This is a genomic window from Parashewanella spongiae, from assembly GCF_004358345.1.
GTDB lineage: Bacteria > Pseudomonadota > Gammaproteobacteria > Enterobacterales > Shewanellaceae > Parashewanella > Parashewanella spongiae.
The window spans coordinates 1-57,671 of record NZ_CP037952.1; the positions used below are offsets into that span (position 1 = coordinate 1).

At 41.1% G+C, this 57,671-nt stretch carries 43 protein-coding genes and 1 pseudogene (1 of these 44 running past the window's edge); 20 read left to right on the forward strand and 24 right to left on the reverse strand.

Annotated elements, in window-relative coordinates; genetic code table 11:
- The 5 genes from dnaA (at nucleotide 1) to E2I05_RS00025 (ending at nucleotide 7,768) form a co-directional block, all read left to right on the forward strand.
- Nucleotides 1–1,383 carry a chromosomal replication initiator protein DnaA gene (gene dnaA, locus E2I05_RS00005; protein ID WP_121853577.1) on the forward strand — a complete coding sequence of 461 codons (1,383 nt, stop codon included), beginning with the start codon at nucleotides 1–3 and terminating at the stop codon, nucleotides 1,381–1,383.
- 20 nt (nucleotides 1,384–1,403) lie between these two features.
- Nucleotides 1,404–2,504 carry a DNA polymerase III subunit beta gene (gene dnaN, locus E2I05_RS00010; protein ID WP_121853576.1) on the forward strand — a complete coding sequence of 367 codons (1,101 nt, stop codon included), beginning with the start codon at nucleotides 1,404–1,406 and terminating at the stop codon, nucleotides 2,502–2,504.
- Between the two features lie 28 nt (nucleotides 2,505–2,532).
- Nucleotides 2,533–3,630 (forward strand): DNA replication/repair protein RecF, encoded by a 1,098-nt coding sequence (gene recF, locus E2I05_RS00015; RefSeq protein ID WP_121853575.1) that lies wholly within the window; start codon nucleotides 2,533–2,535, stop codon nucleotides 3,628–3,630.
- 1 nt (nucleotide 3,631) lies between these two features.
- Entirely contained in the window at nucleotides 3,632–6,049 is a 2,418-nt protein-coding gene (gene gyrB / locus E2I05_RS00020) for a DNA topoisomerase (ATP-hydrolyzing) subunit B (protein WP_121853574.1), read from the forward strand.
- Nucleotides 6,050–6,835: 786 nt separating this feature from the next.
- On the forward strand, nucleotides 6,836–7,768 hold the full coding sequence (locus E2I05_RS00025; RefSeq protein WP_121853573.1) for a hypothetical protein: 933 nt from the start codon (nucleotides 6,836–6,838) through the stop codon (nucleotides 7,766–7,768).
- Between the two features lie 85 nt (nucleotides 7,769–7,853).
- On the opposite strand, the gene glyS is transcribed toward E2I05_RS00025, so the two are convergent.
- On the reverse strand, nucleotides 7,854–9,923 hold the full coding sequence (glyS, locus tag E2I05_RS00030) for a glycine--tRNA ligase subunit beta (protein ID WP_121853572.1): 2,070 nt from the start codon (nucleotides 9,921–9,923) through the stop codon (nucleotides 7,854–7,856).
- A 12-nt stretch (nucleotides 9,924–9,935) separates the two neighbouring features.
- Nucleotides 9,936–10,880, reverse strand: a complete 945-nt coding sequence (gene glyQ / locus E2I05_RS00035) for a glycine--tRNA ligase subunit alpha (protein ID WP_121853571.1) — start codon at nucleotides 10,878–10,880, stop codon at nucleotides 9,936–9,938.
- A gap of 305 nt (nucleotides 10,881–11,185) precedes the next feature.
- Between glyQ and E2I05_RS00040 the strand changes: the two genes are divergently transcribed.
- The gene (locus E2I05_RS00040; protein ID WP_121853570.1) at nucleotides 11,186–11,755 is read left to right on the forward strand and encodes a DNA-3-methyladenine glycosylase I; all 570 of its coding nucleotides are present in this window, start codon (nucleotides 11,186–11,188) and stop codon (nucleotides 11,753–11,755) included.
- Between the two features lie 537 nt (nucleotides 11,756–12,292).
- Here E2I05_RS00040 and E2I05_RS00045 read toward each other — a convergent pair.
- The 7 genes from E2I05_RS00045 to fadB all read right to left on the reverse strand — a co-directional run bounded on the left by E2I05_RS00045 (nucleotide 12,293) and on the right by fadB (nucleotide 25,852).
- Complete coding sequence (locus E2I05_RS00045; protein ID WP_121853569.1) at nucleotides 12,293–15,469, reverse strand: amidohydrolase family protein; 3,177 nt, start codon at nucleotides 15,467–15,469, stop codon at nucleotides 12,293–12,295.
- Nucleotides 15,470–15,824: 355 nt separating this feature from the next.
- On the reverse strand, nucleotides 15,825–19,625 hold the full coding sequence (locus E2I05_RS00050; protein ID WP_121853568.1) for a ubiquitin carboxyl-terminal hydrolase: 3,801 nt from the start codon (nucleotides 19,623–19,625) through the stop codon (nucleotides 15,825–15,827).
- A gap of 554 nt (nucleotides 19,626–20,179) precedes the next feature.
- A complete protein-coding gene (locus E2I05_RS00055; RefSeq protein ID WP_133309406.1) occupies nucleotides 20,180–20,365 on the reverse strand; it encodes a hypothetical protein in 186 nt (61 codons plus the stop codon).
- A 55-nt stretch (nucleotides 20,366–20,420) separates the two neighbouring features.
- Nucleotides 20,421–21,548 carry an IS4 family transposase gene (locus E2I05_RS00060; RefSeq protein WP_133309407.1) on the reverse strand — a complete coding sequence of 376 codons (1,128 nt, stop codon included), beginning with the start codon at nucleotides 21,546–21,548 and terminating at the stop codon, nucleotides 20,421–20,423.
- Nucleotides 21,549–21,682: 134 nt separating this feature from the next.
- Nucleotides 21,683–21,928 carry a sulfurtransferase TusA gene (tusA, locus tag E2I05_RS00065; RefSeq protein ID WP_121853132.1) on the reverse strand — a complete coding sequence of 82 codons (246 nt, stop codon included), beginning with the start codon at nucleotides 21,926–21,928 and terminating at the stop codon, nucleotides 21,683–21,685.
- A gap of 597 nt (nucleotides 21,929–22,525) precedes the next feature.
- Nucleotides 22,526–23,689, reverse strand: coding sequence for an acetyl-CoA C-acyltransferase FadA (gene fadA, locus E2I05_RS00070; RefSeq protein WP_121853130.1), 1,164 nt, complete (start codon nucleotides 23,687–23,689; stop codon nucleotides 22,526–22,528).
- Nucleotides 23,690–23,704: 15 nt separating this feature from the next.
- Complete coding sequence (fadB, locus tag E2I05_RS00075) at nucleotides 23,705–25,852, reverse strand: fatty acid oxidation complex subunit alpha FadB (RefSeq protein WP_121853129.1); 2,148 nt, start codon at nucleotides 25,850–25,852, stop codon at nucleotides 23,705–23,707.
- 275 nt (nucleotides 25,853–26,127) lie between these two features.
- Here fadB and E2I05_RS00080 point away from each other — a divergent pair, with 275 nt between their 5' ends.
- The 5 genes from E2I05_RS00080 to hemG all read left to right on the forward strand — a co-directional run bounded on the left by E2I05_RS00080 (nucleotide 26,128) and on the right by hemG (nucleotide 31,885).
- Complete coding sequence (locus E2I05_RS00080) at nucleotides 26,128–27,357, forward strand: hypothetical protein (protein ID WP_121853128.1); 1,230 nt, start codon at nucleotides 26,128–26,130, stop codon at nucleotides 27,355–27,357.
- A 169-nt stretch (nucleotides 27,358–27,526) separates the two neighbouring features.
- On the forward strand, nucleotides 27,527–28,846 hold the full coding sequence (gene pepQ, locus E2I05_RS00085) for a Xaa-Pro dipeptidase (RefSeq protein ID WP_121853127.1): 1,320 nt from the start codon (nucleotides 27,527–27,529) through the stop codon (nucleotides 28,844–28,846).
- Between the two features lie 6 nt (nucleotides 28,847–28,852).
- A complete protein-coding gene (locus E2I05_RS00090; protein WP_121853126.1) occupies nucleotides 28,853–29,476 on the forward strand; it encodes a YigZ family protein in 624 nt (207 codons plus the stop codon).
- Nucleotides 29,477–29,876: 400 nt separating this feature from the next.
- On the forward strand, nucleotides 29,877–31,334 hold the full coding sequence (locus tag E2I05_RS00095; protein WP_121853125.1) for a TrkH family potassium uptake protein: 1,458 nt from the start codon (nucleotides 29,877–29,879) through the stop codon (nucleotides 31,332–31,334).
- A gap of 23 nt (nucleotides 31,335–31,357) precedes the next feature.
- Nucleotides 31,358–31,885 (forward strand): menaquinone-dependent protoporphyrinogen IX dehydrogenase, encoded by a 528-nt coding sequence (gene hemG / locus E2I05_RS00100; RefSeq protein ID WP_121853124.1) that lies wholly within the window; start codon nucleotides 31,358–31,360, stop codon nucleotides 31,883–31,885.
- Here the strand turns inward: hemG and E2I05_RS00105 are convergent.
- A complete protein-coding gene (locus E2I05_RS00105) occupies nucleotides 31,875–33,287 on the reverse strand; it encodes a M14-type cytosolic carboxypeptidase (RefSeq protein WP_121853123.1) in 1,413 nt (470 codons plus the stop codon). The two genes, hemG and E2I05_RS00105, sit on opposite strands and share 11 nt — an antisense overlap.
- Nucleotides 33,288–33,549: 262 nt before the next feature.
- Between E2I05_RS00105 and sctR the strand changes: the two genes are divergently transcribed.
- The 5 genes from sctR (at nucleotide 33,550) to E2I05_RS00130 (ending at nucleotide 38,045) form a co-directional block, all read left to right on the forward strand.
- Nucleotides 33,550–34,200 carry a type III secretion system export apparatus subunit SctR gene (sctR, locus tag E2I05_RS00110; protein ID WP_121853122.1) on the forward strand — a complete coding sequence of 217 codons (651 nt, stop codon included), beginning with the start codon at nucleotides 33,550–33,552 and terminating at the stop codon, nucleotides 34,198–34,200.
- Nucleotides 34,197–34,466, forward strand: a complete 270-nt coding sequence (gene sctS, locus E2I05_RS00115) for a type III secretion system export apparatus subunit SctS (protein WP_121853121.1) — start codon at nucleotides 34,197–34,199, stop codon at nucleotides 34,464–34,466. The genes sctR and sctS overlap by 4 nt, the downstream gene beginning before the upstream one ends.
- 11 nt (nucleotides 34,467–34,477) lie before the next feature.
- Complete coding sequence (gene sctT / locus E2I05_RS00120; protein WP_243641064.1) at nucleotides 34,478–35,278, forward strand: type III secretion system export apparatus subunit SctT; 801 nt, start codon at nucleotides 34,478–34,480, stop codon at nucleotides 35,276–35,278.
- A gap of 10 nt (nucleotides 35,279–35,288) precedes the next feature.
- On the forward strand, nucleotides 35,289–36,482 hold the full coding sequence (locus E2I05_RS00125; protein ID WP_121853120.1) for an EscU/YscU/HrcU family type III secretion system export apparatus switch protein: 1,194 nt from the start codon (nucleotides 35,289–35,291) through the stop codon (nucleotides 36,480–36,482).
- Nucleotides 36,483–36,584: 102 nt separating this feature from the next.
- The gene (locus E2I05_RS00130) at nucleotides 36,585–38,045 is read left to right on the forward strand and encodes a hypothetical protein (protein ID WP_121853119.1); all 1,461 of its coding nucleotides are present in this window, start codon (nucleotides 36,585–36,587) and stop codon (nucleotides 38,043–38,045) included.
- Nucleotides 38,046–38,867: 822 nt separating this feature from the next.
- Here E2I05_RS00130 and glpE read toward each other — a convergent pair.
- The 3 genes from glpE to E2I05_RS00145 all read right to left on the reverse strand — a co-directional run bounded on the left by glpE (nucleotide 38,868) and on the right by E2I05_RS00145 (nucleotide 41,633).
- Complete coding sequence (gene glpE / locus E2I05_RS00135; RefSeq protein WP_121853118.1) at nucleotides 38,868–39,179, reverse strand: thiosulfate sulfurtransferase GlpE; 312 nt, start codon at nucleotides 39,177–39,179, stop codon at nucleotides 38,868–38,870.
- Nucleotides 39,180–39,362: 183 nt separating this feature from the next.
- The gene (gene tdh, locus E2I05_RS00140) at nucleotides 39,363–40,388 is read right to left on the reverse strand and encodes an L-threonine 3-dehydrogenase (RefSeq protein WP_121853117.1); all 1,026 of its coding nucleotides are present in this window, start codon (nucleotides 40,386–40,388) and stop codon (nucleotides 39,363–39,365) included.
- Between the two features lie 51 nt (nucleotides 40,389–40,439).
- Nucleotides 40,440–41,633, reverse strand: a complete 1,194-nt coding sequence (locus E2I05_RS00145) for a glycine C-acetyltransferase (RefSeq protein WP_121853116.1) — start codon at nucleotides 41,631–41,633, stop codon at nucleotides 40,440–40,442.
- Between the two features lie 869 nt (nucleotides 41,634–42,502).
- Between E2I05_RS00145 and gorA the strand changes: the two genes are divergently transcribed.
- Together gorA and E2I05_RS00155 are read left to right on the forward strand one after the other, a co-directional pair.
- Nucleotides 42,503–43,858, forward strand: coding sequence for a glutathione-disulfide reductase (gene gorA / locus E2I05_RS00150; protein ID WP_121853115.1), 1,356 nt, complete (start codon nucleotides 42,503–42,505; stop codon nucleotides 43,856–43,858).
- Between the two features lie 156 nt (nucleotides 43,859–44,014).
- The gene (locus tag E2I05_RS00155; RefSeq protein WP_121853114.1) at nucleotides 44,015–45,238 is read left to right on the forward strand and encodes a S8 family peptidase; all 1,224 of its coding nucleotides are present in this window, start codon (nucleotides 44,015–44,017) and stop codon (nucleotides 45,236–45,238) included.
- 39 nt (nucleotides 45,239–45,277) lie between these two features.
- Here E2I05_RS00155 and E2I05_RS00160 read toward each other — a convergent pair whose 3' ends face one another.
- The 5 genes from E2I05_RS00160 to E2I05_RS00180 all read right to left on the reverse strand — a co-directional run bounded on the left by E2I05_RS00160 (nucleotide 45,278) and on the right by E2I05_RS00180 (nucleotide 49,259).
- Nucleotides 45,278–45,910, reverse strand: coding sequence for an SCO family protein (locus tag E2I05_RS00160; RefSeq protein WP_121853113.1), 633 nt, complete (start codon nucleotides 45,908–45,910; stop codon nucleotides 45,278–45,280).
- Between the two features lie 67 nt (nucleotides 45,911–45,977).
- A complete protein-coding gene (gene cyoE, locus E2I05_RS00165; RefSeq protein WP_121853133.1) occupies nucleotides 45,978–46,880 on the reverse strand; it encodes a heme o synthase in 903 nt (300 codons plus the stop codon).
- A gap of 14 nt (nucleotides 46,881–46,894) precedes the next feature.
- On the reverse strand, nucleotides 46,895–47,875 hold the full coding sequence (locus E2I05_RS00170) for a COX15/CtaA family protein (RefSeq protein ID WP_121853112.1): 981 nt from the start codon (nucleotides 47,873–47,875) through the stop codon (nucleotides 46,895–46,897).
- Nucleotides 47,875–48,420 carry a hypothetical protein gene (locus tag E2I05_RS00175; protein WP_121853111.1) on the reverse strand — a complete coding sequence of 182 codons (546 nt, stop codon included), beginning with the start codon at nucleotides 48,418–48,420 and terminating at the stop codon, nucleotides 47,875–47,877. Before E2I05_RS00175 ends, E2I05_RS00170 begins: the two co-directional genes overlap by 1 nt.
- Nucleotides 48,417–49,259: an SURF1 family protein gene (locus E2I05_RS00180; RefSeq protein ID WP_244935408.1), complete on the reverse strand. Its 843-nt coding sequence runs from the start codon at nucleotides 49,257–49,259 to the stop codon at nucleotides 48,417–48,419. Before E2I05_RS00180 ends, E2I05_RS00175 begins: the two co-directional genes overlap by 4 nt.
- On the opposite strand from E2I05_RS00180, the gene E2I05_RS00185 reads away from it, so the two are divergent.
- Nucleotides 49,177–49,395: a DUF2909 domain-containing protein gene (locus E2I05_RS00185; protein WP_121853109.1), complete on the forward strand. Its 219-nt coding sequence runs from the start codon at nucleotides 49,177–49,179 to the stop codon at nucleotides 49,393–49,395. The two genes, E2I05_RS00180 and E2I05_RS00185, sit on opposite strands and share 83 nt — an antisense overlap.
- A gap of 15 nt (nucleotides 49,396–49,410) precedes the next feature.
- Here E2I05_RS00185 and E2I05_RS00190 read toward each other — a convergent pair whose 3' ends face one another.
- From E2I05_RS00190 to lexA, 6 genes and pseudogenes are all read right to left on the reverse strand, one after another.
- Entirely contained in the window at nucleotides 49,411–50,283 is an 873-nt protein-coding gene (locus E2I05_RS00190; RefSeq protein WP_121853108.1) for a cytochrome c oxidase subunit 3, read from the reverse strand.
- Complete coding sequence (locus E2I05_RS00195; RefSeq protein ID WP_121853107.1) at nucleotides 50,284–50,853, reverse strand: cytochrome c oxidase assembly protein; 570 nt, start codon at nucleotides 50,851–50,853, stop codon at nucleotides 50,284–50,286.
- A 1-nt stretch (nucleotide 50,854) separates the two neighbouring features.
- Nucleotides 50,855–52,459 carry a cytochrome c oxidase subunit I gene (gene ctaD, locus E2I05_RS00200; protein ID WP_121853106.1) on the reverse strand — a complete coding sequence of 535 codons (1,605 nt, stop codon included), beginning with the start codon at nucleotides 52,457–52,459 and terminating at the stop codon, nucleotides 50,855–50,857.
- A 24-nt stretch (nucleotides 52,460–52,483) separates the two neighbouring features.
- A pseudogene (gene coxB, locus E2I05_RS00205) lies at nucleotides 52,484–53,590 on the reverse strand (cytochrome c oxidase subunit II); the annotation flags it as partial.
- Between the two features lie 578 nt (nucleotides 53,591–54,168).
- Entirely contained in the window at nucleotides 54,169–54,654 is a 486-nt protein-coding gene (locus tag E2I05_RS00210; RefSeq protein WP_121853104.1) for a cell division inhibitor SulA, read from the reverse strand.
- Nucleotides 54,651–55,268 (reverse strand): transcriptional repressor LexA, encoded by a 618-nt coding sequence (lexA, locus tag E2I05_RS00215; protein ID WP_121853103.1) that lies wholly within the window; start codon nucleotides 55,266–55,268, stop codon nucleotides 54,651–54,653. Before lexA ends, E2I05_RS00210 begins: the two co-directional genes overlap by 4 nt.
- Nucleotides 55,269–55,493: 225 nt before the next feature.
- Here lexA and plsB point away from each other — a divergent pair, with 225 nt between their 5' ends.
- A protein-coding gene (gene plsB, locus E2I05_RS00220) for a glycerol-3-phosphate 1-O-acyltransferase PlsB (RefSeq protein WP_121853102.1) crosses the window boundary here: on the forward strand, nucleotides 55,494–57,671 show its 5' portion. The gene runs 276 nt beyond the window's last position; the window shows 2,178 of its 2,454 coding nt (coding positions 1–2,178); the start codon lies at nucleotides 55,494–55,496; its stop codon lies beyond the right edge, outside the window.

Here is a 57,671-nt window from a genome sequence, read left to right on the forward strand (position 1 = left end):
GTGGCAGTTTCGCTTTGGCAACAATGTATCGGACGGCTGCAAGATGAGCTTTCTGCTCAGCAATTCAGCATGTGGATAAGACCGTTACAAGCTGAAATGGATGGAGAGACATTAGTTCTGTATGCACCTAACCGTTTTGTACTTGACTGGGTGCGTGATAAATACATCAACATTATCAATCAATTTTTAATTGAGCAGCTTGGCAGTAACGCCCCTAAATTACGTTTTGATATTGGCAGTAGACCCACTGCAAAAGTGGCTTCACCTGTGCCGACGACAGTGGGCTTCGAACCAACCCGGTCTAAGCCTAAAAAAAATGCGCCTGCACCACAAGCGGCTGCAAATATTCCAAACCCAAATCATCGTCGTAATATTAATCCAACTTATCAATTTGATAATTTTGTTGAAGGTAAATCGAACCAATTGGGTAAAGCGGCTGCAATGCAGGTGTCTGAAAACCCTGGTGGTGCTTACAATCCATTATTTTTATATGGTGGAACGGGGTTAGGTAAAACCCACTTATTGCATGCGGTCGGTAATGGGATCATTAAAAATAATCCAGACGCGAAAGTCATCTATATGCACTCTGAGCGTTTTGTTCAGGACATGGTTAAGGCCTTACAAAATAACGCCATTGAAGAATTTAAGCGCTATTATCGAAGTGTTGATGCATTATTTATCGATGACATTCAATTTTTTGCCAATAAAGATCGCTCGCAAGAAGAGTTTTTCCATACCTTTAATGCATTATTGGAAGGTAACCATCAGATCATTTTAACTTCAGATCGTTATCCAAAAGAGATAGATGGCGTAGAAGAAAGACTTAAATCACGTTTTGGTTGGGGACTTACAGTTGCGATTGAACCACCAGAATTAGAAACCCGTGTTGCGATTTTAATGCGAAAAGCGGAAGAGAGTAACATCAGTCTGCCTCATGAAGTGGCGTTTTTTATCGCCAAACGTTTGCGTTCAAACGTTCGTGAATTAGAAGGGGCGTTGAACCGAGTGATGGCTAATGCTAATTTCACTGGTCGCCCAATTACTATTGACTTTGTGCGTGAAGCATTACGTGATTTATTGGCTCTGCAAGAAAAATTAGTAACTGTAGATAATATTCAAAAAACAGTCGCTGAATACTACAAAATTAAAATGGCAGATATGTTATCTAAGCGTCGCTCTCGCAGCGTAGCAAGGCCTAGACAGGTCGCCATGGCGCTCGCTAAAGAACTTACTAACCAGAGTTTACCCGAAATAGGGGATGCCTTTGGCGGGCGAGATCATACTACTGTTTTGCATGCTTGTAGAAAAATCGCGCAGTTGCGCGAAGAAAATCATGACATTAAAGAAGATTATGCTAATTTAATTAGAACGTTGTCTTCTTAATAATCAGGGAATTGGACATTATGAAATTTTCTATTGATAGGGATGCCCTATTAAAACCTTTGCAATTAGTGTGTGGAGCAGTAGAAAAAAGAAATAATTCACCTATATTAGCCAATCTTCTGGTCGAAGTAAGTGGTAACTCACTGAAGTTAACAGGTACAGATTTAGAAGTTGAATTGGTTGGTGAAGCAAGTGTAAATGGTGAAGTACAAGAAGACAAAACTACTGTGCCAGCCAAAAAGTTGTTGGATATTGTGAAGTCTTTGCCTGATCAAAGTGAACTGTATGTTGAACAACAAGATAATAAATGGCTGCTACGTTCAGGTCGTAGTCGTTTTAGCTTAGCGACTTTGCCAGCAGATGAATACCCAAACATTGATTCTTTTACAGCTGATATTAATTTTTCATTGGCACAAAGTACATTGCGCTCAGTCATTGACTCGACGCAGTTCTCAATGGCTAACCAAGACGTACGTTATTATCTCAATGGCCTATTGCTTGAAACCGATGGCAGCGTACTGCGAGCTGTTGCGACCGATGGACACCGTTTAGCCCTAAGTCATCGTACAGTTGAAGCTTCTTTACCAGAAAAACAAGTTATCGTACCTCGCAAAGGTGTGGTTGAAATGGTGCGTTTGCTAGATCAAGATGCTCAACAGGTGACGATATCTATTGGTGAGAATGCGATTCGAATTGCAACAGATACTGCTCAATTGACCAGTAAGCTGGTAGATGGACGTTTCCCTGAATATGAGCGTGTACTGCCTAAAGGCGGTGACAAAATTGTTATAGCCAGCCGTAATCAGTTGAAACAAGCTTTACTGCGAGCGTCTATTTTATCCAATGAAAAGTTTCGCGGGGTGCGGATCCAGCTTGAAAATAATTTACTGAAAATTACCGCGAACAATCCAGAGCAAGAAGAAGCGGAAGAAATTATTGATGTTGAGTATGATAACCAAACCTTAGAGATAGGGTTTAACGTGAGCTATTTATTAGACGTGTTGAATCATATCAGTGCTGATGATGTTCGTATCACTTTAATTGATAATAATTCCAGTGCATTAATTGAAAATCACGAAGCAGAAGATTCTATGTATGTGGTTATGCCAATGCGCCTGTAATGCTGTGGATGTCTGCATTGAGTATTAAATGAGTTTAGCTCAACTACAAATTACTTCTTTTAGAAATATTGATTCAGCCCAGTTGCAATTAAGCGGTGGGCTGAATTTGATCTATGGCTTAAATGGAAGCGGAAAAACCAGTTTACTTGAGGCAATATATTTCTTAGGGATGGGACGTTCATTTCGAAGTCATTTGTCTCAGCGGGTGATCAAGAGCGACAGCGATCAACTTACACTTTTTGCTCAACTCAATTTAGATAAAGGTCAGGCTAAATTAGGATTAAGGCGACATCGCAATGGTGATATTGAAGTCCGTTTAGATGGAAATAAATTACAGCGTTTGTCCACCTTAGCCGAAACATTACCTATTCAAGTTATCACCCCCGAAAGCTTTGCTCTGCTTTTTGAAGGCCCAAAAGCAAGACGTCAATTTATCGATTGGGGCGCGTTTCATACTGATCCACAATTTTATTTAGCGTGGAGTAATGTTAGGCGAATATTAAAGCAGCGAAATCAGCTGCTTAAGCGTGAATCCAGTTATCAAGAAATAGAGTATTGGGACCGAGATTTAATTCGTTATACTGAACAAGTGACTGAAATTAGAAATCAGTATGTTCACTCGTTAAATGAGCTATTAACAGGTATAATTGAGAAGTTTTTACCTCAAGTTGAAGTGAAAGTGAGTTTCACCCGAGGCTGGGACAGTAAAACCACGTATTCAGAGCAGTTACAAAGTCAGTATGCTCGCGATATTGCCAGTGGTCACACTGGTAGTGGTGCCCATAAAGCTGATTTACGATTACGGGTTGGTAGCATGCCTGTTCAGGATGCATTATCTCGTGGTCAATTAAAATTACTGGTTTGTGCATTGCGAATAGCTCAAGGTAAATTGCTAAAGCAACAAATTAATAAGCACAGTGTTTATCTGGTGGATGATTTACCGTCAGAGTTAGACGCTGGCCACAGACAGTTATTATTGAAACAGTTAGCAGACACCGGTGCACAACTTTTTGTTACCGCGATTGATCCTGCTGCGATAGTTGATTCGTTACATTGCCCCCCTGACAGGATGTTTCATGTGGAACAGGGAAATGTTACGGTAATTGAACAACCTTTGAGAGAGTAATATGTCAGAGAATAGTTACGATTCTTCGAGTATCAAGGTACTAAAAGGCCTTGATGCAGTACGTAAAAGACCAGGGATGTATATTGGCGATACCGATGATGGCACCGGCTTGCATCACATGGTGTTCGAAGTGGTCGATAACTCTATCGATGAAGCTTTAGCAGGCCATTGTAATGACATCACAATCACCATTCACAGCGACGGCAGTGTTTCTGTTAAAGATGATGGTCGTGGTATTCCAGTTGCAATTCACCCAGAAGAGGGCGTTTCAGCGGCTGAAGTCATCATGACGGTTTTACATGCCGGTGGTAAGTTTGATGATAACTCTTACAAAGTATCTGGTGGCTTACATGGCGTTGGTGTTTCAGTGGTTAATGCCTTATCTGAAAAGCTTCAGCTGACTATCCGTCGTGATGGTCAAGTCTATGAGCAGTTTTATAAGATGGGTGAGCCTCAGGCGCCAATTGCTACTATCGGTGATACGGATAAAACCGGTACAGAAATTCGTTTTTGGCCCAGTGGAGAGACATTCTCTAATCTACTTTTCCACTTTGATATTTTAGCCAAGCGTGTTCGTGAATTATCGTTCTTGAATTCTGGCGTAGGTATCCTTTTATGCGATGAGCGTGAGAATAAAGAAGAATACTTTAAGTATGATGGCGGTATTAGTGCTTTTGTTGATTACCTTAATCGTAATAAAACCACAGTAAACAAAGATGTATTTCATTTCATGCAAGAGCGTGAAGATGGCATTACCGTTGAAGTAGCCATGCAGTGGAATGATGGTTACCAAGAAAATATTTTTTGTTTCACCAATAACATTCCTCAGCGTGATGGTGGTACTCACTTAGCGGGTTTCCGTAGTGCATTAACACGTAATTTGAATAGTTATATGGAGCGTGAAGGCTTCAACAAAAAAGGCAAAACTAACGCCAGCGGTGATGATGCTCGTGAGGGGTTAACAGCGGTAATTTCGGTGAAAGTACCGGATCCAAAATTCAGTTCACAAACCAAAGATAAATTGGTTTCAAGTGAAGTAAAAAGCGCTGTAGAACAAACCATGGGTGAAAAACTGAATGATTATTTATTAGAAAACCCAGCTGACGCTAAATTAATTGTCAGCAAAATCATTGATGCGGCTCGTGCTCGTGAAGCGGCTCGCAAAGCTCGTGAAATGACTCGTCGTAAAGGGGCATTAGATTTAGGTGGCTTGCCGGGTAAATTAGCCGATTGTCAGGAAAAAGATCCTGGTCTATCTGAAATTTACATCGTGGAAGGGGACTCGGCTGGCGGAAGTGCGAAACAAGGCCGAAATCGTAAAAACCAAGCTATTTTGCCGTTGAAAGGTAAAATCCTTAACGTAGAAAAAGCCCGCTTTGATAAAATGCTGTCTTCTCAGGAAGTGGCGACACTTATCACCGCATTAGGTTGTGGTATTGGCCGTGACGAATACGATCCTGATAAAACACGCTACCATAACATCATCATTATGACCGATGCGGACGTGGATGGTTCTCATATCCGTACTTTGCTTTTGACTTTCTTCTTCCGTCAAATGCCAGAACTCATTGAACGTGGTTTTGTTTATATTGCCCAACCACCATTATTTAAAGTGAAAAAAGGTAAACAAGAGCAGTACCTCAAAGATGAGCCTGCGATGACTGAATACCTAACCATGTTGGCATTAGATGGTACGAGTTTATACCCAAGTAAAGGCGTGCCGGGAATTTCAGGTGCACCACTTGAAAAATTAGTAAATCAATATCGTGAAGTTGAAGCTATTATTGCTCGTTTAAATCAACGTTATCCTGAAAATATTACTGATCGCATGCTGTATCAACCAAAAGTTGATGCTCAAATGATGGCAGATGAAGCCAGCATGACTCAGTGGTGTAATGGAATCGTGGAAAACTTAACGGATATTGAAAGTGGTGGGGTCATTTATACGGCCAGTACAGTGCTTGATAATGAACGTAAAGTGTACCTGCCAAGTATTAATGTTCGTAAGCACGGTATTGATACGGTTTATCTTTTCAATAACGACTTCTTCTTATCCAACGATTACCAAGCCATTGCCGATCTTGGGGCTGAAATAAACGGTCTTATTGAAGACGGCGGTTTTGTGCAACGTGGTGAGCGTGTTAAAGAAGTAGATAATTTCATCGACGCACTAAACTGGATTGTTAATGAAGCAAAACGTGGTCTTTATATCCAGCGTTATAAAGGGTTGGGTGAAATGAATCCCGAACAATTATGGGAGACTACCATGGATCCTGATCAGCGTCGTATGTTACAAGTAACCATTGAAGATGCTGTTGGAGCCGATCAGTTGTTTACGACACTGATGGGGGATCAAGTTGAACCTCGTCGTGACTTTATTGAATCAAATGCACTAAACGTTGCTAACTTAGATGTTTAATTGCTAGGGTCTGTTGATCTTTCGTGATTGTTTTTGCAGCGATAAATTGGTTATTTTATGCAAGGCAGAGTTTGTGAGGTTTGGTTATTATCGACATACAAAACTGTCGTTACTTCGTTTCCAAATAAGAAAACGATAACGCAGCACCTTTGATTTAGAAAGAGCGACCAATTTACGCTCTCTCTTTTTTCGATGCTTTTGAGCATTCACTGTTCTGTGTTGTGACCAGCTCACTTAGATGGCTAAGCATCACTGCTCACGCCTTGAACAGATAAATGCTCAAATAGCACAAAATTTAATCCTGAAAGATCAATAGACCCTAGTAAGGAAAGTTGCGGAAGAAAGTATACCGATGAGTTCTCGTCACTCCAGCGCAGGCTGGAAACGAAGTAACGACAGTTTTGTATGACGGTAGTCTAGTGCCTTTGCTTTTTTCTATAAAAACCACTGGATACCAGCTTTCGCTGGTATGACAAATATTGGTGCGCTAGCTCCCTAAGGGACGTGGCGGAAGAATGTATACCAATTTTATCGTCACTCCTGCGAACGCAGGAGTCCAGAGTCTTTGGTTAATTTGGGCACAAGTCGCTGGATACCTGCGTTCGCAGGTATGACAAATTAAGCGTTGAAATTTAAATTGGTATTATTTGAACTGCGACATCCCTAAGAGTTTATTTGATTAAAAAGGAAGCCAAGGCTTCCTTTTTTAATGCCTAAATCAATCAAAAATTAAAATGATTAATAATTAATCTTTTCACCAGTCGTATTATTTGTTGTTTCTATTTAATGGGAATAAAATTAGCTCATAATTTACCCAATAAAGCCGCGTATCCCCTGATGTCTGAATTAATGATCTTTGGTGGAATTAGAAATCGTCAGATCAATCGAGATCAAATCCAACAGTTGCAAGCAAATAAACAGTCTTCTTCCATAGAAAGGTTATGGGATGCATTACTTGATTTTGTTACTCAATCGAATGTTTCTGTTGCAAAATCATTGTGTACTAAAATATTTCACAGTAAAGATTCAAGCGAAAAAATCAAAAGCTTTTTATCATTGCGCTCTTTATCCTATGAGCATTGTCAATCTCAATTTATCATACAGCCCAGTCAAAAACCGAACACAATAAGATTATGTATCACTTCGCTGAATATCAGTCTGGAAGTTGCTATAGAAAGTGATGATGCAGCAAGTCTAATGAATCAAGTTAAAGCTGGGGTGAATGCAGAAGGTAGCTTGAATATTCACAAACAATTCAAGGGAGATATTTCGCGATGGAATTATCATCTTGAGCTGATGAATGGTGACACTGTTGATATTGATAGAAAAAACACGCAACTGACTAATGAGCAAAAAATGGAGCATTGGCAAAGGCTTTCGTTTGGAGAAAGTAAATCCAGTTCCCTTGAATTTTTAGGGAGTCAGTTGTTACCACAGTCAATGGCACTTTGGTCTGTACAGACGGAGCAAATTAATCGTGGAGTGCCAAACTTAACCATTGTTAATAGTGAAGTTGCTGAACAACAATGTAGTATTATCGATTTTGGTGAAGGCGATTTTTGGGTGGAATACTATACCCATAGCGAGGTTGAAGATGAACATCAAGAAAGTGCAAAAATTGGTGCTCTTTGTAAAGAGCTAACTCTGCACAGTGGTTTTTTGGTGACACCTGAGATTGCACTTTGTTGTTTATGGGAGCATAAAGGGATCCCTTTTTAACCCGAGTAGAAAAATAAAAAGGGCAGTTAAGAAAACTTAACCACCCTCGGTATTAATTTTTGTAACACTCTGTTTACTTTGGGAATTATTGCAGCAGTGAAATATCAGCAACGTGTAAGAACTGCTCGCGAAGACGAGTTAATAGCGCTAAACGATTATGCTTAAGCGCCTCATCATCTGCCATTACCATGACATCTTCAAAGAATTGATCCACCGTATTACGTAAACCCGCAAGTAAGTTTAGAGCTTCCGCGTAGTTTCCTGCTGTAAACAACGGAGCCAATTTCGGCTCAAGTGCCACTAATTGCTCTGCCAAAGCTTTTTCAGCGTTCTCGTGAAGTAACTCATGGTTTACTTCATTGCTGACTATAGTTTCAACTTTAGCCAGAATGTTAGAAACACGTTTGTTGGCGGCTGCAAGTGTGGCGGCTTCTTCACGGTTTCTAAATTCAGTTACGGCCGCTATACGGTCATCAAAATCTGCAGGACGGGTTGGTGTACGTGCTAAAACGGCTAAAATAGTATCTACCGAAACGCCTTTATCTTGGTACCAACTGCGGAAGCGAGCCATTAAGAATTGCAGTACATCATCAGCCGTGTTTTCGTTACTTACACTGTCGCCATGTAATGATTGCGCTTTTGCTATTAAATCCACTAAATCTAATGGCAGTTTGTTTTCAACAATAGTGCGCAAAATACCAATGGCAGCACGGCGAAGTGCGAATGGATCCGCCGCGCCTTTTGGTGCTTGGCCAATACCAAAAATACCCACTAGAGTATCGAACTTTTCAGCCAAGGCTACGGCACAAGATACATGAGATTCTGGTACTCGATCACCAGAGAATTTAGGTAAATATTGCTCTGCAATGGCTACCGCTACTGCTTCAGTTTCACCATCAAGGCGAGCATAATGCATGCCCATAGTGCCTTGGGTGTCAGTAAATTCCATGACCATTTCAGTCATTAAGTCTGCTTTTGATAGCAAACCTGCACGAGCAGCATTTTTGGCATCCGCTTTCAGGCTCTCTGCAATATAAGCTGCCATATCACTGATACGATTTACCCGATCTTTTAAAGTGCCCAATTGCTTTTGGAATACGACAGATTCAAGACTTGGTAAACGCTCTTCTAATGATTTTTTCTTATCGGTATTAAAGAAGAACTCAGCATCTGCTAGGCGAGGGCGAATAACTTTTTCGTTACCGGCAATGATTTGTTGCGGATCTTTAGACTCAATATTTGTAACAAAGATAAAGTTTGGTAACAGCTCACCTTGCTTATCAAATACTGGGAAGTATTTTTGATCGCCTTTCATGGTGTAAACTAAGGCTTCAGATGGCACGTTTAAGAAGTCATTCTCAAACTTAGCCGTTAAAACTACTGGCCACTCAACTAAAGACGCTACTTCTTCAAGTAACTCATTTTTTAAGTCAGCGATGCCACCTAATTCAACAGCCGCCTTTTCAGCATCGGTTTTGATGATGGCTTTACGACGTTCAAAGTCCGCCATTACTTTACCTACAGACTTAAGTTGACTGAGGTAATCATCAGCGTGGTTTAATTCAAATTCGCTTTGCCCCATAAAGCGGTGACCACGAATGGTGCGTGCAGAATGAATACCGAGCACTTTACCTTCAATCAGCTCACTGCCGAGTAACATAGTAACGGTATGCACTGGACGAATAAACTGAGTTGAATTGCTGCCCCAACGCATAGGTTTAGGGATAGGTAATTTATCTAAGGCTTTTTGCGTCATATCAGCAATCAATGTGCTGGTGGCTTTACCTTCAACTTTTGCATTGTGTAATAACCATTCGCCTTTATCGGTTTTTAAACGCTCAGCGTCAGCAATCTCAATACCGTTACCACGTGCCCAACCTAAAGCGGCTTTGGTTGGGTTACCGTCGGCATCAAATGCACCAGCAATGGCAGGACCGCGTTTTTCGACAATTTTATCTTGCTGCGCTGTGGCGACGTTTTTAATGTTTAACGCTAAACGGCGAGGGGCGGCATACCACTTGGCTTCACCAAAGCTTAATTCAGCTTTGGTGAGTGCTTCAGTCATATTGGCTAAAAACGATTCAGCTAAAGTACGCAGTGCTTTTGGTGGTAACTCTTCAGTACCAATTTCAATAAGTAAGTTTTCAGTTGTCATTGTTGTTACTCCTTACTTATCTTGTTTATTTTGCTGAGAAGTGGCGTTTACTGTGTCACACATCGGGAAGCCTAATGCTTCACGAGCGGCATAATAGGCTTGCGCAACGCCTTTCGACATAGCACGCACTCGCAGAATATAACGCTGTCTTTCGGTGACTGAAATGGCATGACGCGCATCCAAAAGATTGAAAGCGTGTGATGCTTTCATTACTTGTTCATAAGCTGGAAGTGGCAGAGGCTTTTCAAGTGCAAGTAACTTGTTGCACATTTCTTCACACTTATCAAAAGTAGCAAATAAGAAGTCTACATCTGCATGATCAAAGTTGTACTCTGACTGTTCAACTTCATTTTGGTGGAATACATCACCGTAAGTGATTTTGCCCATAGGACCATCGGTCCAGACGAGATCATAGACGCTATCAACACCTTGTATATACATGGCTAGACGTTCTAGTCCGTAAGTGATTTCACCGGTAACAGGCTTGCATTCTAGGCCTCCAACCTGTTGGAAATAAGTGAACTGACTGACCTCCATGCCGTTCATCCAAACTTCCCAACCAAGTCCCCAAGCGCCCAATGTGGGAGACTCCCAATTATCTTCAACAAAACGAATATCGTGAACTTCAGGGTCAACTCCTAAGGCTTTTAATGAACCTAAATAGAGCTCTTGAATATTATCTGGGGATGGTTTTAGAACCACTTGAAATTGATAATAATGTTGTAGACGGTTTGGATTTTCACCATAACGTCCATCGGTTGGACGACGTGACGGTTGTACGTAAGCGCTACTCATTGGCTCTGGGCCAATAGAGCGTAAAAAAGTCATCGGGTGGAAGGTGCCGGCGCCTACTTCCATATCGAGAGGTTGGATAACAGCGCAACCTTGCTGCGCCCAATATTCTTGCAGAGTTAAAATAAAACCCTGAAAAGTCTTAATGTCGTGTTTGCTGGTCATACCGTCTGCTTACTTCAGGTGTTGAACGTTAAAGGGATCCAAGCTTATTTGTCGTCACTTCAGCCAAGGGCTGGAGTCTAGTGCCTTTTTTATAATCAGAAAAAGTCACTGGATACCAGCCTTCGCTGGTATGACAGCACAATACTGCTTAATGATATTTTAAATACAGAATATACGATTTTTATCGATAAATGATAAAAGCTTCATACACAATTGAAATCGATTATACCTTGTCATTACAGGGTTATGTAGGTTATTTTCTAGCTTTTGCGTCATTAACCAATGAGTAAATAAGGTCTTAAACTATGGAATTAGTCAGATGTGCTTGGGTAAGTAATGATCCTCTTTATCAAGATTATCACGATAATGTTTGGGGACGACCAGTTTATGATCCACTAGAGCTGTTTGCCAAGTTATGTTTAGACGGCCAACAAGCTGGGTTATCTTGGATTACTATTCTGAAGAAACAACAAAATTACTATGACGCATTTGCTAATTTTGATCCTGTAAAAATTGCTAAGTTTGATGAAACCAAAATAGAGGAGCTGCTGCAAAACACTGGCATTGTTCGCAATCGCCTTAAAGTGCAGTCTATTATCCGTAATGCCAAAGGATACTTAAAATATACCGAAGAGGGCGGTGATTTTTCAGAGTTTCTTTGGCGCTTTGTCGGCGGTAGCCCAATCGTTAATAATTTTAAAAATAGCGAAGAATTCCCAACCCAAACGCCAGAATCTGAAGCCATGTCAAAAGCGCTTAAAAAGCTCGGCTTCAACTTTGTTGGACCAACGATTTGTTATGCATTTATGCAGGCAGTAGGGATGGTGGATGATCATCAGTTGAGTTGTCATTGTAGGACAACTCAGCGTAGTTAAATCACTTGTCATTCCTGCAAAGGCAGGAATCTAGTGACTTAAATCTTTTCATTTTTTCTAATGAAACTTCTTTGAAGTTTATAAGATATCGGTACTGCTTAACAAAATTCTAAAGCAAATTTTCCTTTAAAATAATCCATTTCTTTGAAGAACATATTGTGTCTATATTCTTCTTCATTACGTCTATTAGTTTCCGCTTGATTTATTAATGAATATTGAAACTGTTTAGCTCTAAAGTTTGTCGCTGCAACAGTCCCTAAAGGAATAGATAGTTAAGCTATGATTATGGGAACTTCCATATAGTCAACAAAAATTTGCAATGATTTTTTTGTTGGAGAAACAAGAGATAAATCATGATGCAATGCTACGAGAAATATTAAAATTAAACTGGTTATTAGTGGCAACAGTGACCAAAAATAAAACCATGGATAGGTAAATATACTCGTAGCTTCTTTATTTATTTTCAATTGCAAATTCCCTTTACTAAAAAGGATGTTTCACGTGAAACACCCTTTCATTTTCAAATTACATAAAATGTTAAAACTTACTTTCAAAATAGAAAGGTTTACGCTTTGTTTCATCACCGTTCAGTTGGTTCATGGTCTCTGCATTGAACAGTTTACCGTTGACCATGGTGTGGGTGACTTTATCAGTGGTGCGTATGTCTTCGAGTGGGTTACCATCGATAACGATTAAGTCAGCGAGTTTACCAGCTTTGATGCTGCCTATTTGGTGGTCCATTCCGAAGGTTTTTGCTGGGTTAATGGTTGCGGTTCGTAATGCTTCTAAGTTAGTCATACCACCTTGAGCAAACATCCACATTTCCCAGTGTGCTCCTAACCCTTCACGTTGTCCGTGTGCGCCAATGTTGGCTACGATACCTTCGTCAGTGAGCTCTTTCGCAACTTTGGCTACATTGAAGTGATTGTAGTGTTCATCTGGTGCAGTAGTGCGGCGCATGGAGCGAGGAGCTAATATTTCGCTTGGTACGTATTGAGAAAGGCGAGGGTGTTCCCAAACATTGGTTTTATCGTACCAATAATGTTCGCCTGAGATGCCCCCGTAAGCGACAACTAACGTAGGCGTGTAAGCCGTTTGTGAAGCTTTCCAAAATTGCTTCACGTCATTATATATTGATGCAACAGGAAGGGAATGCTCAAGTGTCGTGTGGCCATCGGCGACCATTGATAAATTGTGCTGTAGTAATGAACCTCCTTCAGGTACTACCATCATTTTTAGCTCACGGGCTGCTGCAATCACTTGTTGACGCTGATTACGTCTTGGTTGGTTGTAGCTCTTAACAGAGAAGGCTCCGACTTTTTTTAAGCGTTCTAAATGGAATTTAGCATCTTCAAGTGAATCGACATGCGAAGTATACCCCGGTGCATTTGCACCATATAAAATGGTACCCGTTGAAAAGATCCGCGGGCCTACAATGTTACCGGCTTTTTGTTGTTCACTGGCGGCAAAAATTTCTGTCGTATCATTAGATGGGTCGTGAATACTGGTAACACCTAAGGCAAGACCTGAATATAGCTGCCAGTTCTGCTGTGGAATGATTTCATCTTCTGCTTGTGCCCCATGAGCGTGAGCATCAAATATTCCTGGCATGATTGACTTGCCATTAATCTTAATGACTTTTGCATCATCAGGTATGTGAGTATTTACATCTCCTACTGCGACGATATGATTATCTTTAACTATCACGACACCATTGTTGATGACCTTATCGCCTTCCATGGTGATCACTTGACCGCCAACAAATGCCACTGTTCCACGTGGAACATCTGCCTTTTTAGTGAAACCGATATCAGTTATGATTGGTTTAGAATCTTGGATATCTTGATAATCTGTATCAACTTTTGCTTGGTATAGCTCGGGGCCTAATGTCCAGTAAAGCTGATCACCCTTAGCATTCCAACTAATGCTTTCACCAGCTCGGGTACTTAACTTAGTTACAGGAAGGTTAGTGGCACTTGGACTAATGCGAATGGTTTCTCCGTGTTTCGCAAAAGGGGTGACAAATACTTTAAATCTTTCTGCAAAGGCAAGGTTATTGCCATCTGGTGATACGCGAAATTCAGTGGCATGTTCGCTGGTATAGTGTGTGCGTTTATCATGCCCATTTAAACTGATTGAAGCGAATTCTGGTGTTTTGCCAAAGTCCATAAAGTAAACGCGATCTTTATCCGCACCAAACTGCGGCTGGTAACCGCTTGCTGTGATTTTTGCTGTTTGCTTACCTTTTACATCAACTTTGTACAGCCCTGGTTCTTGTGACCAAGTCGATGGTGTGATGTAACCACCACGGGCTTTGCGGTACACAACGGTTTTACCATCAGGTGAGAAGGTAGGCTCTACGTACTTGCCTGGTTCAGCAGTTAGGACTTTAGGTTTACCACCTTTTGCGGAGATAACTCGAACACTGCCTTGTTTATTGTCGTTCCAAGTAGTGAATACAATGCGTTTGCCATCACGAGACCACTGTGGATAAAGCTCAGATAGGTTGTCATTTAAGCGAGTAAGGCGTTTTTGTTTGCCAGACATTAAGTCTTTTACATAAAGCTTGCCTAATGCTTCAAAAACCACTTTTTTCCCGTTTGGTGAGACTTGTGCCATACGAAGCATTTTTACATCGAAAACATCTTGATCTAAGTTTTGCTTGAATTTAACGGCTGGTTGGATTTGGCGTTGCGTTTTAACACTGAATGGAATGTTGGCGACTTGTTTATCTTCAACATTTAAACGATTAATTTTACCGCCAGCCCAAAAGATAATGTCTTGGCTATTTGGCGTCCAAGCCATGGTTGGGTATACACCATGAATTGCCCACGTTTCTTGCATATCGCGGTCAAGCTTGCCATAGACTTTCGTTTTCTCGCCAGATTTCAAATCAAGAATATATAAAGATGATTGGAAACCATCACGCTTGATATAAGCAAGCTTATTGCCGTCAGGACTAGGCGTTGGGCGAATAGCACCACCTGTACCTGAAAGTAAAACTTCGATATCTCCAGTTTGGGTATCGTAACGCTTAATCTTATAAATACCTTTCACTGAGTCTTTTGAATAGTGGAAGGTTTTACCTGGTGTAGCATCCTGACTGAAATAAATATATCTGCCATCAGGTGAATAGGCTGGTTCGCCTAAGTCTTTTTGATCATTTGGGCGTTCTGTTAATTTAACGCCTTTACCGCCTGCAACATGATAAAGCCAAACTTCTCCAGCACCTAAACTGCGGCTGGATGTAAAGTGCTTACGAGCCACAAGATATTGTGAATCGGGACTCCAAGCTGGACTATTGAGCAGGCGGAAGGTTTCATTGGTAACAGCTCTTGGGTTTGACCCATCAGCGTCCATAACCCAAATATTATCGCCACCATCTTGATCAGAAGTAAATGCGATATATTTACCATCTGGACTATAAACTGGTTGCATCTGCCAAGCGATACCTTCTGCTATGGGTTTAGCTTCACCACCATCAACAGGCATTTGATAAATATCGCCTAAAAGATCAAACACGATATGTTTTCCATCAGGGCTCAGAGAAACGTTCATCCAAGTACCTTGATTAACATTGATATCTACTGTTTGTAGCGGCTGGTTAGTAGGCTTGTTGACCAACCATTTAGATTCATCATCTTTGGCATGAGCAGCATTCAGACTTAAGCTCAATGCAACAGCTGTATAAATTGGGTTGAATTTGGATTGCATTAGGAATTCCCATTCTCGTTATTATTAACTGCGTTGAAATTAACTTGATAGTTATCTCATATCTGGCATTAACAAGAAAGGGGGGCACTTTCAGTAAACCTGAGCTTTGCGTACGAATTCTATAAAAGTGTCATTTAACCTAAATAAATCGGGTTAACTCCCAATTTAACTTTTATTATTGAAGTTAAATACAAAATTAAACAACCCGAGTTCAGCCAACCGATCTATATAGGTTTAAAAAAGATGCACAAAATATTATATACGGTGCAGATAGTTATTTGAAATTTAAGCAACAACAAGGCTGAAACTCGTATAACAAGCTGTATTGTAGAGGTGTGCTTACACAAAACTCAGGTTATTTAATGTTCTTGTTGCATTTATTAGCGTGTCTGGCATAGATTTGAATTTCACCGATTCTGAATTGTGTGTTACAGCTCATGCAAATCAAATTAGGATCAAATGGACGTTGATCTGTGTCTTGTGGATCTGGAGTTAAATATTGTGTGGTGTTAATTTTACTTCCAATTGACGGTTTATTAGGTTTTGATTTTGATTTACTTGTTTCTGGTAAAGCCGTAATACTTTCAGTAATAACGTCTCCAAAGTAACGATGGTTTCTACGTACGACCAGTGGACTAAGCTCTGTTGATGGACGCCAGATTTCGGGTTGTGCATTATCATTATTTTTCTGAGTCGCCAATGGTTGAACTGCAGGTGAAGCCTGTTTAGTTTCATTGGCTTGTGATGGCTTTACATTTGATAGTTTGTGGCCATCATTCAAGGCTGAACTTTGAGGTTGCTGAATATCTGCGGTTATTCGCCCCATTCTTAAAGACTTATGTGATTGATGTTGAGGATGGCTAAGGGAATCTTGAGTATCTTTTTTTGCTTCATATCCGAATGAAATAGGTTCAGGTAAATCATCTGGATTGGGTGCTGGAGCAGAATGCTCAATAGTAGGATCAAACTCAGTGTATGGATCTTTGAATTCTTGTCCATCGTTATAAGTCTTAAGTGATGAAAATGGATCTTTGTGACTATGAACATTAACAGTTTCTACTTGTGCCGGAGGTAAAGCATACACATTATTATCATGGTTTTTGCGCTTTAAAAAATACGCATAAGCGCTTAAACCTAATGCTTCGCAAGCATCAATAACTTCTTCATTATTAATTGGGACATTTTTAGAAATCGCATAATAGCGTAGTGATAGGCAAACCGTATCATCACAGACCGTAATTGTATCAATTGTGGCGTTTTTGGGCACAATAATGGTGACATAATGTCCACCGTCTTGAGAGGTGCCTACATGACAAAAGGCATGGGTTAGCTCATAAACTTCATTAAAATAATCACCTTGACTGGATTCAAAAGGCAGAACAACTTGATTTTGTCTCAATGTACATCCAAGCATTACAGCGCCTAAATCAATGGGCTTTTCGTAATTTTTGCTATTCTTCCATGGGTTAGTGACTTTAATTTTTGCTCTAAACTGGGTATACAACCTAGGCGATATACTGCAAGTTTCAGGAGGAATACCTACAGAGTTTACTTTTATAATGTGCTGCTTATACGTATGAATAGCATCATCCGGTAGTTCTGGTGACGCTCTCTTAATAGCTTCACACCTAATTTTTTCATTACCAACCATTTCTTCATTTTCGAAATGATGACTTATGTGAGTGGCTAAGAAAGGAGATGATTCTGCCAAGGTCGCAATAGGTAACATGGTATGTAGGGTATCAGGATCTCTTCGACGTTCTCTAGGCTGCTGTTCGTCATCAACCCAAAAATTAAATTCTGTTGTGATATTCAAGTTTGCGTGCTCTGATTTATCGATACCCAATAGTTCAAGTAAAACAATGAGAAACTCATGAGGATCAGCTTGCACCATTTCAGAAAGAATAAAAGGCATTCCTTTTGCGCTGCCTAGCATTGCGGTCATAGCCGTATTATTGGTTAATTGCGCGAAGTAATTTAAGCTTTCGAAAAAACAGACTTGCAACTGATGTGGAACAATAACTTGATCGGCTGAAACGCTATGGTTAAGTGTATTACATAAATGAATTAAGTTGTTTCTTAACGTGAAGAAGGCGTAGAAGTATTCTTGAGTATAAAAAGTTTCTCCGTGATATTGTAAAGGGTATTCGGTGAGTGGGTTTTCATTATACGCAACTTGATTTTCAGCATCGCGGGCTAACTCATGCAACATTGTTTGGTAATTTTCATATTCCTTGCTTCCTTTCACGGGAATAGGGGCGCAGTTACGACGCATAAAACGATCAAGTAATTCATATGCAGAGTGGAAAGTGAGATTATTTGCGGCATGGTATATGTCTGAATTAGTCAATAAACTATGGGCAAAGCTTTGTATGGCCACATTAACAAAACAATTATTCCCCCAGTTATATAAGCCATTTCGTTGTGGCGGAGTAATGTGACTCACTTCGTGCACTCGTAATGTGCCATTTAAAATGTTTCGGTATTTACCAATTCTCTCTAAGGCACTCACTACCCACCGACGGGCTTGTTCTTTAATATCCATTTGCTCGCAAAACTGATCAAAAGTTATATCTTTAATTTGAGATTGTAGCGTGTCAGCTGAATAGTAAAGTGTGTGTGCAAGTCGCAGCGTTTCATCACGAGGATCTGTTGCTAACAAGTCTTCTGCCAGTAAAATCCCAAAATCTTGCGGATCTAATGGGTAACCTTGAACTTCTTGATACAAGGGTTGGAGTTTTTTAAAATTTATTGCAGCGTTAATAAGGGCTTGCTCAGTATATTTGCCGTTTTGTACAGTGGAAAAGCATTGTGTAAATTCGCTTTCAGAAAGTGAAGATTGAGCCATGACATGATGTTTAAAAGCCTTATTTAAATAGGCGACCGATTCCTCATTACCAATATAAGTAAATCGTGGTATTTGTTTACTAAACATTTGTAACCTTAAAGAACGAGCAATACTTTGAGCGGCATCATCAGGGGTCTTAATGTAATTCAATTCAAACGGGCATGATTGTCCAAGTAGCATGGACACAAGTTGGGCTGAAAGGAAATTTTTATCAGCAATGATAGTCATGTGCTCATCGGTTATCCAAGGCTGATATCTTTTTAACACTTGAAATGCGTTTAACTGTCTTTGTGTTAGCGGAGCTTGTGTACTTGTTGTTTGAAGCACAGGAGTTGAAGGTTCAATATATGGTTTAGTCGGTAACTTTGGGGTTCTTGTGACAGAAGGTTTACTTTCGGGCAAAGCCGTAGCATTTTCTTGATTTTCTATGTGGCGAGAGAGTATACCGTGAATCATATATGTTATGTAATCAAGTATATCATTTGAAGTTTCTTTATTGATGAGTAACCTAAGGTCATCGTCTCTATTTCTTAAAACTCCTGATTTATGCAAGGCTTCAATTTGCTCTTCAGAATTAAAATGTCTAGGTAACCTTTGCTGAAGTACAAGTAATGCTTGTTGTTGCAAGCTGGAAAAATCATGCTTTTTAGTGGCAGACTGAGCAGGGCTAACCGTCTTACTGGATGGTGAAGTAGTAGATTGAGTTGAAGGATAAAGAGAGGTTAATTGTCTCGGTGCTTGGCTATCACTGTTTTGAATGGGAATGTTTGCTTCCCCGATGACATAATTCGTTTTGCTTGCTGTGTCTTTAATAACAAGAATGTATTGTTTATTCTGTTCGTTTTTCTCAATAAAAACAATTGATTTTGAGAGATCACACTTCTCACGTAGGCACACTAATGTTGACATGAGTTGCTCTGGAGATTGAATGAACTCCCTATGGTTTTCTGTTGTTTCGTTCAATATTTTTGTTATCTGGGCTTCTTTGAGCCGAGTTAGGTTTTTTAAAAGCGGTAGTGTTTCAGCAGTTCTTTTTAAGACCTTATAGGGGTAATTTGTGGTTTGAGTTTTTAGCCAACGAAATTTTTTTTGGGATGATTCTTGTAAACATCGCTCCTGAGTTTCAACATCAACAGTTTGAGCTATAGCTTCAAGGCGAGACATAGTTTTAGGGAATGGCGCATCAATTATTTCAAAATCATCATGATCTTTATTTTGATTATCTTCTACATGACTTATGTGTGGTGTTGGTAAATAACTATATGCAGCAATAGGAGTCGATAAAGGTTTCGCATTTTGATAGGCCATAATTTATCCTGTAATAAGGGATCTAGCGATTTAGAAAGTACAAATCTTTGTCACACCAGCGAAGGCTGGTATCCAGTGACTTTTATAGAAAAAGCAAAGGCACTAGACTACCGACATACTTCGTTTTTAGCCTGCGCTGGAGTGACGAGAACTCATAGGTATACTTTCTTCCGTAACTTTCCTAACTTGATCCAATGCCAAATAATTTATTCAACATACAGTCAATGCCGTTGCTAAACAAAACCTCATTAAAATGAAGTTTCAACTATAGATAAAGGTTAACAACGAATGAGGTTATTAGGGTTAAAAATGAATGATATTCTGATTAAGCTTTGTTTAGTTAATCACTTCGAGTTTAATACCTCGTCCCTTGGTGCGTACTAACACAAGAGGTTTGTGTTTTGTCATACCAGCCTTTGCAGGTATGACAAAGGTTGGTACTTTCTATATCGCTAGATTTTAGCTCTTGCTGGGTGAGAGATTAATTACTGTAATTGGTATTATCTTTTATGGCTTTGATATAGAGATATATATCAATGGCACTAACTTAAGAATTACTTCTGATATACCTTAAGCCTACGTGCTTGCTTTCTTGAATGTTGTAACCTTGGTGTCGGTTTCGGTCGCCTTTTCTTTGCTCTCGGTTCTTTTCTCCCCGGGCGATTGCCAACGATATGCTCGCCGATAATATCTGCTATCACATCCAATAAAGTGTCAATGATCCCTTCGGTGGCTTGCAAAAGTAATATCTGAAAATCTTGTAATGCGTCATGTGCGGCTTTAAAACTTGCCTCTCTAGGCGATATTCCTTTTTTTTTCTGCCGCTCGGCACATAAGTGCCCTTATCATGTTGTAAACTAACAAATGAACATCAATTTCCTTACGCACCATATCTGGACTACCACACCTTAAAATATCCATTTTCATCATGGTCTTGATTGACCTAAAATCCAACTCGATATGCCATCGTGAAACGTATAAATCAATAATATCTTGCTTCGGATAGACTTCTTTATCCGTGAGCGTGGTAACAATGATACGTTTCTTTGTTCCTACCATTCTGACGATAAGCTCTTCTGGCACTTGAGCGTAATCCTCTGGGGTCATCCATTCTGGACAGGATGGACGAATTAGCTTAAATAAACCATCTCGCTTACCCAGCTTTTCTTCACAGGTTCTGAAATCGACATTTCTGGCTCCGTTTTTTTCGAAAACAGCATCAACGCCTAACCCCATTAGTCCTACAAGAACAAAGTAGTTTTCGAAATTAGCATCTCCCAGTACAATGTCACCTTGTTTCAAGTCTGACTGCATACTTCTTAATAGTGCCTGCTCGCCAGTACCTTTCCCTTTACAAGGTGAAACAGCCGAGTCAATGACTGCACCGCTACCCAAAGAAATTAACACTAAAATCCGCAGCTGAGGAAAGCCCAGCCCTTCTTTTTGTGATTTAGGTTGAGGGAATTGGGCTTGGTTCTCGTGCGTATCAGGCATAGATAGTGTTGAGCCGTCAGTTAATAGCACTCTACGACCATGCCATAAGTATTTCCCTTGAATCGCTTCATCTAAGTTTTTTCCTGATTTCTTCAATAGCGATTTAATTGACTCTGGAGATAACCGTTTTCTTGCTTTGCAGTAGGGACCTGTAATTGTGCTGTTTTTCTCTCGACCTATAGCAATTTGATCTCTAGCGTCACTGATTAGTGTGCAACGACAAGACTTGTTTTCACTGGCAACTTGCTTCATGAAAAGCGAAAGTGTGTGGCAGGCGGGATACTTGCGTACTCTTTGAGTATTATCTTTTTGAAAATCTTCTAAATCTTGCAGAGTGAGAATTGAAGAAAGTTCATCTTCTTCCGTTTGAGCAAAGCGACGTAACAATTCTGGGGCATCATTGAAGAATTGGCGAGTTGTAGTATTCATGGCGTGACACTAGAAAAACCTTAATCTGTATGATTTACTCTCTATTGTTCAATTAGTAAACCTTCAGCTAAATCTTAAGTTAGTGCCATTGAGATATATATAGCTATTTGGATGTGCTGAGAAAATAATGCAGTTTAAAGCCCTTTTTTAAGCAAAAAGTGATACGGGGTATTTTTAGTATCGCTGTGTAAAAGTGTGTGATCCATAAATTCGCAAAAGCTTGGAATGTCACGAGTTGTGGCCGGATCATCTGCAATTATTAATAACGTCTCACCGTCATTCATGTGGCGTACTTTTTTACGCAGCATCATTACAGGTTCTGGACAGCGTAGACCTAACGCATCAAGACGATGTTGAGCAAATTCATAATTGTCGTTCATTTACTGTTACTGCAGATTACCATTAAAAGGCAATTTTACTATTGCTGGGGATAATATCCAAGTAGTTTCACGTGGAACAATTCCCATGATACTTGAAGATGCAACATTCAGGGCATTTACAACGGTTCATTTTTCAAGGCGTGAAAGTGCTGAAATCATGCACCTTCAGGTAATACCAATTACAGTAATTAATCTCTCACTCACTCAGCAAGAGCTAAAGGGTTTCAGTGCAAGGCACAAGCTCGAAGTACTATACTCCCTACAGCTGCCATACGAAACTGGCATTCAACGCACTTCGTGTTTTTGTCGGGATAATTCAAGTGCTTGTAACGCAGTAATGGAACCCTTTAGCCTTGCCCTTCGGGAGCTTGTATGTGCTCACTTTGGTTTATAAAGAATACTTCTCAAAATTGTCTTGACGTAGCAATGTAATAACGACAGTTTTGTATGTCGGTAACAACTATGTCTTCATCAATTTTGATTGCACTTTGAGCACATACATAGCTTTGAGTTGAGCATTTAATTACTGTAATTGGTATAACAAGGGAATGGGTAAGGTGATGCAATCAATTGCCTTCACCTTATCCACCAAGATGATTAAGGTCGTTCAAATATCGTAGCGATGCCTTGGCCTAGACCAATACACATGGTCGCTAAACCATATTTGGCATTCTTATCTTCCATGATATTAATGAGTGTGGTCGATATACGAGCTCCAGAGCAGCCTAATGGATGACCAAGGGCGATGGCACCGCCATTCAGATTTACTTTTTCATCAACAACATCAGTCAAGCCAAGATCTTTGACGCAAGGTAAGGATTGAGCGGCAAAAGCTTCGTTAAGCTCAACGACATCAATATCATCAATGGTTAAGTTTGCTCTTAGTAAAACTTTTTGAGTGGCAGGCACTGGACCATAACCCATAATGGCGGGAGCACAACCCGCTACAGCCATAGACTTTATTCTTGCTCTAATGGTGAGCCCGAGTGAGCGTGCTTTTTCTTCTTCCATGACCAGCATCGCTGAAGCGCCATCGGATATCGCTGATGATGTGGCTGCGGTGACTGTACCTTGTACTGGATCAAAAACGGGCCTAAGTTGAGCAAGCCCTTCCATTGAGGTTTCAGGGCGAATCACTTCATCGCTATTGACCGAGATTAATGCTCCATTACTATCATGACCTTCTATCGGGTAAATTTCATTAGCAAACCGACCTTCAACCGTTGCTGCATGAGCCCGTTGATGAGATCGGACGGCAAAAGCATCTTGATGTTCTCGGGAAATTCCGTGCATTCTGCCAAGCATTTCTGCGGTGAGTCCCATCATGCCTGAAGCTTTAGCAACTTGATGATCAAGCCCTGGATGGAAGTCGACACCGTGCATCATGGGCACATGACCCATGTGTTCAACGCCACCGACAATAAAGGTATCTCCCATGTCTGTCATGATCGCACGAGCCGCTTGATGTAGAGCATCCATAGAAGACCCACATAAACGGTTAACGGTAACCCCAGCGGTAGTTCTAGGCAGGCCTGCTAGCAGTGCTGCATTGCGAGCAATGTTAAAACCTTGCTCTAAGGTTTGTTGAACACAGCCCCAAATGACATCTTCAATCATTTCAGGCTTTACATTGGGATTACGCTTGAGCAAGCCTTTCATGAGCTCAGCTGACAAGGTTTCTGAACGTATATGACGAAACACACCACCTTTAGAACGCCCCATAGGTGTGCGAATACAATCTACAATAACCGCATTTTTCATTATAAATTCCTTGTCTTAGGCTGAGTAGTAGCGGCCGTTATTGGCGGCAAGTGTACGCATATTGTCTGTTACTTGATACAAAGGCCCTAAGTGGGCATAGCTATCGGCAAGTTGAACAAAGTTAGCGAGTCCCATAGTTTCAATATATCGGAAAACACCACCGCGGAAAGGTGGGAACCCGAGGCCATAGACCAAAGCCATATCCGCTTCAGCAGGAGAAGCAATAATACCTTCTTCTAGGCATCGTACTGTTTCGTTGATCATAGGGATCATTGTACGTGCTATGATTTCATCGGCCGAAAACTCTGTTTTGTCTTGGCAGTGTTGACTCAGAAGTTCGGCCACTTCTGGCGCAATTTGTTTTTTCGGTTTACCACGTTTATCAGTAATATATTGATAAAAACCTTGACCATTTTTCTGTCCAAGTCGTTGACTATCAAACATGAGTTTCATAATGTCTGCACTAGGTAAGCTCATGCGCTGCGGAAACCCATCCGCCATCACTTTTTGGGCATGACAGCCAGTGTCAATGCCGACAACATCAAGCAAATAAGCGGGACCCATCGGCCAGCCAAATTGCTTTTCCATGACGTTATCAATTTGGACGAAGTCAGCACCATCAACCACAAGTTGATTAAAGCCTGAAAAGTAAGGGAATAAAACACGATTGACGAAGAAGCCAGGGCAATCGTTGACAATGATGGGCGTTTTTCCCATTTTGTTGGCGTAATGAACAACGGTAGCAAGGGTTTCATCGCTGGTGTGTTGACCGCGGATCACTTCAACCAGTGGCATTTTGTGCACGGGATTAAAAAAATGCATACCGCAAAAACGCTGTGGGTGTGTTAAGTGACTGGCCAAGTAATCAATAGAAATGGTTGAAGTGTTTGAAGCGATAATGCTGTCAGTCGAGGTATGTTGCTCTACTTCTTGAAGTACTTGGGATTTTACCTTTGGGTTTTCAACAACGGCTTCAATGGTGATGTTGCAGTGTTTTATGGCGGAATAATCGAGCGTAGCGGTAATGTTATTAAGCACCTTAGCCATTTTCTCTGGTGTGGAGCGGCCGCGGTTGATCTGGCCGTTTAATAATTTAGAGGCTTCATTTAGGCCAAGCTCAAGTGACGACTGGGCAATGTCTTTCATTACAACTGGCGTGCCTTTACTGGCGCTTTGATAGGCAATTCCACCGCCCATAATCCCTGCACCTAACACGGCTGAGTGGGCTATGGGTTGGGATTGTTTCGCAAGCTGCTTACTTTTATTTTTAATTAATTGATCATTTAAAAATATGCCAATGAGTGCATGAGCTGATTCGGATTTGGCCAGTTTGATAAAAGCTAAGTGTTCATCCTTCAAAGCTTCGCGGCACGCTTTATGTGAAGCCTGCTCAATCACATCAACGGCTAACATCGGTGCGGGATAATGCTTACCGGCGACCTTAGCGACCATTGATTTCGCTGTGGTGAAGGACATCATCGATTCAAGCTTTGGTAACGGTAGGGCTGCTTGCTTTTTGTTACGTCGTTGTCGCCAATCTAATTTGTTCGAAATGGCATCCATTAGCATCTGAGTTGCGGTATTCGGTAATTGCTCAGGTGTGGTAATTGCGTCGATGGCTCCGACTTTTAATGCCGCTTCTGGTCTATGCTCTTTACCCGTGGTGATCCACTCTAATGCATTATCAACTCCGATAAGTCTAGGTAACCTGACGGTGCCACCAAACCCTGGAATGAGGCCAAGTTTGGTTTCTGGTAAGCCGATTTTTGCATTACTGTCACAGACTCGAAAGTCGGTTGCCAAAATCGCTTCACAACCTCCACCTAATGCGTAGCCGTTAATGGCTGAAACCGTTGGAAAGGGTAAGTCTTCTAGCTTATTAAATATTTGGTTAGTCTGCTCAATCCATGACAGTAGCGTGGCGTCTTCTTCAGCAAATAAAGATAGAAACTCAGTGATGTCAGCCCCGACAATAAATGTATTTTTGGCCGAACAAATAACTAAACCACTTGGTTTAATCTCAGTGAGGGCATCAAGTGCAGCGTCCAGTGAGGTGAGGGTTTCGCGATCAAATTTATTTACCGAGCCTGTAGCGTTAAAGCACAGCTTGGCAATATTATCGTTAAGCATTTCTACTTCAATGGTAGAACTTTGATAGATCATTGCTTGCTTCCTTCCTTTTTTAAAAGCTAACCGTATAAGGAGTTCCAGAGTTGTGATTGTGTAAAGTGTAGATGAAGAACTTATCAGTTTGCTGCTAAAAAGAGTAAAATACAACACAAATTTAAACACATGTTTGATTTTTCCTTAGAAGAAAATTATTTGTTGAAACCATATTCTAGAGAAATGAGTGAACATAAATTAACGTGAATTATGGCGTTAAGTTTGTCATGGTGTTGGGTAGCAAATTCGTGTCATCTCATTGTTAGGGGGGCAAAATGATAAGTAACGGATTAACTCTGACCGATAAGCCTGCCGACGCGCTTTCATTTAATAAAATGGAGCAGTTAAAAGGGTTGAATAAAGAGAGCCATGTTCGAAGTATCTGGCAGAGGATCAAAAACTTCTTTCGAGGGAGTCATATTGGTGATGCAGAGCTAGCTTTTTATCGCCTAGCGAATGTAACTCATCGATACTCCGATGAACAACGAATGGAAGCTTATTGGTCGTTAGTATCATTAATAAATTCGGGCAGCCGTGAAAATATCTGTCTGAACTATGAAGCGGACAGTGGATCATTACGGATTACGATTGCAGATCCTACCCGAGAAAATTCGGCACCTTATTTGGATGTTAAGTTAAGGCTTCCTGCCGACCGAGAGTGTTGGCTTAATTGGTGTAAAGCAGAGAGTAAGGAGCAAGCTGCCAAGGCTATTTTTGGTGCTTTTTGTTCACCTAAAGGCGCGTCAGGAAAGCTGAGTGCACTTTGTGATCTTCAAAGTGCCTTAATTCCAGAATATGCCAATAAACTTGATTTTAAAATATCCGTCAGTGGAAAGGTGATGTGTTATATCGAAGGAGAGCAAGGTAAAAAACGAGAGCGTTTAGCGATAAAACATACGGATAAGCGATTGACAGCTTTTTGTGAGAGCGCTGAAGAGGCGGTAGCACAAGGGGTTAAAATAAGGCAACAGGATGCAAAAAGGTCTAATGTGGCCAAAGATCTTGCGAATAAAAGCCATTATCAAGCTGAAGCGGAATCTCAAGAAGAAAGAGTGATGTTGCAAGATGTTGAAAGGTTTCAATATAGGATTTGTTCACTCGGCCATGAAGAGCAAATATACCATAAAGGCGAGAAAACCGACGAAATTATCAAGCAATTAGATACATTGTGTAAAAATGAATACCAAAAAAATCGGTTGGGGATTTTTGCTTCACAAACCATTTGTTGTCGTATTACTTCGTGGGCTCCTGGACTAAGCGTAATTGGAGAAAATGATGATGACTCGCAAGTTGGAGACAGTCAGACTATTCGTATTATTGAACTTAAGTCTGGAGTGATCCGAGTCGATACAGCATTTGCCAAAAGATCGTCCATAGATCCAACCAGTATGGTTGGTGTGGATAGCAGCAACTATGCGAAATCATTGAAATGTCATATGACGTTTCTTATTTCAAAAAAACACACAACTTGCGTGAGTGTGCAGGTAGAAAAAGAATCCTTCTAAAACACTCGTGACAATTGAAGGTGCAACTTTTAGTTTACACGGGATAAACAAATAAGAAATTACTGGGTGTCGAGTTCACTGTCCTGAATTGATTGAAATGGTAGATTTTTAATGAGCTATGGTAGAATCGTTAAAAATAACTCATTGCTAAAAATGAAGGGACTTACTAATGGATCGATTCGGCCAGCACTATCAGCAACACATTAATGAACTTAATCATCGTTGTGCTGAAATTTGTCAACGCGAACAACTTGCTGGGCTTGTGATTCACTCAGGACAGGTACATCGTCAATTCCTTGATGATATGGATTACCCGTTTAAAGTCAATCCGCATTTTAAAGCTTGGTTACCGCTGATTGATAATCCAAATTGTTGGTTAGTGGTTGATGGAGTATCAAAACCGAAATTGATCTTCTATCGTCCTGTTGATTTTTGGCACAAAGTGTCTGATGTACCGATGAGCTATTGGCGTGATTGTTTTGAAATTGTTATGTTAACTCAAGTGGATAAAGTGGCGCAGTTACTCCCGCAAGATCTGACTCATTGGGCGTACATCGGTGAGCACTTAGATGTGGCAAACGTTCTGGGCATTCAACATCGCAACCCTGAAGCAGTCATGCAATATTTGCATTTTCATCGGTCATTTAAAACAGCTTATGAACTGGACTGTTTGCGAGAAGCAAACCGAATTGCGGTGACTGGTCATCACGTGGCCAAACAGGCATTTTTTGATGGTGGCAGTGAATTTGATATTCAATTAGAGTACTTAGCCGCGATTGGGCAATCGGAAAACCAAGCTCCTTACAGCAGTATTATTGCCATTAACGAAAACAGTGCGATACTGCACTATATGGTTCAATCTCATCAGAAACCGCAACAAAAACACTCATTTTTGATTGACGCTGGCGCCAATTGTAACGGGTATGCTTCAGATATTAGTCGAACTTACAGTGCTGAGAAAAACCTATTCAGTGATGTGATTGCAGGAATGGATGCTTTGCAGCAAGAGATCATCAATATGATGCGCCCAGGGGTAAGCTATGTTGATTTACACCTTGCAACACACCAAAAACTGGCTCAATTAATGATTAACTTTGATATTGCGACGGGAACTGTTGAAAGCTTGGTTTCTCAAGGTATCACTAAAGCATTTTTCCCACATGGTTTAGGTCATATGCTTGGGTTGCAAGTCCATGATGTAGCTGGCTTCGCCCATGATGAACGTGGTACTCACATTGCGTCGCCAAAAGAACATCCTTTCTTACGCTGCACTCGTACTTTAGTTGAAAATCAAGTCCTTACTGTCGAACCTGGATTCTATATTATCGATTCATTGCTCAATGAGTTAAAGCAAGACGATCGGGGGCATCAGCTTAACTGGATTATTATTAACCAGTTAAAACCTTTTGGTGGGATCCGGATTGAAGATGATGTGATCATTCATCAAGATAGAGTTGAAAACATGACCCGTGATTGTGGCTTACAGTAATTATTGATGAACGTACCATTAGACAGTTATTTGATTCTTGCAAAGCCATTTACGATAGAAGAAGAAATCAAAAAGAGTCGATTTATTACCGTGTTATTTCCATGCCAATCTGAAAGTGACTTAAAGTTGGCACTTACCAACTTGCGGACTGGATACCCTGATGCAAGGCACTATTGCTATGCCTTTGTTGCTGGACAGCCTGACGACACGGTTCATTGTGGTTCTACCGATGATGGCGAGCCTTCTGGGAGTGCGGGTCGCCCCATGCTATCTGTGCTTCAAGGCAGTAATATTGGTGAGATAGGTGTTGTTGTGATCCGTTATTTTGGTGGAACCAAGCTCGGAGTTGGAGGGTTAGTTCGAGCTTATTCTGGTGGCATAAAGCGGAGTTTACCTCAGCTTGAATTAGTCAGGAAACAAATAAGAGTGCGAGCAACGATAGTGTGTGATTATGCTCAGTTGGGTGATGTAGAGTATTTGCTGAAACGGTTTGATGGGGTTATCGTAGATAAATCATTTACCGCACAAGTCAAACTTGTGGCTGAAATTCCCGTATCGACTAAAAAGGCCATTGCCGATGAGTTGGCAACATTGACCCAAGGCAGACTTGCGTTTCAATTTGTGGATTAATACCAATTATAGTAATTAAATGCTCAACTCAGAGCTATGTATGTGCTCAAAGTGCAATCGAAATTGATGAAGGCATAGTTGTTACCGACATACAAAACTGTCGTTATTACATTGCTACGTCAAGACAATTTTGAGTAGTATTCTTTATAAACAAAAATGAGCACATACAAGCTCCCGAAGGGCAAGGCTAAATGGTTCCATTACTGTGTTGCAAGCACTTGAATTATCTCGACAAAAGCACGAAGTGCGTTGAACGCCAGTTTCGTATGGCGGCCGTAGGGAATATAGTACTTCGAGCTTGTGCCTTGTACTGAAACCCTTTAGCTCTTGCTGAGTGAGAGATTAATTACTGTAATTGGTATAATAACTTTTAGACCAAAGGATTGATGAATATCGCCCCATGCAATATCGCACAATAATAAGAATAACGGGCCTATTAATGGGTCTTTTTTCTATGACCATGCTACCACCTGCATTAGTCGCTATCTTATACAGTGATGGTGGTGGGATCGCATTTTTTCAAGCTTTTGTCGTCAGTTTGTTTTTAGGCTTCAGTTTGTGGTATCCCAACCGGCAGTATCGAGCGGAGCTTCGAACCCGTGAAGGCTTTTTAATCGTGGTTTTGTTTTGGACTGTGCTTGGCTCCATAGGTGCATTGCCTTTTGTGTTTGCCAGCGAGCCTCAAATGAGTTGGACAGACAGTTTTTTTGAGTCTTTTTCTGCCTTAACCACTACGGGCGCAACGGTCATCACTGGGCTTGATCATCTTCCTAAGGCGATTTTATTTTACCGACATTTGCTGCAATGGTTGGGCGGTATGGGGATCATTGTCCTCGCTGTTGCTATTTTACCTGTACTCGGTATCGGTGGAATGCAGTTGTATCGAGCTGAAATTCCAGGCCCAGTAAAAGACAGCAAAATGACCCCAAGAATAGCAGAAACGGCCAAAGCACTTTGGTATATTTATTTATTATTAACCATCTCATGCGCGACGGCTTTTTGGTTTGCGGGGATGGATGTGTTTGATGCTATTTGTCATTCATTTTCAACCATTGCCATTGGTGGGTTTTCAACTCATGACGCCAGCATTGGTTACTTTAATAGTCCTGTAATTAATCTAATATGTGTGTTTTTCCTGCTTATTTCAGCGGTTAATTTCAGCTTACATTTTGCTGCATTCAGTCGTCGTGGTATCAACTTAAAAGTATATGTAAAAGATGCTGAATTTAAGGTGTTGATTGGGGTTCAATTGGCGCTCACTGTCATTTGCTTTTTAGTTTTATTCAATAGCGGCATCTATGATTCAGCTGAAGACACCTTGGGTCATGCATTATTTCAAGCGGTATCTGTGTCTACAACAGCGGGCTTTGGCACTGAAAGTTTTCACAGTTGGCCGCTGTTCTTACCCATGTTGTTAATCTTTTCTAGCTTCATTGGTGGCAGTGGTGGTTCAACGGCGGGTGGGATTAAAGTCATCCGTATGATTTTGCTGCTTCTGCAAGGCTCTAGAGAGTTAAAAAGATTGGTGCATCCTCGAGCTATTTTTTCAATTCGTATGGGCAACGTGGCGTTGCCAGACCGTGTTGTGGATGCAGTGTGGGGCTTTTTTTCGGCTTATGCCTTGGTGTTTTTGATCAGTATGTTGTCATTGCTGGCACTTGGTATGGATAACGTGACCGCTTTTAGTGCTACAGCGGCATGTTTAAATAATCTTGGCCCAGGATTGGGAGAAGTTGCCAGTAATTATGCTGATATCAGCGATGGTGCCAAATGGGTTTTATTAATAACCATGTTATTTGGGCGACTTGAAGTGTTTACTTTACTTGTATTGTTTACGCCCGCCTTTTGGAAGAACTGATCGATTTTTTTTTAGGATGTATTATGCAAAAAGTGTTAATGGTTTATTCCACTGTTGATGGTCAGACAAAAGCAATTTGTAAACGCCTACAAACGCACTTAGAGGCACAAGCAGACGTTGATTTGGTGTCACTGGAGCAGGTTGCACAACTTGAATTAGAAGCCTATCAACAGATTGTTGTGGGAGCCAGTATCCGTTATGGAAAATTTCGGCCTGAACTGTTTACCTTTATTGAGCAAAATAAGGCTCAACTCAATAACAAGAAAAGCAGTTTTTTTTCTGTCAATGTCGTGGCGCGTAAACCCAATAAGAATACGCCGCAAACGAATCCTTATATGAAATTATTTTTACAACAATCCTCTTGGAAGCCAGATTCATTAGCTGTTTTTGCCGGTAAAATCGACTACCAAAAATACACTTGGTTTGACCGCACAATGATTCGCTTTATTATGTGGATGACGAAAGGGCCTACGGACGTGAGTGGTTGCTATGAGTTTACAGACTGGAACAAAGTAGAGCAGTTTGCTCAAACACTGATGCTCAATCGTTAGCGCTATTTGTGACTGTTAATGCAGGTTCGAGTGAGTTATCGATGGTGGGTAAATGATTGTATTCTAGAATACCTAACATGAGTGCTCCGCCGAGCTTTCTGAGCCTGTCTGGTGTGACATACTCTGGTTGAAATCCGGCATGATCATTGGTGGTGTTTAATGTAATGGCGGTAACTTGATCATGAAAATTCTTCCACCACCAAGATTCAAGTGAACTGTTATAGCTGAAACCCTTTCCACCATCTCTCGGATTTGGCTCGATCAAGTACTGACTGCCAAATTTTCCATAATGCTCTCTGACACTATTTACAAATCTAATGGAATTATTCCATAGATTTGTTTGCTGCGAGGTGTATCTATGAGATTTCTTTCCAAAATGTGGATAAAAGAAGGCTCGAGTTTGCTGCTGCGTTTGCGCCGAGTGCAAATTAATCGCCATATTGAACTTGCCAGGTTGGTCAAGTAATTCACGTATTTTACTGTTAATGATCAGATTTTCTTTTGGAGCACCATCACTTAAAAATAAAGGGTTCGACCCTTGTGGATACCACAAATTGTCAAGATTTTGAGTGCGACTGTTTAATAAATAATTGCCATCAAATACTCCATCGACATTTTGCATCGGCACAATGTGAATGATGAAATTATCCAGTATGTTACTCGCATCGTTATTTGTCTCATCAAGCAACCAAGAAATAATGCCTTCCGCCACAAAAGAACTGCCGGAATCTGAAGCACGACTTCTTGCTTGTATCCAAATACGTTTTTTATGATTTGGAGCAATAGCTGGATTAGTAATAGTAATCATGTCAATGGGAAGGTTATGAGTCGGGGACCAGGCTAATGCTGATTTAACGAAGTAGCCATTAGTTTTTAAGTTTGGGTTCTGAGACAATAATCGCTTGTAAAAAAGATTAAGATCATCATTGGTATAGGGGTAAAAGCGAGCAATCCACACCGACTTTTGGGTAAAGGTTTTACTCATTGTTACACTGAACTTGATTTGAGTATTAGTCGTATCTTGTTGTTGACTGACTTCGTTGGGCTCAAAGCGTTTCCAATGTCTTTTATCATAAGAATACACAGGGGTGTATGGATGTTGCCAACCAGGGTTTTGTTTTTCAAATAAGTCATTAATAACCAATCTATAATTCCGATTTGTCGGAATACCCTCAAATTTCATGTACCACCAGTTACGCCATTTGGGCATATGGTCAAGGCTCGTATCACTATTATCATTATTTAATAATATTTGAGTTTGATAGGAGGTAACTTGTGCTGCAGAAGGCTTCCCGATATTCGAGGCAGAAAAGCTATCAACGAGTTGAACGCTCTCATTGGTTTTGCAAGATGTCTGTAGAGGTAGGCTTAGTATAAGGCATAAAATCTGGCGGCTTAACATCTAATCCCCCCCTACAAATACCAATGATTATAAGTGAGCCGTGAAAGGGTGCAAAAAAACGCTGGAATTAAATTTGGAGTTATCAGCTAGTGTTCAGATTTATATGTTAATTAATCGAATGGCTGAACTTGAAAACAGCGTCTATTCTTGAACTGTAGCAGAAAAAAATATAAAAAATCTCCAGCTGAAAAGTCAGGGTTTTACCTGATATGGACAAATAACGTTGGGTATTAAGCTTGGATAAAATTAACAGGAAGTTTCAATGAGCTTACTCGATCATCCCGTACATCTGATCATTGTTTTATTCGCGTTATCATTGTTGCCGCTGTTTGCGATAATGGGTACGTCGTTTTTAAAAATATCAATAGTGCTGTCTATGTTACGGACAGCACTCGGTGTACAGCAAATTCCACCGAATATGGCCATTTATGGTCTGTCGATGATATTAACCATGTTCATTATGGCTCCGGTGGGTAAAGATATTTACGATGACATCAAGAAAAACCCGATATCATTGGATTCTCCAGAAATTCTCGAAAAGCTTGATAAGCAAGTAGCCATCCCGTATCGAGCATTTTTAACTAAGCACAGTCACATCAAGCAAATTAACTTTTTTTCAAAAATTGGTCACCGAATATGGCCGCAAGAGTATCACGAAGACTTGTCGAAGGACTCGCTTGTCGTGCTCATACCTGCCTTTACCATGAGTCAATTAATTGAAGCTTTTAAAATCGGATTGTTGATTTATCTCCCGTTTGTGGCCATTGATATTATCGTGTCGAACATTTTGTTAGCCATGGGGATGATGATGGTTTCGCCTATGACGATAGCCTTGCCGTTTAAGATCCTTATTTTCATTATGATGGGCGGCTGGGAAAAACTTGTTACTCAATTAATGTTGTCATTCGCATGAATCAAACAGAACTGATCCACCTTACCTCCGAACTTCTATGGATAACATTATTGCTATCTCTTCCTACCGTACTTGTCGCATCCATTCTTGGTATTGCTGTCAGTTTGGTGCAAGCCCTCACTCAGATACAAGACCAAACTCTACAGTTTTTAATCAAATTAGTTGGTGTGAGTATCGTTATGGTTATGACATATAACTGGATGGGTGTGGCTATGCTCAATTATGCTAACCATGTATTTGACCTGATTAGCCAAGTTGGGGGTTAGGTTTGGACAATGTGCTCTATCAAGCACTTACTGAATATTTACCAGTAATGTCATTAGCAATGATGAGACCCATTGGTATGTTGCTTTTGTTACCTTTATTTAAAGGTGGGGCAATGGGGACGGCCTTAGTACGTAATGGGTTGGTTATTATATTTGCTTTTCCAGCGATCCCGAAATTAATGGATATGCAGCCCTATTTACTCGAGGCTAATTATCTAGAGTTGATCGGTCTTTATTTGAAAGAGTTTAGTATTGGCTTGATCATTGGTTTTTGTGCCGCGGTGCCTTTTTGGGCGATTGATATGTCCGGCTTTTTAATTGATACCATGCGTGGCTCTTCATTGTCGACAGTATTGAATCCGTTACTGGGTGCGGAGTCGTCAATTTATGGGATTTTTTTCACTCAAGTATTAAGCGCTATTTTTCTCGCTTCCGGTGGAATGAACTTTCTACTGAGTGGCATGTATCACTCCTATACTATTTTGCCTCCCGGCGAGGGCTTTTTTCTAGCAAATAATTCGGCATTCTTTGAATTCATTATGAACGAATGGCGATTTATGAATGCACTTTTTATGGGGTTTTCTATGCCTGCCATGGTCATTATGCTGCTGACTGATACGGCATTTGGTCTGGTAAACCGTTCAGCACAACAATTAAACGTATTCTTTTTATCTATGCCTGTGAAGAGTGTAATGATTTTACTGTTAATGATTTATAGCCTTAATTTTGCCTTTACCAATTATCTTGAGCGTACTAATGCGGCTGAGTCACATTTCCAAGTGTTGTTTCACATACTTGAATCGTCGGATTGAGGTGTAGAGTATGGCTGAAGGCGGAGAAAAAACCGAAAAACCCACCCAGAAAAAAATTAAAGATGCACGAAATAAAGGGCAGGTAATTCAATCAACAGAAATTGTGACAGGGCTTGAAATGGCTGCGATACTGGCCTTTTTTCTCGCTTTTGGACACCCATTTCTTCAAGCTTCTATGCATTTTATCGACGTAAGTATTGCCAGTATCAATCTCGATTTTAAAGTGGCAACGGATCTCGTTTACGGTGAGTTCATGGTGCTATTTGGGAAGTATATTGGTGGTTTGGGTTTAGTTCTTGTTATTGTAATTATACTTGGGCACGTGTTTCAAACCGGTCCTGTATGGGCATCTGAAGCCGTTGAATTTAAATTTGATAAGCTCAATATTGTCAATAATGCCAAACAGCTTTTCTCAATGAAAAGCATCTTTGAATTATTAAAAAACATTTTTAAAGTGTTTGTGTTAAGCATCGTTTTTTATTACATCCTTCATAAATACGCCAATTCATTTCAATACCTACCAATCTGCAATGAAGAATGTGGATTAAAGGTTATGATGACCCTTATTTTATGGTTATGGGGGTGCTTTGTAGCTTGTTATTTACTCTTTGGAGCCGCTGATTATGCGTTTCAGCGCTATACCACGATGGAAGAGTTAAAAATGACAAAAGAAGAAACGAAACAAGAACAAAAGGACACTGAGGGTAATCCTGAAATAAAGCAAAAGCGGAGGGAAACTCAACGGGAAGTGGCTTCTGGCAGTTTGGCCTCAAATGTAAAAAAATCCAGCGCTGTTGTGCGTAATCCAAATCACCTTGCTGTCTGTATCTTATATGATGCCGAAGAGGCACCAATCCCTAAAGTGCTTGAAAAAGCAGAGGATCATATGGCGTTGCATATTGTCAGTTTGGCTGAAAAAAACGAAATACCAGTGGTGGAGAATATTGGATTAGCACGAAGTCTATATGCACAGGTCGAAGCCGGTGATTTTGTTCCAGAGAGCTTATTTGAACCCGTTGCTGAATTACTTCGATTTGTTATGTCAGTTGACTATGATGAAGATGAAGATGAAGATGATGAAGAAGTACTAGATAAAGAGGAAACCAATGGCTTGGAAGATGATGACTCACCAGATACAGAGGAAAGTACAGCGTCTGAAATTGATGGCCAAGAAAATACAACAGAGAGCGATGATTCAGATTAACGCAAGATATAGTGAATCTTAAAGATGGTTAACGCATATCGACAGATAAATCATTTCGTTCCAAAATGGTTAAGTGTATTTTAACTATTTTGGCAACACAGCATGGTCTCAGATCTTGTCTCCGACGTTACCCTGCCTACCATCCCTGAACTTTTATCTGAACGAGATTTAATCCTAGACAATCAAACACTTGAAAATATGGGGGCAGACAGGAAAGGGTTTCATGTCGTTCAAGTGGATGGCGATCCAGATGTCACATTATTTCAGGAAGTTGCAGAACACTCAGCATCAACACATGTTTGCTGCCAATTACCATCGATAGAGCAGTATCCCAAATTATCCGACGTTACTCTGGAATGTGGAGAAAATAGCGACTTGTTATCTTGGGGGGCTGAAGATGAGGATGACGAAAGCATCGCAAAAGAAACGCTTTTTGTTCCTGTTACTGAGCTGCAATCTTTCAGGACTCCTCAATTTCCAGAACCTACGACAGAGTTGATGCAAGCCGCTAAAGTACTATGCAAGGTAATGATAAATTTTAGACAGAGAAAACGACAACGATTTATTGAACATAAAAATGCAGTCCAAAAAGCGACCAAAATGCATAAAACGCTGCCTTCAGAGTTTATTAAAATGACACCTCAATACAGTGAAACATTGCGTTGTTACTACAAGGAAGGGAGGAAAACCACCAAACAGACTGCTCCGAGTGCGTTATTTTTTGATGCTTATAAGCAATTTCCTATAATGTGGTGTCCGCCAAATTGTAAAGCTTCAGTCTCAGGAAGCTATAGTGAAGTAGCGGGTATTGATAGAACATTTGTTTACCTAAAACCTGTTCTAGGTAAAACATACAGCAACAAAACAATCAGTGAGCATAACTCGACTGCACGTGAGGTTATGGATGATGGCTTATTCTGCCAGACAGCGATAGTGGATGTTAAAACTAAGATTTCTCGTAATGGCGGTCTAGATTTATTCAACTGCCAAAACAATGGTGTAGACATAGCCGTAATTAACTTTAAAACTTTTTGTTTGGGAGTTGAAAGGCAGCACCAAAAAAGCAGGTATTTAGTTGATATTACGCCTAATAATTTAGTGGCTAAAGTAAAAGATCATCGCATAATCAGTGATATTCACTTCATTGATCTTGAGAGTATCGTTTTTTCTAGTAAAAAAAGATCTGCATTTGTCTACACCGAATTATATACGACTCGAGCCTTGGTTCATGGAATGAGAAAAGATAGAAATCATGAAAAATTCTTTCGAATACAAGATCAATATGCATTACTTATCGTCATGCTTGAAACGACCAGTGTAGAATTCTCCAGCACCCTCGATGACATAATACCAAATGAAAAATCGATTCTGTGCCCTAGAACAACATTGTTAGATGAACATCATAACTTGAGGACGAGTACTAAAAAGTGGATCAATCTAAATGTTCACCAAGAGTATATACAAATCATTTATAATTTCTTGAAAAATCCAATCGTAAATCAGCTTTCAGAGCCTATTTATAAAATGATCCATTGGGGCGACGAACGGGCACTGCCCAATTAATCAATTACATGATCCTAAATAAATCGGTTGAACGCACAATTTATACCAATTACAGTAATTAACTTCCCACTCAGCAAGATCTAAAGGATTTCAGTACAAGGCGCAAATTTGAAGTACTATCGGGATAATTCAAAAACTTGTAACCTAGTAATGGAATCCTTTAGCCTTGCCCTTCGGGAGCTTGTATGTGTCCAAATTACTACGCAAAACTGTCTCAACGTAGCAATGTAATAACGACAGTTTTGTATGTCGGTAATAACTATGTCTTCATCAATTTCACTTGTACTTTGAACACATACATAGCTTTGAGCTGAGAATTTAATTACTGTAATTGGTATTAACTTTAATTTATTGAAGTTAAATACAAAATTGAACAGCCCTAATTTATCCATCAGGTGAGTGCTGAACATTCATATACTTGCCAAAATCACCGCTAGCTGCGTTATAAACTTTGCAAGTAGAAACGAAGTAACGACAGTTTAGTATGTCGGTAACCACTACTTGCTGTTATTCATGCCTAGCTATCAGTAATTTTTTCTGTGTATATGAACCTAAAAACACCAGTTGAACGCTGAGTATAAGAGTAACTGTTTAAGCAATACGATGATTTTATCATCATGCCTTTCACCCAATGAGTGAAGTGCTCTACGCTCACAAGCTTGCTAAAATGACTGCTATCTGCGTTGTAACTTTTGCAAGTAGAATAACTACTTGCTGCAAGCTACGCCTAACTATCAGCCATTTTTTCTACGCTTGAGAACGCAGCCAACAGATGTTTCTAGGATGAACGCTCCCAACCGATTTAATTAGGATGATTAAATATCAACTGCTCAAGAGTTGAGCCCAAGCTTGATAACCGCCTTCTAAGCTGTATACCTCTTCAAAACCTTGTTCGATCAAATACTGTCCAGCACTGACACTACTTATCCCGTGATAACAGATGACTACCAATGGCGCATCAAGATCGGCTTCAGCTATGAATTGGGCAATATTTTCATTGTGCAGCCGTTGGGCATCTAGCGTGTGTCCTGCGGCATAACTTTCGGCATCGCGAATATCAACTAATTGAGAGTCAGGGTTTTGTTGTTTTAGTTCAAAGAGTTGCGCGGCATTTATGTGAGTAACTTGAGGCATATACTATTAATTCCATTTGCAGCTATGGTACTTTTCATTAAGTTGAGTAATACCAATTACAGTAATTAATCTCTCACTCAGCAAGAGCTAAAGGGTTTCAGTTTCGATTGCACTTTGAGCACATACAAAGCTCAGAGTTGAGCATTTAATTACTGTAATTGGTATAACGTGGCGGAAACAAGGTTAATCCCAATTGAGGATGACTTTACCTGATTGTCCTGAACGCATGACATCAAAACCTTGCTGGAAATCATCGATTGGAAAATGATGCGTAATAATTGGTGTTAAATCTAAACCCGATTGGATCAAGCTGGCCATCTTATACCAAGTTTCAAACATTTCACGACCATAAATCCCTTTGATGACAAGACCTTTAAAGATCACTTTACTCCAATCAATACCCATGTTTTCTGGTGGAATACCGAGCATTGCAATGCGGCCACCGTGGTTCATGGTATTAAGCATACTATTGAATGCAGAAGGAACACCTGACATTTCTAGGCCAATATCAAAACCTTCTGTCATGCCAAGGTCTGCCATTACCTCTTTTAAATTTTCTGTGGCTACATTGACAGCGCGAGTGGCACCCATTTTGCGAGCGAGTGCTAACCGATGTTCATTGATGTCGGTAATAACAACATGGCGAGCGCCAACGTGTTTACACACCGCAGCAGCCATGATACCAATAGGACCTGCACCAGTAATTAGTACGTCTTCCCCCACTAGATCGAATGACAGTGCGGTATGCACTGCATTGCCAAATGGGTCAAAAATAGCGGCTAAATCATCACTCACATCATCAGGGATTTTAAAGGCATTAAACGCTGGGATAACTAAATATTCTGCAAATGCACCTTCACGATCGACACCAACGCCAGTGGTATTACGGCATAAGTGAGTTCTTCCACCTCGGCAATTTCGGCAATGACCACAAGTAATGTGGCCTTCGCCAGATACCCGATCACCAATATTAAAGCCCTTAACACCATCTCCAATCGCTACCACTTTACCGACATATTCATGACCGACGACCATAGGTGTTGGAACGGTTGCTTGTGCCCAATCATCCCAATTGTAAATATGGATGTCGGTGCCGCAAATGGCCGTTTTGTTTATCTTGATTAATATATCGTTGTAACCCATTTCTGGTTTTGGTGCATCGACCATCCAAATACCGGTTTCAGGCTTTAACTTACTAAGTGCTTTCATAAATCAATGTCCTAAGCTTCAGGGATAATACCCTGAAGCTTCATTTACTGTTTAGATGATGCCCATTCCTTTAGCTATGCGAGTGAAGGCTTCAATGGCTTTATCAAGTTGGGCTTTGGTGTGAGCCGCAGACATTTGAGTACGAATGCGTGCTTGACCTTTAGGTACCACTGGGAATGAAAAACCGATGACGTAGATTTGCTCATCCAATAAACGGTTTGAGAAATCACTGGCGAGTTTTGCATCACCAATCATTACTGGAATAATCGCATGATCAGCTCCAGCCAAAGTAAAACCAGCTTGGGTCATTTGCTCACGGAAATAACGGCTATTTTCTTTAAGTTGCGTACGTAAATCCGCACCATTTTTCAGCATTTCCAGCACATGAATTGAAGCGCTGACAATAGAAGGGGCGAGGGAATTAGAAAATAAATAAGGGCGTGAGCGTTGGCGTAACCAATCAATAACAGGCTTTTTAGCTGCAGTGAATCCACCTGAGGCACCGCCAAGGGCTTTACCTAAGGTACCAGTAATGATGTCTACTCTGTCCATGACATCACAATATTCATGAGTTCCACGACCTTGATCGCCAATAAAACCAACCGCATGAGAATCATCAACCATAACTAATGCGCCATGTTTATCCGCTAAATCACAAACGCCTTGTAAGTTGGCGATTACTCCGTCCATCGAGAAAACACCATCAGTGGCAATCAATATGTTGCGACAATCAGCTTCTTTTGCGGCTATCAGTTGTTTTTCAAGTTGAACCATATCGTTATTGGCATATCGGAATCGTTTGGCTTTACAAAGGCGCACACCGTCAATAATTGATGCATGGTTTAATGCATCAGAAATAATGGCATCATTTGCATCAAGCAGAGTTTCGAAAAGTCCGGCATTGGCATCAAAGCATGAAGAATACAAAATGGTATCTTCCATACCGAGGAACTCACTGAGGGATTGTTCCAGCTGCTTATGAATGTCTTGTGTGCCACAAATAAAACGGACAGAAGCTACCCCAAAACCATGTTTATCCAAGCCATTTTTTGCAGCATTAACGAGTTCTGGATGATTAGCCAATCCTAAGTAATTGTTCGCGCAGAAGTTAATGACCTGTTGTTGATTAACTGATATCGCCGTTTGTTGTGGCGATGCAATCACACGCTCACTTTTGTACAAGCCTTCTGCTTTTACGTCGGTAAGTTGTTGGGCTATCTGCTGATAAAAGGATGATGAGGCCACAAAGACACTCCTTAATGATGCGGTTATTGATATAAGTTCAAGGTTGGCGGCATTCTAACCCTTAGCTCACAGATGTTCAAAGTTTGCTAGGCATTAACTGTGTTCGACTTTCATGAATAATTGAATATTCTCAATAAAAATAACAATAGAATAGCGGTATATACGGTCTGTTAAACTGGGAACAAACAGCTTCGCTATTCGGATTAATACCAATTACAGTAATTAAATGCTCAACTCAGAGCTATGTAAGTACCTGTCGATAAGTTCTTTGATAATTATTGTGTTCAGGTTTAGTGCTATACAAGGCGCAATATAGGGCGCATAGCCGTAGCTATGTACCCGAAGTTGTAACACCGTAGAGTGCTGAAGCTGGGCACTAGAAAATCTTAAGAAACTTATGGTCAGGTACTTATGTGTTCAAAATGCAATCGAAATTGATGAAGACATAGTTGTTATCGACAAACAAAACTGTCGTTATTACATTGCTACGTCAAGACAATTTTGAGAAGTATTCTTTATAAATTAAAGTGAGCACATACAAGCTCCCGAAGAGCAAGGCTAAAGGGTTCCATTACTGCGTTACAGGCACTTGAATTATCCCGACAAAAGCACGAAGTGCGTTGAACGCCAGCTTTGTATGGCGGCCGTAGGGAATATAGTACTTCGAGCTTGTGCCTTGCACTGAAACTCTTTAGCTCTTGCTGAGTGAGAGATTAATTACTGTAATTGGTTTAATATTGGGCATAATGATGGCCATCAGAAAGCATATCAATCAATATAAATATGTGGATCAAGCATTTTCATTGATCGCGAGAATGATAAAGTCTCGCATAAAATAATGCATACATTTAGGTACGTTGGAGAATTTAATGGCACAACATTTTGACTATATCTGCTTAGGAGCAGGGAGCGGTGGTATTGCATCAGCGAATCGTGCTGCAATGCGAGGTGCAAAAGTATTATTAATTGAAGCACAACATGTGGGTGGCACTTGTGTCAATGTGGGCTGTGTACCTAAAAAAGTAATGTGGTATGGCGCACAGGTTGCAGAAGCATTGCACTTATATGCAAAAGACTATGGTTTCGATGTTTCAGTCAATAAGTTCGATTGGAATACTTTAGTCGACAGTCGTGAAGCTTACATTGAGCGTATTCATGGTTCCTATGACAGAGGGTTAGCGGCCAATGGCGTGACATTAGTACGCGGCTTCGGAAAATTTGTTGATAGCCGTACTATTGAAGTCAATGGCGAGCAGTACACGGCTGATCATATTTTAGTTGCGACAGGGGGCTCTCCTACCATTCCGAATATTCCTGGCGCAGAGCACGGTATAGATTCAAATGGTTTTTTCGCTTTGCGTGAACAACCTAAAAGAGTGGCTGTGATAGGTGCAGGCTATATTGCCGTCGAGCTTGCTGGTGTATTACAAGCACTAGGCAGTGAAACCCATTTGTTTGTACGTAAACATGCGCCACTGCGAAATTTCGACCCTATGTTGTCACAAGCTTTAGTCGATATAATGGCTGAAGAAGGACCACAACTTCATACTAATAGCACACCTGAGTCGGTCATCAAAAATTTAGACGGCAGCATTACGCTTAAATTGGAGAATGGCACAAGCTACGAGGTCGATTGTTTGATTTGGGCTATTGGCCGCCAACCTGCAACCGCTAACATAGGACTTGAAAACACTCAAGTTCAACTGAATGAGCGTGGTTATATCATCACAGATGAGCAGCAAAACACCACAGACAAAGGCATTTATTGTGTAGGCGATATTATGGCTGGTGGGGTTGAGTTAACTCCTGTTGCTGTAAAAGCAGGGCGGTTATTGTCGGAGCGATTATTTAACGGGATGACAAATGCGAAAATGGATTACACCGTGATCCCAACGGTTGTGTTCAGTCACCCACCCATTGGCACCATGGGATTAACTGAGCCGGAAGCCAAAGCACAGTATGGTGAAGACAAAGTTAAAGTTTATTCGTCTACATTTACATCAATGTATACTGCAGTAACGGCACATCGTCAGCCGTGTAAAATGAAGCTGATTTGTGCTGGAGAGAACGAAGTGGTTGTCGGTATTCATGGTATTGGTTTTGCCATGGATGAAATTCTACAAGGATTTGGCGTTGCGATGAAAATGGGCGCCACCAAGGCCGATTTTGACGCTGTAGTAGCGATACACCCTACAGGCGCTGAGGAATTTGTGACACTTCGTTGATAAACCAAATATTGAAAGCGACACACCTCGAGTTTAGTCGCTTTCGGTTATTATCTAGTCGATTTAGCTCTTTGTATCATGTTTGTTAATGTCGAATACTGTACCGCTTAAACCACTCTAATGGTATTTGGAGTAACGGTTATCGGAGGTTAAGACATGTATAAATGTAGTTCCCTTTATCTCATTGGAGCAATCGGTATTTTTCCACTGAGCATGATGGCAATGGAAAGCCAGCAAGCAATAAACCAATCAACATTATATCCACCCAATCATGATCAGTATATTGTGGTGTTGAAGTCGGATACTCAGCCAATGCTGGTGACGCTCAAAGATAAGCGAAATTATGTCAATCAACAATCTGAAATATTGAAGCAAGCGTTAAATATTGACGTCATAGAGCAATACTCAAGTTCGATTTCAGCATTGCTGGTGCAAGCCGATGACGCTCAGCTTGCGCTGCTGAAGAAAAACCCTATTGTCGATTATGTCGAGCGTAACCTAGAAGTGTCTGTGGGGCCCGTTATCGATAACCTTGACCTTGATGAGGGGAGTACTCAGACAGACGTAGATTGGGGATTAGACCGAATCGATCAACGAGATTTACCGCTGGATAATCAATACGATTATCAATATGACGGTACAGGTGTGACCGCGTACATTATTGATTCAGGCTTGACGGTAAATCATGAGGAGTTTGGTGGACGAGCGAGTGGTTATAACGAAATGTCTGAAGCTGACTGCAAAGGGCATGGTACGCATGTGGCTGGGATCATTGGTAGTAAAACCTACGGTGTCGCTAAGAATGTGAAGCTTGTCGGGCTTAAAGTGCTCAATTGTGCTGGAAAAGGCCGTATATCTGAAATTATTCATGCCATCGACTGGGTTGCTGGACATGGAGTTAGACCAAGTGTTGTTAACCTCAGCCTTGGTAGTAGCCCTTCAAGGGCGGAAGATGCAGCAATTAAAGCATTAGTACATGCGGGTATTCAAGCGATTGTCGCCGCAGGTAATGATAATAAAAATGCCTGCCAGTATAGTCCAGGAAGAGAAGTTCATGCGTTTACAGTAGGTGCGACCACTTATAAAGACAATCGAGCAAGCTTTTCAAATTATGGAGAGTGTGTGAACATTTTTGCACCGGGCTACAAAATTACTTCGACTTACAAAGGTGAGTCAAATACGGCTACGGCAATAATGAATGGCACATCAATGGCGTCACCTTTCGTCACTGGGGTGGCGGTTTTATATTTACAAGAAGATCCACAGTTAACACCAAAAGAGTTGCGGGAAACACTGCTTAATCGTGCGAGCGTAAACAAAATTGGTTATTTGCCGAGAAATACACCCAATAAGCTTGTATATTCCTTACCGAGTGAATAACGAAATGATAAGCAGCCAGTACAAAGGCTGCTTAATATATCAACCTAACTTGTTAATCAATTGATGAATGTCAGCGATCAAATTTTTATTTTTTATTTGAGGCACTTTTCCAACTTCACCTGAAGGTTTTATGATGGCAACACGCTCACCTTTAGGCGAAACAAGTGTCATTGAGGCGCTATGATCAACGACATAATCATCCCCATCACCGACCATGGCATACGCCATCCCTAAATTACGTGTGATTGGCAGCAGTTGTTTATGCTCTCCAGTTACGGCAATGAACTCTTTGTTAAAGAAAGCCGTATAGTCACGCAATTTTTTAGTTGAGTCTCGTTTAGGATCAACAGAAATAAACACAATTTGGAACGGTGCCTCTGCTTTTAATTTTGGGTATGCCGCCGCTAATTTAGTCATGGCTGTTGGGCAAACGTCAGGGCAAGAAGTATACCCAGCAAAAAACAATGTCCATTTACCTTGAAGGCGGCTGTTATCAAAAACCTTTCCGTATTGATCAGTAAGTTGAAAAGCGCGTAACGGTGTTTTTTGGGGATATTCAAAGCTCGTGGTTAAAACTAAAGGCGTAGACTTTTTTTGGTATTGAATTGCCCACGCCGCGCCTAACCCCGCGATAAGAGTCGCAGCTAACCCCAAGGTGATGACTTTTTTCATGTGCTTAACTCCACAAAATAATATGATAGCAATTACAGGAATTAATCTCTTATACCAATTACAGCAATTAACTCCATAAATAATGGTCGACAAGCAAGACCATAAACAATGCCATTAAGTGATAAATTGAGAACTTAAATACCTGCATGGCAAGGCCTGGCTTGTCAGCGTATTTTAGCTGCCAAGCTTTAAAAAGGAACATACAGCTGAGCACGGTTGAGCCGATTAAATAAATAGGGCCTGACATGCCGACAATAACAGGCAGTAAGCACGCTAAACCCAATAACAAGGTATAAAGTAAAATACAGGTTTTGGTAAATTCAATACCATGGGTGACGGGCAACATTGGAATATCTACTTTGGCATACTCCTTCTCACGGTGTATGGCGAGTGCCCAGAAGTGGGGTGGTGTCCATGTAAAGATGATAATCACCAAAAGTAAGGCATTACCATGAAACTCATTCGTAATCGCCGTCCAGCCTAATAATGGTGGCATGGCACCCGCTAAGCCACCAATGACAATGTTTTGTGAGGTAGCGCGTTTTAGATAAGCGGTATAAACCACGGCATAACCCAATAAGCTTGCAAAAGTTAGCCAAGCCGTTAGTGGATTGACCAGAACATAGAGCGTAATAAACCCAAGTGCGCCTATGACTAGGGCAAAAGTTAACGCTCTGGTTACTGAAACGCGACCTTTAGGCAGAGGGCGATTATAGGTGCGTGCCATGATGCCATCAATACGACGATCAATAAGGTGATTCATTGCGGCAGCCGATCCTGCCATTAAGCCGATACCGGCCATACCAAATATCATGGGTTGCAGTGGAATTGCGCCGGGAAGTGCTAGGCACATTCCGACTAATACCGTCAGCAGCATTAATGCGACCACTTTGGGTTTTGTCATTTCCAAATAGTCGCGCCAATAAAGGTTTAAGCGGACTTGGGAGCTCATTGCTATTGGTTTATTCATGTTCCAATCCCTTTTCATGCTTTGCGCCAAATGGCGAAATTAATGTAAACCAAAGACAGTAACAACAAGGCCGCACCGCCATTGTGGGCGACGGCTACTGGTAGAGGTAAATGGTAAACGATATTACTGATACCCAGTGTAAGTTGAACGACAAGCAGCAGTAACATGATGATGGCGCTATTTCGGATTAACTCCGTGCGAGAACGTAATAGCTTAACCGCTAAAATGACAAGTAAAATGCTTGTGATGATTGCGCCAATTCGGTGGCTGACGTGAATCGTCATCCGAGTCGCATAATCTAATACCCCATATTCAAAGCTTAAATGCTCGCCTTGAAAAGGAGAAAATGCGTTGGCTATTTTTAAATTGTTAATCCAGTCACCTTGGCAAAAAGGTAAGGTGGTGCAAGCCATCGCGGCATAATTTGATGACGTCCACCCACCTAAAATAATTTGAAGGACTAAAACAATCAGTGCCGCTAGAGCCAGTCCTGAATATTGACGAGCATGGGCATCACCACCGTACAAATTGAGTGGCTTAATTCGTAGGTACAAAATAAACAGTAATGAAATTAAACTAAATCCGCCGAGTAAATGAGACATGACCACTACAGGCATCAATTTCATGGTGACGGTCCACATGCCCAGTAAAGCCTGAAAAATTATCAAAGCGGCAATAAAACTGGGCAAAAATTTAGGCGCATTCTGTTTTCTTAAACAATAAATGAGAATGCCTAATACCATTAACCCTAAAATACCCGCAAGATAACGATGGATCATCTCAAGCCATGCTTTTTCAGGTTCTATCTCGGCGTTAGGAAAATGGGTTTCGACTTTTTCAAGTTCATGGGCTTGGGAAGGCACTTTTAAGTGTCCATAACAACCGGGCCAATCGGGGCAGCCAAGACCTGCATCAGCGAGGCGAGTATAAGCCCCCATTAAAATGACGATAAAGGCAAAGACAATGGTCAGTTTTAATATGTGAGTTAATTTCATCAGCCAACCCTTGATAATTTAAGCATTTTTCGAAGATCATTCATCATAGCTTTACCTTGCAGCAATAATTGTTGCTGATCGCTCTGCATCGGATAACGGGTCACAAGCTTTCCAATTGGGTCGACAATAATGATTTGTTGCTGTTGCAGCTCTTGTTGTAGCGCTTTACTGGCTTTTGCTGTTTCAAATTGATAATCAGCAAGGGCTGTTAAGTCACTGTTCGGCTGCGTGGCAATCAGCGGGATGACACGATCTTGTTCACGACCAAGGGCGAGGTAAGTTTGGTGTAAAAGATACAATTGTTGTTTGCAATTTTGCTCACATTGAGTCGGTAATAAATACACCAGTTGCCATTTCTCTGGATTGGGATTTTCCATCAACAAATTTTGATAACTGAGATTTTCAGGCAACAGTTCACCCTTATTGGTTGCCGCACCTTGATACCAGTTCATATTGAGAACTAATTTAGCGGCAATGACGGGGATCAAAAATACCGCAGCCAACATAAATAATATTTTTGTGTTCTTCTTTTTCGGGGAGTTCATCCGTGCTCCTTTATTGTTATTTTTTTACGGTGAGTGTAGAAAACAAATAATCCAATGAATAACAGCGCGCTAGCCATTGAAAACCATTGCACGGCATAACCAAAATGTTTATCCGATGAAAGCGGTAGAGGTTGCCACGGCTTACCAAGGGGTTGATGGTTTTGGTCATAAACCACCGTTTCAGGCTGTAACACCAGCGGTGCTAATGGGTGATTAATATAGTGAGATAACTGCTGAATGTTGAGATTCTGAATTCTTGTAGGGTTTCCTGATTCAGCAAAAAGATCATGGCTAAGTGGATTGATCTGTCGTTGATAAACTCGGCCAGATAATGATTCTGTATGAGTAAAAGGTTGTAAGCTTGGTAAAGTGCTGCGCTGTGCGGTTACTGGGATAAAACCTAACTCAACCAACAACCATGGTTGGTCTACAGAGATCTGCATGACTTGGTAGGCAAGGTAACCAACACGGTTCTTGAATGTTTGATTATCTAAAAAAATGATAGGAGTATCAGTTGGACTGACTTGTACGGATAAATTAAATCCAGTTAACGACTGTTGTGTTGAGTTGATTAGAATTTCGTTGTAACTGAGGGGCGCTTGTTGTTGTCTAAGTTGCAGTTGTTGCTCCATGGTTTGTTTTTCATTGCCACGTTCTAATTGCCAAAACCCAAGCTTGATTAAAAAACAAAATAAAGACAGAGTAAGTAGACAACCTAAAACATTGCGATTAAACAATCGATTACGAGGAGATCCGATGGATACCTTACTGCTGTTTAAACTAGTATTAGTACTTCTACTGCTTTTCATCATTTTTAATTTAGGTCGAGCCCTAGTCATTATGGTCAAAAGTGATAATAAACATCCCATGAGCCATTATTTAGGCCGTAGGGTGTTAATCTCAGCATTAGTGGTTGTAGCGTTAATTTTGGCTATTGGATTTGGGTGGCTTCACCCAAATCCAACGCCGTTTTAAAAGTTATCTATCCAACTACAAGATATAAACAAAAACAAACAGGCATAGCCAAACTACGTCGACAAAATGCCAGTACCAGCTACCTGCCTGAAATCCAAAATGGTTTTCAGGTGTGAAGTGGCCTTTTAATACTCGGAAAAACAACACGATTAAGAAGACTGTACCCAGCGTGACGTGCATTCCGTGGAAGCCAGTCAACATGAAGAAGGTATTGCCATAAACACCAGATTGCAGCGTGAGCCCCATTTCGGTGTAGGCATGGGTATATTCTTCGACTTGTAGGAAGAGGAAAACAATACCTAAAACAATGGTTAGACCTAACCATATTTTCAGCGCAGTACGTTTGCTCTTTTCTAAACTCGTGTGGGCAAAATGAAGTGTCACGGATGACACTAACAGGATGAGGGTGTTTGCCAGTGGCAGTCCTGTCCAAGCCATCGCTTCAGTTTTGGTTCCATCAGGTGTGGTGATTAGCGGCCAAACGGCTTCAAATGTTGGCCATAACACTTCATGTGTCATGGCATTGTTTGATGCACCGCCGAGCCAGGGAACGGAAAAAATGCGAATGAAAAACAATGCGCCAAAAAACGCACCGAAAAACATTACTTCAGAGAAAATAAACCAGCTCATTCCTTGGCGGAATGAACGGTCCATCTGATCTGAATACAAGCCGCTCATGGATTCGCTGATAACCGTGCGAAACCAGCCGAAAACCATATATAAAATGGTCGCAACGCCTGCTAATAACGTATAAAAACCCCAACTCGAGTCAGTATCGAGTTGAGCAATAAAATGTCCAGCACCAAAGGCGATTAAAAATAATCCGATGGCGCCGACAATGGGCCAGGCACTTTGCGCTGGCACATAATAACTTTGATGTGTGCTCATTTAGCTTGCTCCTTGCGCTTTCTCTAATGCCGCTCCTAAGGTTTTACCTGTGATGTCATAGAGAGTGTAAGAGAGTGTCAAAGTAGTAATGGATTCAGGCAGTTCTGGATCCACGAAAAAAACCAGAGGTAAGTCAGCTTTCGTATTGGGTTCGAGCGGTTGTTGGGTAAAACAAAAACACTCAGTCTTGTGAAAATAAATCGCGGCTTGCCCGGGAGAGACTGACGGTATCGCTTGCGCAATCATCCTAGTATTAGAAGTATTGTTAGCAAAAAATACTGTGTGTACCAGCTCGCCGGGGTGCACCTTTATTTGGTTTATCGTGGGGCCAAAATCCCACGACATACCCGGTGCGGTTTGCGCGACAAACTCCACATTGATGGTGCGAGTTTTATCAACAACTTGCTGTTGATCATACGATTTAGCTATGGTGTTGGTTTTGCCGTTAATGCCGAGTTGTTTGCACATGACGTCGTACAAAGGCACAAGGGCAAACCCAAACCCGAACATGGCAATGGAGCCGAAGGCTAACCAGTAGATCAGCTTTTTGTTGGATTTGGGTGCGGTCATATTACTTAATCTCCGGTGGTGTGGTGAATGAGTGATAAGGTGCTGGGCTTGGGATAGTCCATTCTAAACCTTCTGCACCATCCCACGGCTTTGCAGCCGCTTTTTCACCACCACGAATGCACTTGATCACTAACACTAAGAAAATCAATTGAGATAAACCAAAGGCAAAACCGCCGATAGAAACAATCTCATTAATATTGGCAAACTGAATGTTGTAATCAGGAATACGACGCGGCATGCCTGCTAAACCTAAAAAGTGCATTGGGAAAAACAGCACATTCACTGATATCACCGAGCACCAAAAGTGCCACTTGGCCAATGTGTCGCTGTACATATATCCGGTCCATTTCGGCAGCCAATAATAGGTGGCGGCCATAATGGAGAATACAGCACCTGTCACAAGTACATAATGGAAATGGGCGACGACAAAGTAAGTGTCATGGTATTGGAAGTCCGCGGGAGTGATAGCCAGCATTAAGCCAGAAAATCCCCCAAATGTGAACAGCACGATAAAGGCAATGGCAAACAGCATTGGTGGTTCAAAGGACAGTGAGCCACGCCACATGGTGGCTATCCAATTGAATACTTTTACCCCAGTTGGGATGGCAATCAACATGGTGCAATACATGAAAAAGAGCTCTGCGACCACCGGCATACCAGTCGTAAACATGTGATGTGCCCACACTAAGAAGGACAAAATCGCAATGCTTGATGTGGCATACACCATTGAGGCATAACCAAACAGTTTTTTACGACTGAAGGCCGGAACAATGGCTGAGATAATACCGAAAGCTGGTAAAATCATGATGTACACTTCAGGGTGACCGAAGAACCAGAAAATATGCTGGAACATGACAGGATCGCCACCACCTGCAGCATCAAAAAAGCTCGTTCCGAAGTATTTATCAGTGAGAACCATGGTGACAGCGCCAGCCAAAACAGGCATTACTGCAATCAACAAGAAAGCGGTAATTAGCCACGTCCACACAAACAATGGCAGCTTCATCCATGTCATACCTGGTGCACGCATATTCACGATGGTAACTACCACGTTGATGGCTCCCATAATGGAGCTTATCCCCATGATATGGATTGCAAATACGAATAGGGCGGTACTATCACCACTGTAGGTAGTTGATAATGGAGCGTAGAATGTCCAACCGAAGTTCGGGCCGCCACCTTCCATGAATAAAGAGCTCAAGAGGATTAAAAACGCGAAGGGTAAAATCCAAAAGCTCCAGTTATTCATTCTTGGCAGTGCCATGTCGGGTGCGCCAATCATCATCGGAATAAGCCAGTTTGCTAAGCCGGTAAAAGCTGGCATCACAGCGCCAAAGACCATGATAAGACCATGAACCGTGGTCATCTGGTTGAAGAAGTTAGGTTCAACCAATTGTAAACCCGGTTCAAAAAGCTCAGCACGGATCACCATTGCCATGGCACCGCCGGTCAAAAACATAATGAAGCTTAGCCACAAATATAAGGTACCGATATCTTTATGGTTTGTCGTCAAAATCCAACGCATAATGCCTTTGGGTTGCTCGTGATGATCATGATCATCATGGACAGTGACGTCGTCATTGGTTTGAGGGTTTAATGTTGTCATCGTTATCCCTTACTGTCCTTGGTTACTAACATCAACGGCTTGAACCACATCGCCAGTGTCATTACCCCAAGCATTTCGCTCGTAAGTAACTACAGCAGCAATTTCTTCAGCCGTCAGCTGTTTCTCAAATGATTGCATCGCTGTCCCAGTGACTCCGTGCTTCACGACACTAATGTGATGCTCTACTGGACCAATGACAACAGGGCTTGCTCTAAGATGTGGGAAAACGCCAGGAAGCCCCATTCCATTAGGTTGGTGACAAGCGGCACAATGTGCCATATACACTTGCTCACCTTTAGCAAACAGCTCATCTTTAGTCAGCGTCTTTGATAAAGAAGCTTTTGCGGTTTCAGCCGCTTGAGCGACAGCTTGTTTTTGAGATGTTAACCAAGTATCAAAGGCTTCTGGGGATACAGCTTTTACCACGATAGGCATAAATCCATGATCTTTGCCACATAGCTCAGCGCATTGACCGCGAAAGGTGCCTTCTTCATCGATCCGTGCCCATGCCTCATTAATGAAACCGGGGTTGGCGTCTTTTTTGACGGCAAAAGCGGGCATCCACCATGAATGAATCACATCATCGGAGGTCACCAAAAAGCGGATCTTTTTATTGGTAGGCAGCACTAAAGGCTTATCTACTTCTTTGAGGTAAAATTCACCCTTGGCGGCTTGATTTTCTATTTGTTCTCTCGGCGTAGAAAGAACACTATAAAAACCAACGCCTTCATTGAAGTAATCGTAATGCCATTTCCACTGAGACCCGGTAATTTTAATGGTTAGATCCGCATCACTTGGATCCTCCATATCAATCAGAGTCTTGGTGGCAGGAATAGCCATTCCGATTAGGATTAAAAAGGGAATAACAGTCCAAAGAATTTCCACTTTTGTACTTTCGTGAAAATTAGCGGCAACCGCCCCTTTGGATTTACGATGTTTGAACATGGCATAAAACATAATACCAAAGACAACCACCCCAATCGCGCAACAAATATAAAATATTGTCATATGGAGGTGATAGACCTCATGACTAATTCTTGTTACTCCCTGCGTCATATTTAAGGGCGTATCTGTTGCCCAGACGGATGGCGCATACACTGCAGCCAATAAACAATACAACAATTGCTTCACTAGACGTCTCCTCTGCCGATTGCGAAAAGCAACTACAAAGAAAAGTCACACAGGAATACTCTGCTCTATGTAAACTCTTCAGTTCCCTAAAAAGCTTGATATCAAAGTGCCATTGTGGTGAGTTCACTTCAAATTAATACAAAGACTGCTGCTACAAGCGTCAGCAATTATTTCACTATCAGTGTATCAATTTGATATTGCTTGTTATTACGACTTCCGGTGTTAACCACACGTGCGCTTAATTCTGAATTATCATTTTTGAAACCAATCATGAATGTGACTGTTTTAATCACAGGGAACCAACAAGCTCCTAAATGATCGTAAAACAAGACTGATCGGTCGTACTTCAGCTTTAACTGGGTTTTTCTTTAAGACATTTGTCTTGATTTTAAAAGACGATAATCGCCTTGCAGTAACAAGGAAATAAATTATTACTGGAGCCTACATTACTTGCTGGTCAGAGATTGATCAAGATCATGTTTTAGCTAATTTACTGAAAAAATAACCGAATTATGCTCGGTTAAGTCATTGTTTATGGTAAAGAGCGTGAGTTTTTAAGGGGTGTAGGGTTTTGTTTATCAATGAACAGCATTGATAAATTGTTTTTGCCAAGCGTCAATATCTAGTGTTTTTGAGGACGTTTTAGGTTGAGTTTGCAAAATAATGCCAATGGCTTTTGCACTTTTATTCACCAGTTCAAGTCGGCGGTTATCTTTTGCATCTAACTCTGCTGCCCAACAAATGACAGCACTATTGGTTCCACTTGTGAGTGCTTTTTCCATGGCCCACAGTGATTCGACATCGTCTCTAGCGTGGACTAACAAAACCTTATTCATTGACACGCCTGCTTGGGAAAGGATCGACTTATAATCGATTGAAGGCGGGTTAATTAATACAATCCAACGACCTAATTTACTCAATTGAGCCATTTTGCTACTGAGTTGAATTAATTCATCAATACCGGAAGTATCAGAACTCATGGTACTTACGGTTTGAGGCTGATTTGTGGTTGTAGCGGTCTGCCAAATACCGGGGTGATGAAGCGGAATGGCGCTCGATATCATAACCAAGCTCCGTTACGGATAACCCCAACCGCTAATCCTTCAATGGTTAATTGCTGATGAGTAAGATCGACTTTTATTGGTTGGTAGTCATCATTTTCGGCATGTAAATATACGACCTTGCCTTTTTTCTCGAAACGTTTAACCGTAACGTCATCTTCAACTCTGGCCACAACAACTTGACCATTCACCGCTTGCTGCTGTTTATGCACGGCCAGTAAGTCGCCTTCAAGGATGCCAATGTTTTTCATACTGTCGCCACGGACGCGTAATAAAAAGTCAGCGGCAGGACGAAACATGGTGGCATCAACTTGGTAATGCTGCTCAACATGTTGTTCGGCTAATATAGGTTCTCCGGCCGCGACTTGGCCGATAAGTGGCAAACCTAGATCGGGCTCTGTAATTTCTTGAGTGAGTCGTAAGCCGCGAGATGTACCAGCGAGTATTTCAATATAACCTTTTTTGGCCAGTGCTTTTAGATGCTCTTCAGCGGCATTGGCACTTTTAAAGCCAAGACGACGGGCGATTTCAGCGCGAGTCGGAGGCATACCGGTTTCAATAATATTGCACTTGATGAGCTCAAGGATTTCAGACTGTCTTGGAGTCAGTGGTCTCATAATTTCGCCTGTTTGTCTATACAGTTACTGGTATTATATACAGTAACTACCTTTGTGCAAGTCTTAATCAATAATACATATTTAACTGTAGGTTTGGTTCACTCCGATAATAATTTGGTATGAAGTAGTGATCAGCTACCGAATTAAGGCTTACTTATGAATTTTGTGGTTAAGTTTGTTATCCTAGCCCACAGTCTTTTGTGATCTTAGAATTAAATTAGCATTATGGGTAAACATAACTCTTGGTTTTTTAAGTTGCTGCGCTTATTGCAGAAATGGTTCGTTCATAGTGTCATCGTTCCTCAAAACCCATTTTCAGATTTGAATCTTCAAGCGGATAAGCCGGTTGTGTATGTCATGAAAACTGAGTCGGTCAGTGATATCGCGGTGCTCAGTCAAACCGCTCAGGAACTTGGTTTACCGAGTCCTTACGATAGTATTAGGATTGCTGGTACAACATTGCCCCGAGTTGTATGTCTTGAGTCTGCCAAACCGCTATTTCGGAACAAGCCTTCGAGCAATCGTTTCTTAATTCCCTTTCAGAATCTTCTAAAGTTTCATCAGCAAGACGCTGAACTCGATATTCAATTGTTACCGGTAAGCGTGTATTGGGGACGTGTGCCGGGTAAAGAGCAAGACACCATGAAAGCGGCGGTATTAGAGCGTGAAAGTCCGACATGGTTGCGTAAATGCTTAATGATTTTGTTTTTAGGTCGGCATAATTTTATTCAATTTTCAAACACAGTATCTTTGGCTGATATGGCAAAGCAGCATGGCACCGACCAAGCTATTGCACACAAACTTTCGCGCGTTGCTCGAGTACATTTCCGTCGTCAGCGTAAGGTAATGACGGGCCCTGATTTACCAAATCGTCAAACCTTGTTTAGGCAGTTATTAAAATCTCCGACCATTGTGAAAGCTATTGCGGAAGAGGCCAACAGTAAGAAAATTACTGAAGAACAAGCGAAGAAAAAAGCAGAGTCGTATCTGAATGAGATTGCAGCCAATTACTCGGATAGTTTAGTGCGAATTGCCGAACGCTTTTTAACTTGGTTATGGAACAAATTATATAAAGGCATCAATATCAAGGGCGCGGAGTCTGTTCGTAAACTGCATCATGATGGTCACGAAATTGTGTATGTCCCCTGTCATCGCAGTCATATGGATTATCTGCTTTTATCTTACATTTTATATTATCAAGGTATGGTGCCGCCACACATCGCTGCGGGGATTAATTTAAACTTTTGGCCAGCAGGCCCGATGTTTAGAAAAGGTGGCGCGTTTTTTATCCGCCGTAGTTTTCGTGGTAATAAGCTTTACACCGCGGTGTTTCGTAGTTATCTAGATCAATTGTTTACTAAGGGCTATTCCGTCGAATACTTTACCGAAGGCGGCCGCTCTCGTACGGGGCGTTTATTAGCACCTAAAACTGGTATGTTGGCGATGACCATTAACAGCGTGTTGCGTGGCATTGAGCGTCCGGTCACTTTAGTACCAGTTTATCTTGGTTATGATCATGTGATGGAAGTGTCGACTTATCACAAAGAGTTAAGTGGTAAGAAAAAACAGAAAGAATCCGTATGGCAGGTATTTAGCGCCCTACGTAAACTCGGCAACTTTGGTCAAGGTTATGTTAATTTTGGTGAGCCAATTAATATTCAGCAGTATTTATCTGCCAACGCCCCCCAATGGCGTGAAGAAATGGCTCTTGATACGGAGCAAAAACCTAAGTGGCTTACGCCTGTGGTGAATGGACTGGCTAATCAAGTCATGACGGGGATAAATGGAGCTGCCGCCGCAAGTTCAGTCACGCTTATTAGTTTGATCTTACTGGCCGCCAAGCAAAATTCGTTAGAAAGACCCATGCTCGAAAAGCAACTGGCTTTATATTTAAAATTATTGGTTACTGTGCCGTACACTGAATTCACTTCAGTACCTGAAGGTGATGCTAAGTTACTGCTAGAGCAAGGGCTAGAGCTTAATAAATTCACTATTGAATCGGATCCTCTGGGTGACATTATTTCTTTGGATGAGAAACAAGCCCGTAATATGACCTATTACCGCAACAATATCGTTCACTTGTTGATATTGCCATCTCTTATTGCTCGTTGCATTTTGCGTTTAGAATCTTGTTGTTTTGATAAAGTTTATCGAGTGATTCAACAACAATATCCACTGCTGCAAGCAGAGCTTTATCTTCAAATTGAATCTCTTGATGTGTATGTTCAAAACATGATTAATTTGTTTATAGAGCAGCAGTTAATCACCACGTCACAACAAGGCGATACTGAGCACTTAGTGATCCAATCTGATGGAGCTAGCCAACTCGAATTGTTGGCAGAAACCACCAGCGAAATGCAACAACGATACGCCATTATCTTTAACTTATTAGCACTTCAACCC

Excerpts from the sequence above, each read along its gene's own strand:
- E2I05_RS00180 (WP_244935408.1), bottom strand. The coding sequence starts at position 49,259 with ATGACTAGGGCTCGACCTAAATTAAAAATGATGAAAAGCAGTAGAAGT.
- fadA (WP_121853130.1), bottom strand. The coding sequence starts at position 23,689 with ATGAAAAATGCGGTTATTGTAGATTGTATTCGCACACCTATGGGGCGT.
- E2I05_RS00210 (WP_121853104.1), bottom strand. The coding sequence starts at position 54,654 with ATGATATCGAGCGCCATTCCGCTTCATCACCCCGGTATTTGGCAGACC.
- E2I05_RS00040 (WP_121853570.1), top strand. The coding sequence starts at position 11,186 with ATGGAATTAGTCAGATGTGCTTGGGTAAGTAATGATCCTCTTTATCAA.
- E2I05_RS00045 (WP_121853569.1), bottom strand. The coding sequence starts at position 15,469 with ATGCAATCCAAATTCAACCCAATTTATACAGCTGTTGCATTGAGCTTA.
- cyoE (WP_121853133.1), bottom strand. The coding sequence starts at position 46,880 with ATGAATAAACCAATAGCAATGAGCTCCCAAGTCCGCTTAAACCTTTAT.
- sctR (WP_121853122.1), top strand. The coding sequence starts at position 33,550 with ATGAGCTTACTCGATCATCCCGTACATCTGATCATTGTTTTATTCGCG.
- ctaD (WP_121853106.1), bottom strand. The coding sequence starts at position 52,459 with ATGACAACATTAAACCCTCAAACCAATGACGACGTCACTGTCCATGAT.
- dnaN (WP_121853576.1), top strand. The coding sequence starts at position 1,404 with ATGAAATTTTCTATTGATAGGGATGCCCTATTAAAACCTTTGCAATTA.
- tdh (WP_121853117.1), bottom strand. The coding sequence starts at position 40,388 with ATGAAAGCACTTAGTAAGTTAAAGCCTGAAACCGGTATTTGGATGGTC.
- recF (WP_121853575.1), top strand. The coding sequence starts at position 2,533 with ATGAGTTTAGCTCAACTACAAATTACTTCTTTTAGAAATATTGATTCA.
- glyQ (WP_121853571.1), bottom strand. The coding sequence starts at position 10,880 with ATGACCAGCAAACACGACATTAAGACTTTTCAGGGTTTTATTTTAACT.
- E2I05_RS00185 (WP_121853109.1), top strand. The coding sequence starts at position 49,177 with ATGGATACCTTACTGCTGTTTAAACTAGTATTAGTACTTCTACTGCTT.
- E2I05_RS00130 (WP_121853119.1), top strand. The coding sequence starts at position 36,585 with ATGGTCTCAGATCTTGTCTCCGACGTTACCCTGCCTACCATCCCTGAA.
- gorA (WP_121853115.1), top strand. The coding sequence starts at position 42,503 with ATGGCACAACATTTTGACTATATCTGCTTAGGAGCAGGGAGCGGTGGT.
- E2I05_RS00160 (WP_121853113.1), bottom strand. The coding sequence starts at position 45,910 with ATGAAAAAAGTCATCACCTTGGGGTTAGCTGCGACTCTTATCGCGGGG.
- sctS (WP_121853121.1), top strand. The coding sequence starts at position 34,197 with ATGAATCAAACAGAACTGATCCACCTTACCTCCGAACTTCTATGGATA.
- fadB (WP_121853129.1), bottom strand. The coding sequence starts at position 25,852 with ATGATCTATCAAAGTTCTACCATTGAAGTAGAAATGCTTAACGATAAT.
- tusA (WP_121853132.1), bottom strand. The coding sequence starts at position 21,928 with ATGAACGACAATTATGAATTTGCTCAACATCGTCTTGATGCGTTAGGT.
- E2I05_RS00175 (WP_121853111.1), bottom strand. The coding sequence starts at position 48,420 with ATGAACTCCCCGAAAAAGAAGAACACAAAAATATTATTTATGTTGGCT.
- E2I05_RS00025 (WP_121853573.1), top strand. The coding sequence starts at position 6,836 with ATGGGAATAAAATTAGCTCATAATTTACCCAATAAAGCCGCGTATCCC.
- pepQ (WP_121853127.1), top strand. The coding sequence starts at position 27,527 with ATGGATCGATTCGGCCAGCACTATCAGCAACACATTAATGAACTTAAT.
- gyrB (WP_121853574.1), top strand. The coding sequence starts at position 3,632 with ATGTCAGAGAATAGTTACGATTCTTCGAGTATCAAGGTACTAAAAGGC.
- E2I05_RS00125 (WP_121853120.1), top strand. The coding sequence starts at position 35,289 with ATGGCTGAAGGCGGAGAAAAAACCGAAAAACCCACCCAGAAAAAAATT.
- E2I05_RS00090 (WP_121853126.1), top strand. The coding sequence starts at position 28,853 with ATGAACGTACCATTAGACAGTTATTTGATTCTTGCAAAGCCATTTACG.
- glpE (WP_121853118.1), bottom strand. The coding sequence starts at position 39,179 with ATGCCTCAAGTTACTCACATAAATGCCGCGCAACTCTTTGAACTAAAA.
- E2I05_RS00095 (WP_121853125.1), top strand. The coding sequence starts at position 29,877 with ATGCAATATCGCACAATAATAAGAATAACGGGCCTATTAATGGGTCTT.
- E2I05_RS00080 (WP_121853128.1), top strand. The coding sequence starts at position 26,128 with ATGATAAGTAACGGATTAACTCTGACCGATAAGCCTGCCGACGCGCTT.
- E2I05_RS00050 (WP_121853568.1), bottom strand. The coding sequence starts at position 19,625 with ATGGCCTATCAAAATGCGAAACCTTTATCGACTCCTATTGCTGCATAT.
- lexA (WP_121853103.1), bottom strand. The coding sequence starts at position 55,268 with ATGAGACCACTGACTCCAAGACAGTCTGAAATCCTTGAGCTCATCAAG.
- E2I05_RS00195 (WP_121853107.1), bottom strand. The coding sequence starts at position 50,853 with ATGACCGCACCCAAATCCAACAAAAAGCTGATCTACTGGTTAGCCTTC.
- E2I05_RS00190 (WP_121853108.1), bottom strand. The coding sequence starts at position 50,283 with ATGAGCACACATCAAAGTTATTATGTGCCAGCGCAAAGTGCCTGGCCC.
- E2I05_RS00060 (WP_133309407.1), bottom strand. The coding sequence starts at position 21,548 with ATGAATACTACAACTCGCCAATTCTTCAATGATGCCCCAGAATTGTTA.
- E2I05_RS00155 (WP_121853114.1), top strand. The coding sequence starts at position 44,015 with ATGTATAAATGTAGTTCCCTTTATCTCATTGGAGCAATCGGTATTTTT.
- E2I05_RS00170 (WP_121853112.1), bottom strand. The coding sequence starts at position 47,875 with ATGAAATTAACTCACATATTAAAACTGACCATTGTCTTTGCCTTTATC.
- E2I05_RS00105 (WP_121853123.1), bottom strand. The coding sequence starts at position 33,287 with ATGTTAAGCCGCCAGATTTTATGCCTTATACTAAGCCTACCTCTACAG.
- hemG (WP_121853124.1), top strand. The coding sequence starts at position 31,358 with ATGCAAAAAGTGTTAATGGTTTATTCCACTGTTGATGGTCAGACAAAA.
- glyS (WP_121853572.1), bottom strand. The coding sequence starts at position 9,923 with ATGACAACTGAAAACTTACTTATTGAAATTGGTACTGAAGAGTTACCA.